Origin of the sequence: Sphingomonas bisphenolicum, from assembly GCF_024349785.1 — a bacterium.
GTDB classification, from domain to species: Bacteria; Pseudomonadota; Alphaproteobacteria; order Sphingomonadales; family Sphingomonadaceae; genus Sphingobium; species Sphingobium bisphenolicum.
In genome coordinates this window covers 798,111-855,000 of record NZ_AP018818.1, presented here as the reverse complement: position 1 = coordinate 855,000, position 56,890 = coordinate 798,111, and the positions used below count along the sequence as shown (strand labels likewise).

At 65.3% G+C, this 56,890-nt stretch carries 52 protein-coding genes (2 of these 52 only partly in view); 25 read left to right on the top strand and 27 right to left on the bottom strand.

Translation table 11 applies throughout. The features are described 5' to 3' along the window. The 3 genes from SBA_RS22280 to SBA_RS22270 form a co-directional block, all read right to left on the bottom strand. Positions 1-690, bottom strand: partial view of an aldo/keto reductase gene (locus SBA_RS22280; protein WP_261937065.1) — the 5' portion only. 321 nt of this gene lie to the left of the window's left edge; only the first 690 of its 1,011 coding nucleotides appear in the window; the start codon lies at positions 688-690; the stop codon falls past the left edge of the window. A gap of 1 nt (position 691) precedes the next feature. Beyond that, complete coding sequence (gene pobA / locus SBA_RS22275) at positions 692-1,861, bottom strand: 4-hydroxybenzoate 3-monooxygenase (RefSeq protein ID WP_261937064.1); 1,170 nt, start codon at positions 1,859-1,861, stop codon at positions 692-694. Positions 1,862-2,050: 189 nt separating this feature from the next. Beyond that, the gene (locus SBA_RS22270) at positions 2,051-4,474 is read right to left on the bottom strand and encodes a hypothetical protein (RefSeq protein ID WP_261937063.1); all 2,424 of its coding nucleotides are present in this window, start codon (positions 4,472-4,474) and stop codon (positions 2,051-2,053) included. A 187-nt stretch (positions 4,475-4,661) separates the two neighbouring features. Here SBA_RS22270 and SBA_RS22265 point away from each other — a divergent pair, with 187 nt between their 5' ends. From SBA_RS22265 to SBA_RS22245, 5 genes are all read left to right on the top strand, one after another. Beyond that, a complete protein-coding gene (locus tag SBA_RS22265; RefSeq protein ID WP_261937062.1) occupies positions 4,662-6,125 on the top strand; it encodes an aldehyde dehydrogenase in 1,464 nt (487 codons plus the stop codon). A gap of 90 nt (positions 6,126-6,215) precedes the next feature. Continuing rightward, positions 6,216-6,776, top strand: a complete 561-nt coding sequence (locus SBA_RS22260; protein ID WP_261937061.1) for a DUF3237 domain-containing protein — start codon at positions 6,216-6,218, stop codon at positions 6,774-6,776. A gap of 33 nt (positions 6,777-6,809) precedes the next feature. After that, positions 6,810-8,105, top strand: a complete 1,296-nt coding sequence (locus SBA_RS22255) for an MFS transporter (protein ID WP_224551237.1) — start codon at positions 6,810-6,812, stop codon at positions 8,103-8,105. A 46-nt stretch (positions 8,106-8,151) separates the two neighbouring features. Then, entirely contained in the window at positions 8,152-9,024 is an 873-nt protein-coding gene (locus SBA_RS22250) for a helix-turn-helix domain-containing protein (protein WP_261937060.1), read from the top strand. Between the two features lie 31 nt (positions 9,025-9,055). Next, positions 9,056-9,283: a hypothetical protein gene (locus SBA_RS22245; protein ID WP_224551235.1), complete on the top strand. Its 228-nt coding sequence runs from the start codon at positions 9,056-9,058 to the stop codon at positions 9,281-9,283. A gap of 64 nt (positions 9,284-9,347) precedes the next feature. Here the strand turns inward: SBA_RS22245 and SBA_RS22240 are convergent, their stop codons facing one another. From SBA_RS22240 to SBA_RS22220, 5 genes are all read right to left on the bottom strand, one after another. Then, complete coding sequence (locus SBA_RS22240; protein ID WP_261937059.1) at positions 9,348-10,289, bottom strand: Gfo/Idh/MocA family oxidoreductase; 942 nt, start codon at positions 10,287-10,289, stop codon at positions 9,348-9,350. Between the two features lie 179 nt (positions 10,290-10,468). Then, entirely contained in the window at positions 10,469-11,362 is an 894-nt protein-coding gene (locus SBA_RS22235) for a class III extradiol dioxygenase subunit beta (protein WP_224551233.1), read from the bottom strand. Between the two features lies 1 nt (position 11,363). Beyond that, positions 11,364-11,816 carry a protocatechuate 4,5-dioxygenase subunit alpha gene (gene ligA, locus SBA_RS22230; protein WP_224551232.1) on the bottom strand — a complete coding sequence of 151 codons (453 nt, stop codon included), beginning with the start codon at positions 11,814-11,816 and terminating at the stop codon, positions 11,364-11,366. Beyond that, positions 11,813-12,838 carry an amidohydrolase family protein gene (locus SBA_RS22225; protein WP_224551231.1) on the bottom strand — a complete coding sequence of 342 codons (1,026 nt, stop codon included), beginning with the start codon at positions 12,836-12,838 and terminating at the stop codon, positions 11,813-11,815. The genes ligA and SBA_RS22225 overlap by 4 nt, the downstream gene beginning before the upstream one ends. 118 nt (positions 12,839-12,956) lie before the next feature. Then, positions 12,957-13,829, bottom strand: a complete 873-nt coding sequence (locus SBA_RS22220) for an NAD(P)-dependent oxidoreductase (protein WP_261937058.1) — start codon at positions 13,827-13,829, stop codon at positions 12,957-12,959. Between SBA_RS22220 and SBA_RS22215 the strand changes: the two genes are divergently transcribed. Continuing rightward, entirely contained in the window at positions 13,828-14,094 is a 267-nt protein-coding gene (locus tag SBA_RS22215) for a hypothetical protein (RefSeq protein ID WP_261937057.1), read from the top strand. The genes SBA_RS22220 and SBA_RS22215 overlap by 2 nt on opposite strands. Here SBA_RS22215 and SBA_RS22210 read toward each other — a convergent pair. Further along, positions 14,060-15,205, bottom strand: a complete 1,146-nt coding sequence (locus SBA_RS22210) for a LysR family transcriptional regulator (protein WP_390902478.1) — start codon at positions 15,203-15,205, stop codon at positions 14,060-14,062. The genes SBA_RS22215 and SBA_RS22210 overlap by 35 nt on opposite strands. A gap of 142 nt (positions 15,206-15,347) precedes the next feature. On the opposite strand from SBA_RS22210, the gene ligK reads away from it, so the two are divergent. The 3 genes from ligK to SBA_RS22195 all read left to right on the top strand — a co-directional run bounded on the left by ligK (position 15,348) and on the right by SBA_RS22195 (position 18,177). Beyond that, positions 15,348-16,022 (top strand): 4-carboxy-4-hydroxy-2-oxoadipate aldolase/oxaloacetate decarboxylase, encoded by a 675-nt coding sequence (ligK, locus tag SBA_RS22205; protein ID WP_224551227.1) that lies wholly within the window; start codon positions 15,348-15,350, stop codon positions 16,020-16,022. Between the two features lie 123 nt (positions 16,023-16,145). Beyond that, entirely contained in the window at positions 16,146-17,207 is a 1,062-nt protein-coding gene (locus SBA_RS22200; RefSeq protein WP_224551226.1) for a 4-oxalomesaconate tautomerase, read from the top strand. Positions 17,208-17,304: 97 nt separating this feature from the next. Continuing rightward, complete coding sequence (locus SBA_RS22195; protein ID WP_261937055.1) at positions 17,305-18,177, top strand: amidohydrolase family protein; 873 nt, start codon at positions 17,305-17,307, stop codon at positions 18,175-18,177. A gap of 74 nt (positions 18,178-18,251) precedes the next feature. On the opposite strand, the gene SBA_RS22190 is transcribed toward SBA_RS22195, so the two are convergent. Together SBA_RS22190 and SBA_RS22185 are read right to left on the bottom strand one after the other, a co-directional pair. Then, on the bottom strand, positions 18,252-19,922 hold the full coding sequence (locus SBA_RS22190) for an MFS transporter (protein ID WP_261937054.1): 1,671 nt from the start codon (positions 19,920-19,922) through the stop codon (positions 18,252-18,254). A gap of 56 nt (positions 19,923-19,978) precedes the next feature. Continuing rightward, entirely contained in the window at positions 19,979-21,385 is a 1,407-nt protein-coding gene (locus SBA_RS22185) for a DcaP family trimeric outer membrane transporter (RefSeq protein ID WP_261937053.1), read from the bottom strand. A gap of 194 nt (positions 21,386-21,579) precedes the next feature. On the opposite strand from SBA_RS22185, the gene acs reads away from it, so the two are divergent. Both acs and SBA_RS22175 read left to right on the top strand, forming a co-directional pair. Then, positions 21,580-23,523: an acetate--CoA ligase gene (acs, locus tag SBA_RS22180; protein ID WP_261937052.1), complete on the top strand. Its 1,944-nt coding sequence runs from the start codon at positions 21,580-21,582 to the stop codon at positions 23,521-23,523. A gap of 149 nt (positions 23,524-23,672) precedes the next feature. Further along, complete coding sequence (locus tag SBA_RS22175) at positions 23,673-24,239, top strand: LuxR C-terminal-related transcriptional regulator (RefSeq protein ID WP_261937493.1); 567 nt, start codon at positions 23,673-23,675, stop codon at positions 24,237-24,239. A 103-nt stretch (positions 24,240-24,342) separates the two neighbouring features. On the opposite strand, the gene SBA_RS22170 is transcribed toward SBA_RS22175, so the two are convergent. Beyond that, positions 24,343-27,636 (bottom strand): PAS domain-containing hybrid sensor histidine kinase/response regulator, encoded by a 3,294-nt coding sequence (locus SBA_RS22170; RefSeq protein WP_261937051.1) that lies wholly within the window; start codon positions 27,634-27,636, stop codon positions 24,343-24,345. Between the two features lie 205 nt (positions 27,637-27,841). Here SBA_RS22170 and SBA_RS22165 point away from each other — a divergent pair, with 205 nt between their 5' ends. Continuing rightward, on the top strand, positions 27,842-28,837 hold the full coding sequence (locus SBA_RS22165) for a helix-turn-helix domain-containing protein (protein ID WP_261937050.1): 996 nt from the start codon (positions 27,842-27,844) through the stop codon (positions 28,835-28,837). Between the two features lie 644 nt (positions 28,838-29,481). Here SBA_RS22165 and SBA_RS22160 read toward each other — a convergent pair. From SBA_RS22160 to SBA_RS22135, 6 genes are all read right to left on the bottom strand, one after another. After that, entirely contained in the window at positions 29,482-30,669 is a 1,188-nt protein-coding gene (locus SBA_RS22160; RefSeq protein WP_390902492.1) for a replication initiator protein A, read from the bottom strand. 165 nt (positions 30,670-30,834) lie between these two features. Continuing rightward, positions 30,835-31,857: a ParB/RepB/Spo0J family partition protein gene (locus tag SBA_RS22155; RefSeq protein WP_261937048.1), complete on the bottom strand. Its 1,023-nt coding sequence runs from the start codon at positions 31,855-31,857 to the stop codon at positions 30,835-30,837. After that, positions 31,854-33,047 carry an AAA family ATPase gene (locus SBA_RS22150; RefSeq protein ID WP_261937047.1) on the bottom strand — a complete coding sequence of 398 codons (1,194 nt, stop codon included), beginning with the start codon at positions 33,045-33,047 and terminating at the stop codon, positions 31,854-31,856. Before SBA_RS22150 ends, SBA_RS22155 begins: the two co-directional genes overlap by 4 nt. A 412-nt stretch (positions 33,048-33,459) precedes the next feature. Then, a complete protein-coding gene (locus tag SBA_RS22145; RefSeq protein WP_390902477.1) occupies positions 33,460-34,851 on the bottom strand; it encodes a carboxylesterase/lipase family protein in 1,392 nt (463 codons plus the stop codon). 17 nt (positions 34,852-34,868) lie between these two features. Then, entirely contained in the window at positions 34,869-35,918 is a 1,050-nt protein-coding gene (locus SBA_RS22140; protein WP_261937046.1) for an oxidoreductase, read from the bottom strand. After that, the gene (locus tag SBA_RS22135; protein WP_261937045.1) at positions 35,915-36,637 is read right to left on the bottom strand and encodes an arylesterase; all 723 of its coding nucleotides are present in this window, start codon (positions 36,635-36,637) and stop codon (positions 35,915-35,917) included. The genes SBA_RS22140 and SBA_RS22135 overlap by 4 nt, the downstream gene beginning before the upstream one ends. Here SBA_RS22135 and SBA_RS22130 point away from each other — a divergent pair. From SBA_RS22130 to SBA_RS22120, 3 genes are all read left to right on the top strand, one after another. Then, positions 36,636-37,337: an ABC transporter ATP-binding protein gene (locus SBA_RS22130; RefSeq protein WP_261937044.1), complete on the top strand. Its 702-nt coding sequence runs from the start codon at positions 36,636-36,638 to the stop codon at positions 37,335-37,337. The genes SBA_RS22135 and SBA_RS22130 overlap by 2 nt on opposite strands. Continuing rightward, positions 37,334-39,856: an ABC transporter permease gene (locus SBA_RS22125; protein ID WP_261937043.1), complete on the top strand. Its 2,523-nt coding sequence runs from the start codon at positions 37,334-37,336 to the stop codon at positions 39,854-39,856. The genes SBA_RS22130 and SBA_RS22125 overlap by 4 nt, the downstream gene beginning before the upstream one ends. Positions 39,857-39,970: 114 nt before the next feature. After that, positions 39,971-40,696, top strand: coding sequence for a cupin domain-containing protein (locus tag SBA_RS22120; protein WP_261937042.1), 726 nt, complete (start codon positions 39,971-39,973; stop codon positions 40,694-40,696). 56 nt (positions 40,697-40,752) lie between these two features. On the opposite strand, the gene copD is transcribed toward SBA_RS22120, so the two are convergent. Further along, a complete protein-coding gene (gene copD / locus SBA_RS22115) occupies positions 40,753-41,616 on the bottom strand; it encodes a copper homeostasis membrane protein CopD (protein WP_261937041.1) in 864 nt (287 codons plus the stop codon). 6 nt (positions 41,617-41,622) lie between these two features. After that, entirely contained in the window at positions 41,623-41,997 is a 375-nt protein-coding gene (gene copC / locus SBA_RS22110; RefSeq protein WP_224550898.1) for a copper homeostasis periplasmic binding protein CopC, read from the bottom strand. A 153-nt stretch (positions 41,998-42,150) separates the two neighbouring features. Between copC and SBA_RS22105 the strand changes: the two genes are divergently transcribed. The 6 genes from SBA_RS22105 to SBA_RS22080 all read left to right on the top strand — a co-directional run bounded on the left by SBA_RS22105 (position 42,151) and on the right by SBA_RS22080 (position 46,940). Further along, on the top strand, positions 42,151-42,414 hold the full coding sequence (locus tag SBA_RS22105) for a hypothetical protein (RefSeq protein WP_224550897.1): 264 nt from the start codon (positions 42,151-42,153) through the stop codon (positions 42,412-42,414). Then, positions 42,411-42,848, top strand: a complete 438-nt coding sequence (locus SBA_RS22100; RefSeq protein ID WP_066609119.1) for a periplasmic heavy metal sensor — start codon at positions 42,411-42,413, stop codon at positions 42,846-42,848. The genes SBA_RS22105 and SBA_RS22100 overlap by 4 nt, the downstream gene beginning before the upstream one ends. Then, the gene (locus tag SBA_RS22095) at positions 42,845-43,408 is read left to right on the top strand and encodes an RNA polymerase sigma factor (protein WP_261937040.1); all 564 of its coding nucleotides are present in this window, start codon (positions 42,845-42,847) and stop codon (positions 43,406-43,408) included. Before SBA_RS22100 ends, SBA_RS22095 begins: the two co-directional genes overlap by 4 nt. Before the next feature lie 24 nt (positions 43,409-43,432). Next, the gene (locus tag SBA_RS22090) at positions 43,433-45,175 is read left to right on the top strand and encodes a copper resistance system multicopper oxidase (RefSeq protein WP_261937039.1); all 1,743 of its coding nucleotides are present in this window, start codon (positions 43,433-43,435) and stop codon (positions 45,173-45,175) included. Further along, on the top strand, positions 45,172-46,089 hold the full coding sequence (locus tag SBA_RS22085; RefSeq protein ID WP_261937038.1) for a copper resistance protein B: 918 nt from the start codon (positions 45,172-45,174) through the stop codon (positions 46,087-46,089). The genes SBA_RS22090 and SBA_RS22085 overlap by 4 nt, the downstream gene beginning before the upstream one ends. Before the next feature lie 137 nt (positions 46,090-46,226). After that, the gene (locus tag SBA_RS22080; RefSeq protein WP_261937037.1) at positions 46,227-46,940 is read left to right on the top strand and encodes a copper resistance protein B; all 714 of its coding nucleotides are present in this window, start codon (positions 46,227-46,229) and stop codon (positions 46,938-46,940) included. 41 nt (positions 46,941-46,981) lie between these two features. Here SBA_RS22080 and SBA_RS22075 read toward each other — a convergent pair whose 3' ends face one another. From SBA_RS22075 to SBA_RS22050, 6 genes are all read right to left on the bottom strand, one after another. Beyond that, a complete protein-coding gene (locus SBA_RS22075) occupies positions 46,982-48,136 on the bottom strand; it encodes a M20 aminoacylase family protein (protein WP_261937036.1) in 1,155 nt (384 codons plus the stop codon). A 16-nt stretch (positions 48,137-48,152) separates the two neighbouring features. Further along, complete coding sequence (locus tag SBA_RS22070; protein ID WP_066855158.1) at positions 48,153-48,647, bottom strand: Lrp/AsnC family transcriptional regulator; 495 nt, start codon at positions 48,645-48,647, stop codon at positions 48,153-48,155. Positions 48,648-48,668: 21 nt separating this feature from the next. Further along, positions 48,669-50,057, bottom strand: a complete 1,389-nt coding sequence (locus SBA_RS22065) for an aminotransferase class III-fold pyridoxal phosphate-dependent enzyme (protein WP_261937035.1) — start codon at positions 50,055-50,057, stop codon at positions 48,669-48,671. Positions 50,058-50,199: 142 nt separating this feature from the next. Then, complete coding sequence (locus SBA_RS22060; RefSeq protein ID WP_261937034.1) at positions 50,200-51,279, bottom strand: tartrate dehydrogenase; 1,080 nt, start codon at positions 51,277-51,279, stop codon at positions 50,200-50,202. An 84-nt stretch (positions 51,280-51,363) separates the two neighbouring features. Further along, complete coding sequence (locus tag SBA_RS22055) at positions 51,364-52,827, bottom strand: NAD-dependent succinate-semialdehyde dehydrogenase (RefSeq protein WP_261937033.1); 1,464 nt, start codon at positions 52,825-52,827, stop codon at positions 51,364-51,366. Continuing rightward, on the bottom strand, positions 52,824-53,696 hold the full coding sequence (locus SBA_RS22050; RefSeq protein ID WP_224550888.1) for a GNAT family N-acetyltransferase: 873 nt from the start codon (positions 53,694-53,696) through the stop codon (positions 52,824-52,826). Before SBA_RS22050 ends, SBA_RS22055 begins: the two co-directional genes overlap by 4 nt. Before the next feature lie 204 nt (positions 53,697-53,900). Between SBA_RS22050 and SBA_RS22045 the strand changes: the two genes are divergently transcribed. The 4 genes from SBA_RS22045 (at position 53,901) to SBA_RS22030 (ending at position 56,709) form a co-directional block, all read left to right on the top strand. Continuing rightward, positions 53,901-55,373: an aldehyde dehydrogenase family protein gene (locus SBA_RS22045; protein WP_261937032.1), complete on the top strand. Its 1,473-nt coding sequence runs from the start codon at positions 53,901-53,903 to the stop codon at positions 55,371-55,373. Positions 55,374-55,438: 65 nt separating this feature from the next. After that, positions 55,439-55,726 carry a CopG family ribbon-helix-helix protein gene (locus SBA_RS22040; RefSeq protein ID WP_261937031.1) on the top strand — a complete coding sequence of 96 codons (288 nt, stop codon included), beginning with the start codon at positions 55,439-55,441 and terminating at the stop codon, positions 55,724-55,726. Beyond that, a complete protein-coding gene (locus SBA_RS22035) occupies positions 55,723-55,920 on the top strand; it encodes a type II toxin-antitoxin system RelE/ParE family toxin (protein WP_261937030.1) in 198 nt (65 codons plus the stop codon). The genes SBA_RS22040 and SBA_RS22035 overlap by 4 nt, the downstream gene beginning before the upstream one ends. A gap of 37 nt (positions 55,921-55,957) precedes the next feature. Continuing rightward, positions 55,958-56,709 (top strand): IS5 family transposase gene (locus tag SBA_RS22030; protein WP_261935108.1). Its coding sequence is split into 2 segments (ribosomal slippage): positions 55,958-56,288 and positions 56,288-56,709, totalling 753 coding nucleotides; the frame shifts between segments, so codons are not numbered across the junction. Positions 56,710-56,842: 133 nt separating this feature from the next. Here SBA_RS22030 and SBA_RS22025 read toward each other — a convergent pair. Continuing rightward, positions 56,843-56,890, bottom strand: partial view of an NAD(P)/FAD-dependent oxidoreductase gene (locus tag SBA_RS22025; RefSeq protein WP_261937029.1) — the end only. Its footprint extends 1,086 nt past the window's final position; 48 of the gene's 1,134 nt are visible here — the last part of the coding sequence; the start codon falls outside the window, past its right edge — the gene reads right to left on this strand; it ends in the stop codon at positions 56,843-56,845.

Genomic DNA, 56,890 nt, shown 5'->3' with positions numbered 1-56,890 from the left:
GCGCGGCATGGACGCCCGAATATCGCCCTGCGGCAGGTTCGCCGCATTGGGATTGCCCGCCAGCAACCCGCGCCCGACCGGCGAGAAGGCGACGAAACCGGTGCCCAGCTGCGCACAGGCCTCCAGCACCGCCACTTCGGCATTGCGGGTCCAGGGCGAATATTCGGTCTGCATCGCCGCGATCGGATGCACCGCGTGGGCGCGACGCAGCGTCGCGGCCGACATTTCGGACAGGCCGATCGCGCCGATCTTGCCCGCCTCCTTGGCGCGGACCAGTGCGCCGACCGACTCCTCGATCGGGACCTTCGGGTCGAGCCGATGGAGATAATAGAGATCGATATGATCGACCCGCAGCCGCCGTAGCGAATCCTCCAGCACCTGCGCGATCGCCCCGGGCGATCCGTCCAGCCCGCGCTTGCCGTCAATTTCCCCCAGCACGCATTTGCTGGCCAGGGTGAATTCCCCTCGCCGGTCCATCAGCGTCCGGCCCAGCAATTCCTCGTTCGCGCCGAAACCATAAAGAGCCGCAGTGTCGAAGAAGGTCACGCCGACATCCAGCGCATGGCGCAGCAACCGCTCAGCCTCCGCCGCATCGGGACGCGGCAGATAGGCGTGGGACAGGTTCATGCAACCCAGGCCGATGGCCGAAACCTTGAAAGGACCGATGGAGCGGGTGGGAAGAGCAGTCATACTATAGAGGCAATCCTACATAATTTTCCGCGATCGTCGTCTGCGCCGCGACCGAGGAGGCGATATAGTCGAGGTCGGCGACCTGCATCCGGCGATCGAACGCATCGCTATCGGGGAAGCGGTGCATCAGCTTCGTCAATTGCCATGAGAAGCGTTCGGATTTCCAGACGCGGGCCAGCGCCTTGTCCGAATAGCCGGCCACCGCGTCGCTGTCATGACGTTTCAGATAGGCGATCAGCGACTGCGACAGGTAATGCACGTCGGACATGGCCAGGTTGAGTCCCTTCGCTCCCGTAGGCGGCACGATATGCGCGCTGTCGCCCGCCAGCATCAGTCGGCCATGGCGCATCGGTTCGAACACGAAGGAGCGGAGCGGCGCGATCGACTTTTCCAGCGCCGGGCCACGGGTGATATGCGCCGCCGCTTCCGGCCCCAGCCGGATCGCCAGCTCGTCCCATAGCCGGTCATCGGACCAGTCCTCGACTTTCTCCTCCAGCGCCACCTGCACATAATAGCGGCTGCGCGTTTCGGACCGCATCGATGCGAGCGCGAAGCCGCGTTCATGATTGGCGTAGATCAGTTCATGGTTGCACGGCGGCACGTCCGCCAGGATGCCGAGCCAGCCGAAGGGATAGACTTTCTCATAGACGGCTGCGACCGACGCCGGGATCGCCTTGCGCGAGGGGCCATGAAAGCCATCGCAGCCGCACAGAAATTGCGCATCGATCCGATGGGTCGCGCCGTCCTTGCTATAAGTGAGATAGGGCGCGTCGCCATCGACATCGTGGAGCGCCACGTCGGCGGCGTCATAGATGACCTCCAGCCCGCGTTCGGGCGCGGCCTCCATCAGGTCGCGCGTTATTTCGGTCTGGCCATAGACCATCACCTGCTTGCCGGTCAGCGCCCCGATGTCGATGCGGATCAGCCGCTCGCCATCGGCCAGGTGAAAGCCGTCATGCGGCAGGCCTTCGGCATGCATCCGCGCGCCAAGGCCCAGTTGATCCATCAGGTCGGTGGTGGTGCGCTCCAGCACGCCGGCGCGGATGCGGCCCAGCACATAGTCGGGCGACGCGCGCTCGACGATCACGGCGTCGATTCCCTCGGCGCGCAGCAGATGCCCCAGCATCAGCCCGGCCGGCCCGGCGCCCACGATAGCGACCTGCGTCTTCATGATGATCCTCTCCATGTCCTTCGGAATTGGGAGGCATGATGCCCCGCCGCGGCGCGCACGCCCATGGCCGGGGCAGCAGCTTATTTGGACGATTCAACCGACCCTGTGCAGATGAAGAGGAGATTTTCGCCCGCACCATGTCATGCCATGGTCGGTCCCCCCCAGGATGAATGGACTATCCGCCGCCGATCAGGCTGCGGGCAGCGTCACTACGCTGTCGGGCGCATCGCGCAGCCGCAGATAGAGTTTGCCGTCCCGCGGCGTGGGCGCCTTGAGCGCCGAGCCGGTATAGCCATGCGCCACCTGCGCCGCCTGGTCGAGCATCGGCGTCGCGCCCACCGCATCGATCAGGAACAGGTCGCGCCCTGTGATCGTACAGCCGTCCGCCTTCGCCTCGCACGCCACCGCCTCGATCTGCGGCAGTCGCGCCAGCGTCACCAGCGGTTGCCAGTCGCTCGCCTCGCCACCGCGCAACAGGCGAAAGCGCAGAGGCCCGAACAGGGACGGCGCCATCGCCCTGGGATTCAGCGTGGCGACCATCACCTTGGCGCTTTCCAGCCGCAAGCCATTGGCGGCGGTCAGCCGGATCGGCGCGCCATCCGCGACCGGCGCGACCTCGATCGCGTCGCTGGCGCTCAGCTTCGTGCCCTCGCCCGCCCGCACCGAAAAGACGAGCTGGCCATTGTCCGGCAGCAGATTGTCGCCGCCCAGCGCCAGCGCCTTGCCGTTCGCGGGCGGCGCGCCAAGGCTGATGTCCTTGCTGAGCAGCCCTATTTGCGGCCGCGCCGCCGCCACCGTCAGGGCAAGGTTCACGCTCCGCCCGTCGCGCAGCTTGACCCGCGCCATTGCCTCGCTGCCGGCATCGGCCGCTACCCCATCGCCCTGCGCCACCAGCCGCAGCCGGTCCACTTCACCGTCGCGCACAAGCCCGTCCGGCCGCAGCAGCAGCCCGTTCACGTCTACGCTGTCCACCTGGTCCAGCCGTTGCCCGGACAGCAAGGCCGCCTTGTCCCCGGCATGAAGCAGCAACCCGTCCAGCCGGCTCGCCTGCGCATAGCTGCGCAACGCAATCGCGGCAGGCTGGGCGACGCCCTGATATTTGACCTCGATGCGCATCGCGCCCGGCTTGCGATCGGCGAGCGGCACCGTCAGCGCCAGCGCGTCGCGCCCCTGCACCTTCCATTCCACCGGCCGGAGCGCGCCGTCTCCCTGCCGCATCATGACGCTCTCGACGCAGGCGGGCGCGCCGCCTTTCAGCACCAGCCCATTGTCGCGCCCGACGACCAGAGCGGCGGTATCGCCCTCGACCGCCCATCCGCCCGCATCGGGCATCTGCAACGTAAAGTCCGGCCCTTCGAACCGGTCGAAGCCCCAGCGACCGTAAAGATGGCCTTCCACCGTTCCCTTGAAGGCCGGGGGCAAGTCGCCGCCGGTCAGCACATAGCCGCCCCGGTCGGCGCGCGCCTCCAGCGGCAATTCGATCGTCTCGCCAGATGCCGTCTTCAGCGCTAGCTTCACCTCGCGCGCATAGGAAGTAGAGAAGATCAGCGGCGCGCCCTCGACCGGCAGCACCGTACCCGCGCGCGCTGCACAGACCGGCGCATCGCCGCTGCGGCGCAGGCGCGGCGGGCTGTCCGCCTCGATCGCGGGCATGGCCACGACCATGACCGACTTGGGCTTCTGGAAGGATGGCGCGGCGTTCAGCAGCAGCGCCATGCCCTCCGGCTCACGCACGCTCAGGGTCGGCAGATAGTCGAATTGCGGGCTGCTGAACGCGCCGAATATCTTCGCGATGTCGCGGACCACGCCGATATAGGGGCTGTAGAAACCATAGCCCGCCTCGCGCGTCGCGGCCAGTTGCAGCGCGAGGTCGGTGGGCGCCCCGGTCAGCGTTTCGGCGATCGAACTGCTATGGACGTCGGCGAGCACCAGCGCCTCGCGATTGTCGAGCAGGCAGGCGGCCTGCATCTCCACCACCTTGGACAGGCAATCCTCGTTGAGCTTCATCGCCAGGCTGCGCGCCAGCGTGGGGGCGACGCTGCGCAGATATTCGGGATGGCTGTTTTCCTGCGCCTTGATCGCCGCCATGAAGGCGTCCAGCCGCGACCGGTCGAGCGACGCCTGGTTCAGATCCTGCGTCGCGCGCACGAATTCGCCCGGCTTGCCGCGGACCACGTCGGACAGCACACCCTCGGCCCCGCCGGTGTCGGGTACCAGAAACAGCACCATCTGCCGCGCGCCCTTGGGCACGGTCAGCACCAGCGCCTTGTCCTTGTCCTTCTTCTTCCATGTCTCGGCGAACCGGACCCAATCCCTGGGCGGCGGATTGGTCGCGCCCCGCAGGAAGGCGGACACCAGGATGAAGCGCGCGCCCTGGTCGGCGGGCAGGTCCGCCTCGATCGACAGCCGGTCGCCTTCGGACAGGCTGGGCACCTGCGCGATCGGCAGGCTCTGGTCGCCGCGCATCACCAATATATCGAGCGCCGGACCGGGCAATTCGAACGGCGCGGGTTCCGCGGCGCCCAGTGAGGCAGGCGCCAGCATGGCGTACGCCAAAGCCCCCAGCGCGCTACGGGCGGTCCGCATCATCCTGTCGATCGACCAAGGCGTCATCTTTCTGTCTTGCTTCCTGTTGTGCGACCCTGCCGCCGCTTGTCCCACATGGACCGCTGCAAGCCAAGGGCGAGAGGGTAACGCAGCCCGCCTGCCCAAGTTCATACCAATCGGGTGAATGCCATGAATGCTATTGCTGATAGCTATCTGCATCGCTATCTATCATAACGATAATAAGGAGTCGGATATGCCTGTATCGGAAATCGCCCTGGTCATCGGCGGGGAGCAGCGCGCGGCTGCCGCGACCTTCGAGCGCGTCAATCCCGTAACGGGTGAAGTCGCCACCATCGCTGCCGCCGCCAGCCTCGACGATGCGATCGCGGCGGTCGATGCCGCGCAATCCGCCTTTCCCGCCTGGTCCGCCCTTGGCCCCAACGCCCGCCGCGCAGCGTTGATGAAGGCCGCCGATGCACTGGACGCCAAAGCCGCCGACTTCGTCGATGCGATGATGGCAGAAATCGGCGCGACCGAAGGCTGGGCGCGCTTCAACCTGATGCTGTCCAGTTCGATGGTGCGCGAAGCGGCCGCCCTCACCACCCAGATCGGCGGCGAGGTCATCCCGTCCGACAAGCCCGGCTGTCTCGCCATGGCGATCCGCGAGCCTGCTGGCGTCGTGCTGTCGATGGCGCCATGGAACGCCCCGATCATCCTCGCCACCCGCGCCATCGCCGTACCGCTGGCCTGCGGCAATACGGTCGTCCTCAAGGCGTCCGAACATTGTCCGCGCACCCACGGTCTCATCGTCGCGGCCTTGGTGGAGGCCGGCCTTGGCGGCGGCATCGTCAACCTTATCACCAACGCGCCGCAGGATGCCGGCGACGTGGTGGGCGCGATGATCGATCATCCGGCCGTACGCCGCGTCAATTTCACCGGCTCGACCGCCGTGGGCAAGGTCATCGCCCGGCGCTGTGCGGAACATCTCAAGCCCGTCCTGCTCGAACTGGGCGGTAAAGCGCCGCTGATCGTGCTGGAAGACGCCGACCTCGACGAGGCGGTCAAGGCCGCGGCCTTCGGCGCCTTCATGAATCAGGGCCAGATTTGCATGTCGACCGAGCGGATCATCGTGGTCGATGCCATCGCCGACGCCTTCGCGGAAAAATTCCGGGCCAAGGTCGCCACCATGGCGGTCGGCGACCCGCGCGAGGGGAAGACCCCGCTCGGCGCGGTGGTCGACAGGAAGACCGTCGCCCATGTCCGCGCGCTCATCGACGATGCGCTCGCGGCCGGCGCGACGCAGCTCAACGGTGGCGACGTTCTGAACGGGGGCGGTGGTGTCCTGATGCCCGCCCATGTCATCGACGGCGTCACCCCGGACATGAAATTGTTCCGTGACGAAAGCTTCGGCCCCGTCGTCGGCATCATCCATGCCCGTGACGAGCCCCATGCCATCGCGCTGGCCAATGACACCGACTATGGCCTGTCCGCTTCGGTCTTCACCCGCGACACTGCACGCGGACTCAGGGTCGCACGCCAGATTCAGTCCGGCATCTGCCACATCAACGGCCCCACCGTGCATGACGAGGCGCAGATGCCCTTCGGCGGCACCAAGGCGTCGGGCTATGGCAAGTTCGGCGGCCGCGCCGGTATCGACAGCTTCACCGACCTGCGCTGGATCACGATGGAAACCCAGCCCGGCCACTTTCCGATCTGACACTCATCTTCCCACATCCCCGTCCGGACCAGCCACAATCCGAACAGGCAAGCCCCTTGGCAGGCACGCACGACGAAACAGGAGAAGAGGATGACAAGGGACATGGACCGCCGCGGCTTGCTCAAGGCCATGCCCGGCCTGGGCCTCGCCGGCGCCGCCACCCCGCTTGCCGCGGCTGAACCCGGCCCGCTCGCGACCCCGCCGCTCAGCCTCGCCATGCGCCTGCGCGTCCTCATCGGCGCGCCGCAGGAACTGGGCATGGTCGATGGCGTGCGCAAGCGGGTCATCCCCATCACCGGCGGCAGCGTGGACGGGCCGCGCCTTACCGGAAAGGTGCTGCCCGGCGGCGCGGACTGGCAATCGATCCGGGCGGACGGCACCGCCGACATCCTGGCGCGCTATTCATTGCAGGCCGACGACGGCGCGATCATCTCGGTCATCAATCCCGGCTATCGCCACGGCCCCGCGCCGGTGCTGGCCCGCATCGCGGCGGGCGAGGTGGTGGACCCTGCCCTCTATTATTTTCGCACCACCCCGCGCTTCGAAGTCGCGAGCAATGGCCCCCATGCCTGGCTCGGCCGCACCGCCTTCCTCTGCACCGCCGCCCGCTACAAGGATCATGTCGCGCTGGACATTTTCGCGGTCGGCTGACACCAACGCAAAAACGACAGGACAGGATCGCCCATGACCGACATCAGGCACAGGCTGGACGAAGCCCCCATGGGCCGGCTCCAGATCGCGGCGATCATCCTGTGCATCCTGCTGAACGCACTTGACGGGTTCGATGTGCTGGCGATCAGCTTCGCCTCGCCCGGCATCGCCAGGGAATGGGGGATCGATCGCGCCGCGCTGGGCCTCGTCCTGTCGATGGAACTGATCGGCATGGCGGTCGGATCGGTTCTGCTCGGCAATGTCGCCGACCGCATCGGTCGCCGCCCCACCATATTGGGCTGCCTCGTCGTCATGGCCGCAGGCATGGCAGGCGCAACCCAGGCGTGGGATGTGGTGTCGCTCTCGTTCATCCGCCTTCTGACCGGTCTCGGCATCGGCGGGATGCTCGCCTGCACCAACGCCATGGTCGCCGAACTGTCCAACGCCCGCTCCCGCAGCCTGGCCGTCGCGATCATGGCGGCGGGCTATCCGGTCGGCGCGATCCTGGGCGGATCGGTCGCCTCGCACCTGCTGATCGCGGGCGACTGGCGCGACATCTTCCTGTTCGGCGGCATCGTTACGGCGGTCTTCCTGCCCGTCTCGCTCTGGCTGCTGCCCGAATCGATCGGCTTCCTGTTGCAGAAGCGGCCCCAAGACGCGCTGGCGCGGATCAACCGCCTGCTCGGCCGCATGGGCCACGCCCCGGCCGCCGCCCTCCCCGCGCCCGATCCGACCGCGACCAGGCCGGCCTTCGCGTCTCTGTTCGCCCCCGGCCTGGCGCGCACCACCATTCTCCTGACGCTCGCCTATTTCTGTCACATCATGACCTTCTACTTCATCCTGAAATGGGTGCCCAAGATCGTCGTGGACATGGGCTTTGCGCCATCGGCGGCGGGGGGCGTGCTGGTCTGGGCCAATGTCGGTGGTCTTGCCGGCTCGCTGCTGCTCGGCGCGCTTAGCTGGCGGCTGCCGGTCCGCGGGCTGGTCATGGTGGCGATGGTCGCCTCCACATGTCTGGTGACGGTCTTTGGCCAGGGACAGACGACGCTCGCCGGTCTCAGCCTGGTCGCCGCCTGCGCCGGCTTCTTCACCAATGGCGCGGTGGTCGGCCTCTATGCGCTGGTCGCCCAGTCCTTCCCCACCGCCGTGCGCGCCGGGGGGACCGGCATCGTCATCGGCGTCGGCCGGGGCGGCGCGGCGCTCGGACCGATCCTGGCGGGCTTCCTGTTCACGCTCGACTTCGGCTTGCCCGCCGTCGCCCTCGTCATGGCGCTCGGCTCGCTGGTCGGGGCGGCGCTGCTGGCGATGCTGCGCCCGCGCCCGGCCTGACGGCTTGCGGACAGGTGGGGCCGGGCGCATAGATGGACGATCCATCATGACGACCGCCCCCGTCCCCAGCTTCTATCTTTACGGCGAACCACAGCGCAGCGTGGCGGAGGGCTTCGTCCATGTCGAAAGCCTGGACGATCGATCCCGCCCCAGCGAATGGACGATCCGCCCGCATGTCCATCGCGACCTCAACCATATCATCCTGATCGCGCAGGGCGGTGGCGCGATGCAGGCCGAAGCGGCGCAGGTCAGCTTCGACGCACCCTGCCTGCTGCTGATCCCGGCCGGCATCGTCCATGGCTTCACCTGGCACAGCGAATCGCGCGGCCATGTCACCACCATCGCCGATTCCTATCTGCGCCACCTGATCGCCCGCGATGCCGATCTCGCCCCGCTCTTCGCCCGTCCCCATGCCGTCCCCCTATCGACCGGCGACGGCGGCGTCGCGCAGGATAGCATCACCCGCATGGCGCAGGAACTGGGCTGGTCCGGTCCCGGCCAGCGCGCCGCCGTCGAATCCGCGCTGCTGTCGCTGATGGTATTCGCGCTACGCCACGCGACACTGGCGCAAACGACCCAAGCCGGCACCGCGCGCCAGGCCGCGCTGGTCGCGCGCCTGCGCGAACGGATCGAGCAGCGCTTCCGCCAGCGCGAACCCGTATCGGATCATGCCAAAGCACTCGGCGCCAGCCTCACCGCGCTGCGGCAGGCCTGCGCGCGGGTTGCGGGCAGTTCTCCTGCGCAGATGCTCGACGATCGCGCCCTGCTGGAGGCGCGCCGCCTGCTTCTCTACTCCCAGTTGTCGGTGGCCGAAATCGCCTACGCCATCGGTTTTGAAGACCCGGCCTATTTCTCGCGCTTCTTCGCCCGCCATATCGGCCAGCCGCCCCGCGCCTATCGCGCTGCGCGGACAGGTTGACGCGGCCGGCCGCGGCCCTACATGCGCAGCCATGACAGCGGACAAGCTCATCGACCTGCTGGTGGCCCGGCTGCTGCGCGACCATGGCAAGAGCAAGCATCACTGGCGCAAGGCGATCGGTCCGCTGCGGCTCTACAGTCCCGCTACCCATCCCCATTGCAACTGGAACGCGACGCCGACCGGCAGCTTCCAGGACATCGCGCTGATCGAAAGCCTGCTCGACGACCTGCGCATGGCGCATCCGCTGCTGACGGCGTGACACAAAAAAGGCGCAGCGGGTTGCCCCGCCGCGCCCTTTCTTGCGACCCCGAAGGGATTCCGCATTAACCCGCGAGCTGCGTTTCCAGCTCGCCCAACACGCGATAGCAGTCGAACACCTTGGCGACGCTCGAATTGGGATCGCGGCCTTCGCGGATGGCGCTGATGAATTCGCGGTCCTGCAATTCGATGCCGTTCATCGACACCGCAACCTGGCTGACGTCGATCGCCTCTTCCTTGCCGTTCACCAGATCGTCGTAGCGCGCAATATAGGTGTCGGTGTCGCCGATATAGCGGAAGAAGGTGCCGAGCGGCCCGTCATTGTTGAACGACAGCGACAGGGTACAGATCGCGCCCGTCTCGCTCTTCAACTGGATCGACATATCCATGGCGATGCCCAGGTCCGGGTGGATCGGCCCCTGCAAGGCGTGCGCCGACACGATCTTGCCCGCCTGATAGGCGAACAGGTCGACCGTATGCGCGGCATGATGCCACAGCAGATGGTCGGTCCAGGACCGCGGCTCACCCTTCGCATTGATATTCTTGCGACGGAAGAAATAGGTCTGCACATCCATCTGCTGGACATTGAATTCGCCCGCCTTGATCCGGTTGTGGACGAACTGGTGCGACGGATTGAAGCGTCGCGTGTGGCCGACCATGCAGACGAGGCCGGTTTCCTCCTGCTTCTTGAGTACCGCCTGCGCATCGGCCCAGCTATCGGCCAGCGGAATCTCCACCTCCACATGCTTGCCCGCGTCCATGCAGGCGATCGCCTGCGCGGCGTGCATCTGGGTCGGCGTACACAGGATCACCGCGTCGACATCGTCGCGCGCCAGCGTCTCATTGAGGTCGGTCGTCACATGGCCGATGCCATATTTTTCCGCGACCTTCTTCGTCGCTTCCAGCTCGCGACCGATGATCGAGGTGACAGTCACGCCGTCGATATTCTTGAGGCCGTCGAGATGCTTTTCGCCAAAGGCGCCGGCACCGGCCAGGGCAATACGCATGGGAACTACTCCATAATAAGCCCCTCCCTATTAAGGGACGGGTTGAACAGAGGCACGTGACTCTGTTCGAGGGTGGGTGCGAGCGAAGCGAGCCGCGCCCGATTTTCGAAGGCAGAAGCGATCGTTGACGCAATCGCCCTACCCTGCCCTCTCCCCGCAACGGGAAGGGCTTAACTTAGCTATTCCGCCGCGATCGCCGTCACGTCGCTGCCGGTCATGTCCAGCCCTTCGCCATTGTCGGGGCGCAGCACCATATGGCCGATCGCAGTGTTGGAGCAGGGCACATGATAATGGCGATGCAGCGCGCGGGTATTCTTCCCCAGCGCCCCGCGCATCACCAGCCACATCACCATTTCGATGCCTTCGCTGCCGGTTTCGCGCAGATATTCGATATGCGGGATGCGGCGCAGATGGTCACTGTCGCCGACCAGCCCGTCCAGGAAGCGATTGTCCCATTCCTTGTTAATCAGCCCCGCGCGCGGCCCCTGCAACTGGTGGCTCATGCCGCCCGTGCCCCAGATCTGGACGTTGAGGTCTTCGGGGAAACTCTCGACCGCCTTGCGCACCGCCTCGCCCAGCGCCCAGCAGCGATTGCCCGATGGCGGCGGATAGGTGACGACATTGACCGCCAGCGGCACGACCTTGCACGGCCAGGCGTCGGGCTTGCCGAACATCATGGAAAGCGGCACGGTCAGGCCATGATCGACGTCCATCTCGTTGATGATGGTCATGTCGAACTCGTCCAGGATCAGGCTCTGCGCCATGTGCCAGGCGAGGTCTGGATGCCCCTCCACGTCCGGCACCGCGCGCGGCCCCCAGCCCTCGTCCGCCGACTTGTAGCGTTCGCCACAGCCGATCGCGAAGGTCGGGATGATCTTCATGTCGAAGGCGGAGGCATGATCGTTATACACCAGGATGACGACATCGGGCTTTTCGGCCTTCTCCCATTCGCGGGTCCAGTCGTAGCCGGCGAAGATCGGCCCGAAATAATCGTCGCGATCCTTGTTGAAGTCGGACGCCACGCCCAGCAACGGCACATGGCTCGACGCCACGCCAGCAGTAATCCGCGCCATCTCAGCGATCCTCTTTCTTGGCGGCAGCCGCCGCTTCATTGGCCTTGATCGACCGTACGCCCTCGGGCGATCGGCCGCCCCGCATCATCATTTCGCGATATTCCGGGAATTTCATGTCGGTCATGGTGCTGACCGCTTCGGCGAACGGAATCCCGTCAGTCGAAAACAGCTTGGACAGGAAATAGACGTTGCCGCCCAGGTCCAGGCACTTGTTATAATCGCGCGCCAGCACGCCCAGCTTCTGCGCCTCGGTCAGCGGCCATTCGTCCAGATAAGCGCGCTCGTCCGCCTTGAACTTCGCGCGATTCTCGTCCTTCATCAGGCTCATCGCGAACTGGTTCAGATGATAGCCCTGCCGCGCGCGCTTCGCCGTGAACACGCGGGTGCCGGGAATATCTTCCATCTCGGCCAGATATTCGTGGATATCCTGATGCTTGGGATCTTCTGTTATCATAGTCCCCTCTCCTTCAATTGGGCGTCGAGGCGCGGGAAGACGCGACGGGCATTGCCCGCGAAGATCGCGGCGCGTTCCTCGTCACTAATCTCCAACGCGTCGACATAGCGTTTGGTGTCGTCGAAATAGAAGCCGGTGGTCGGGTCGATACCACGCACCGCGCCGACCATTTCCGACCCAAACAATATGTTCTTGTTCTCGATCACGTCGGCCAGCAGGTCCACGCCCGGCTGGTGATAAACGCAGGTGTCGAAGAAGATATTGTTCATCAGATGCGTCGACAGGTCGGGCTTCTTGAGCATGTCGGCCAGACCGCGATAGCGCCCCCAATGATAGGGCACCGCGCCGCCGCCATGCGGGATGATGAAGCGCAGCGTCGGGAAATCCTTGAACAGATCGCCTTCGAGGAGCTGCATGAAGGCGATGGTGTCGGCGGCGATATAATAGCCGCCGGTCGCATGCATCGCCGGGTTGCAGCTGCCCGACACATGGATCATCGCCGGCACGTCCAGCTCGACCATCTTCTCGTAGAAGGGATACCAATATCTGTCGGTCAGCGGCGGATGGGTGAAATGCCCGCCGCCCGGATCGGGATTGAGGTTGCAGCCGATGAAGCCCAGTTCGGTGACGCAGCGCTCCAACTCCGCGATCGAATTGCTCATGTCCGCCTTGGGCGACTGGGGCAGCATGCACACGCCGACGAAGGTTTCGGGGAACAGGCCGACGACGCGCGCGATCAGGTCGTTGCAGCGGATCGCCCATTCCTTCGCGACCGCTTCATCCCCGACATGCGGCGCCATCGCCGATGCGCGGGGCGAAAAGATCGTCAGGTCCGCGCCACGCTCCTTGATCAGGCGCAACTGGTTCGCCTCGATCGTCTCGCGAATCTCCGCGTCGCTGATCTCGGGATAGGGCGGGCACGGCGTCCCGGCCTTGAACGCGGCCTTCTGCTCTTCGCGCCAGGCGTCATGCCCCTTGGGCAGGACGGTATAATGACCGTGGCAATCGATAATCAGGCTCATCCGCTCTTGTCTCCAGCTATCCTATCCAACCCGCCACCTTATGTCCGTGCTCCCGCGCAAGCGGGAACCTAGTTCGGACGGCGGGACTAGGCTCCCGCCTGCGCGGGAGCACGACATCCTATTCCGCGGCCTCGCGCCCTGCTGGCACGACCGAGGAAGAAATCACCCCGATCTTCGCGTCTAATCCTTCCGGCGGCGCCTTCACGCCCAGTGCGCCGATCGCCGCCTGCCGCGCCACCGTGCCGCGCGTCATCGCAGCGCCCGTGCCAAGGCCATCCAGCGTCTTGACCACTTCCTCCATCTCCGCCGCGCGCCGCGTGCCATGCACCAGCATCCGGTCGAGATTATAATCCGCCCGCACGTCCCAAGGCTTCGCCTTCTCGCTCGCATCCAGCGACGCCAGCACCTCGTCCAGCACATCGGCCGCTTCCGCCGCCAGCACGCATTCGGCGGTCAGCGCTTCGATCCCCTTGACCATCACCGAGCGGATCATCTTGATCGAGGAGGCCCGCCCCACGTCCGCGCCCACGACGCGCGTCTTCGCGAAGCCCAGCGCGTGCAACCGCGCCTCGGCATCCCCGGCTCGCGCACCGCTCAACAGCAGCGGTACGTTGAGCCGCGCGGGATCGACCGGCGCCATCACCGCCACATCGACATAATGGCCCCCCGCCGCCTCGACCAATGCGGCAGCGGCCTGCTTGGTCTGCGGCGCAACGCTGTTCATATCGCAAAAGAGCGTCCCCGGCGCGATCAGCGCCGCGGCGTCGCGCGCCACGGCCAGCGCCTGATCCGCCGTCACCAGCGACAGGATCATCGGCGCGCCCCGCACCGCGTCGTCCAGCCGATCGCGACAGGCGACGTCCATCTGCGCCATCACGCTGGCCCGTGCCGGATCGCGGTCATGCGCCAACGCGCGCGCTCCCCACGCGCCAGCCGCAGCGAATGTGCTGCCCGCCTCGCCAAATCCGATCAGGAGAATATCGGTCGTCATGGCGGGGAATCTGCCCGTCGATGCGCGGGACGACAAATCGGAACAGTCGCGCAGCCATAAGCTGACGCTGAATATGACAGTATGGAGCGGACCGCTCCTCTCGCCGATCACGCAGCGCCAGCAATTTGACGCAGATCGAAAATCAGCCGATCGCGGTGGTTTTGCGTCGCAACCGGCGTCGATAATGCCGGCGCTGGCGGTGTACCGGACCGCGCATATTCTCTACTCCGTCAGCCCTGCGACACAGCGTCCAGATCGGCCATGAATTCGTTCTGCACCGTGGTCGGGCGCCAGGAGGCCCGCGTTGTCACGCCGATAGATCGACTGGCAGGCGATACCGGCGTATCGATCCGGCACAGCCATCCCGCCTCCAGTTCCACCGTCACCTGATCGGGTGACAACAGGGTCAGGAAATCATTGTCGATCAGCAATTGCCGGATGGTCATGACCGATCCCGATTCGATCGGCACGACCGGCAAAGCGATGCCATGTTCGCTGAATAACGCCTCCCAGCTTTCGCGCAGCGGCGCGCCCGGCGCGGCGATGATCCAGGGATAGCGCGCCAGATCGCTCATGGCGGGCTGTGTCCCGGCCAGCGGATGCCCCGCCCGCGCGATCACCACCGGCCGGTCTTCGAACAGCGCCGCCTGCTCGAAATCCGCCTCCAGCAGCGGCAGGCGCAACGCCCCCACCATCATGTCGATCGCGCCGTTGCGCAACGGCTCGATCAGTTCGGCGCGCGATCCTTCCAATATGGTGATGCGCACCCCCGGCCGCCGCCGCAGAAAGCGCGACACGGCGGCGGGCAGCACCCGCGCGCGCGACAGCGGCATCGCGCCGATGGCGATGCTGCGCGTCTCATGCCCCTTGAGCGCCGCCAGTTCGGCCAGCGCCGCCATCAACTCCACCCGCGCCAGGCGAAAGGCGCGTGCCATCCGCACACCGGCATCGGTCAGCATCACCACCTTGCCCCGCCGCCGCACCAAAGGCCGCCGCAGCGACAGCCCCAGATCGTTGACCGCCCGATGCAGCGACGGAATCGACAGGCCGGTCGCGGCACTCGCCGCAGGGTAACTGCCCGCATCCGCCAGCGCGATCAGCGCGCGGAACCGCGCCATCGTCACATGCGGGCTGGCGATATGGTCCAGCGCCGCGTGGAAACGCGGCACCAGCAGCGCGCCCGCATCGGTCACCGTCATCCCGTCATGGCGCCGGTCGAACAAGGGCACGTCCAGCATGGCTTCGAATCGGGCCAGCGCCTGGGTTATCGCCGGCTGGGTCAGGTTTACCGCCGCGGCGGCCGCATTCATGGTTCCGCGCTCCGCGATTTCCACGGTTGCGCGCAGGTGACGAAGGTTGATGTCGGTCCAGTCCACATTGCCATATTTAGTGAAAACTAATGGCTTGGCCAGATTTCCTTTTTGCCCTTTTCCCCGAACGGGTCCAGCCACCATCCTGTCCCGCGCCGCCCAACCATCAGCTTGGTCCGTGCGCCGCCATGATAAGGAGAAGGTCAGCATGTCCGGCATCGTCGTCCAGAATATCGAACGGGCGGACCTTAGCGTCGTCGACGGCCTCGCCAAATGCGGCGTCGCCACCGTCCATGAAGCGCAGGGCCGCACCGGCCTGCTCGCCTCGTACATGCGCCCGATCTACACCGGCGCGCGCATCGCCGGCAACGCCGTCACCATCTCCGCCGCGCCCGGCGACAATTGGATGGTCCATGTCGCGATCGAGCAGTTGAAGGAAGGCGACGTCCTCCTCCTTGCTCCCACCAGCCCCTGCACCGACGGTTATTTCGGCGACCTGCTCGCCACTTCGGCGCAGGCGCGCGGCTGCCGTGGCCTTATCATCGACGCGGGCGTGCGCGATGTGCGCGACCTCACCCAGATGAACTTCCCGGTCTGGTCGAAGGCGGTCCATGCCCAAGGCACGGTCAAGAACACGATCGGATCGGTCAACGTACCCGTCATCTGCGCCAATGCGCTGGTCAATCCGGGCGACGTGGTGATCGCCGACGATGACGGCGTGTGCATCGTACCACGCGCCGACGCCGCTGCGGTCCTCGAAAAGGCGCAGGCCCGCGAAGCCGCCGAAGAAGCCAAGCGCGTCCGCCTGGCCGCCGGCGAACTCGGTCTGGACATCTACAATATGCGCCCGCGTCTGGAAGAAATGGGCCTGAAATATGTGTGACGAGAGAGTGCATGCAAACCCGTTCGCCCTGAGCCTGTCGAAGGGCTCGGCTGAACGCAGTGAAGCTCTTCGCTCCGCTCAGGTGACGGCTTCGACTTCGCTCAGCCCGAACGGGGGTGGTAAATGAGCGCCCTCCCCTCTGCCCCCGTCCTATGGATGCGCGGCGGCACCTCCAAGGGCGGCTATTTCCTCGCCCAGGACCTGCCCGCCGACACCGCCGCCCGCGACGCCTTCCTGTTGCGCGTCATGGGCTCGCCCGACCCGCGCCAGATCGACGGCATGGGCGGCGCCGATCCGCTGACCAGCAAGGTCGCGGTCGTGAAAAAGTCACAGCGCGACGGCGTCGATGTCGATTATCTCTTCCTCCAGGTCTTCGTCGACAAGGCGGTGGTCAGCGACGCGCAGAATTGCGGCAACATTCTCGCCGGCATCGGCCCCTTCGCGATCGAACGGGGCCTCGTCGCTGCGCAACAGGGCGAAACCCGCGTCGCCATCTTCATGGAAAATACCGGCCAGATCGCCATCGGCACGGTGCAAACCCCCGGCGGCAAAGTCCGCTATGACGGCGATGCGAAGATAGACGGCGTCCCCGGCAGCGCCGCCCCCGTCCCGCTGGAGTTTCGCGACACCGCCGGCTCCTCCTGCGGCGCCCTTCTTCCCACCGGCAACGCCTTCGACGAAGTGGAGGGCGTGCGCGTCACCCTGATCGACAACGGGATGCCCTGCGTCGTCATGAAAGCGGAAGATGTCGGCATCACCGGCTACGAAGACCGTGACACGCTGGACAATGATACGGCGCTGAAAGCCCGGATCGAAAAAATCCGCCTTGCCGTCGGCGAGCGCATGAACCTGGGCGACGTAACCGACAAGTCGGTGCCCAAGATGATGCTGGTCGCCCCGCCCCGCAACGGCGGCGCAGTCACGGTGCGCAGCTTCATCCCGCATCGCGCCCATGCCTCCATCGGCGTGCTTGGCGCGGTCAGCGTCGCTACCGCCTGCCTGGTCGAAGGATCGCCCGCAGCCGAGGTCGCTTCCATTCCCGACGGCAATCGCAAGACGCTCTCGGTCGAACATCCGACCGGCGAAACGACCTGCGTCATGGAACTGGACGATAGCGGCACCGTCACCAGCGCCGCCATGCTGCGCACCGCCCGCAAACTCATGGACGGCATCGTCTTTTCCTGAACGCACTAGTGCCGTTCGCCCTGAGCCTGTCGAAGGGCGGCACTTTTTTTATAAGACAAGCCCTTCGGTATGTTCTGGGCGAACGGAGTTGGAACCAATGACCCGCATCACCTCATGGCATGGCGCGCCCTCCAAGCCGCTCTATACGCCCCCCGCCGGCGCGATCGACGCCCATTGCCATGTCTTCGGCCCGATGGCGGACTTCCCCTTCAGCGCGAAGGCGAAATATCTGCCCGAAGATGCCGGCCCGGACATGTTGTTCGCATTGCGCGACCATCTGGGCTTCGCCCGCAATGTCATCGTCCAGGCGAGCTGCCACGGCACCGACAATAGCGCGACCCTGGACGCCATCGCAAAGGCGAACGGAAAGGCGCGCGGCGTCGCCGTGGTCGATCCGGCCATTTCCGATGCCGATCTCGCCGTCCTCCATGATGGCGGCATCCGCGGCATCCGCTTCAATTTCCTCAAGCGCCTGGTCGACGACGCACCCAAGGACAAGTTCCTCGACGTCGCCAAGCGCCTGCCTGCGGGCTGGCACGTGGTCATCTATTTCGAAGCCGACATCCTCGAAGAACTACGCCCCTTCATGGACGCCATCCCCGTCCCCCTCGTCATCGACCATATGGGCCGCCCCGATGTGACCCAGGGGCCGGACGGCGCCGACATGCAGGCCTTCCGCGCCTTCCTGCAAAGCCGCGACGACATCTGGTTCAAGGCCACCTGCCCCGACCGGCTCGATCCTGCTGGCGATCCCTGGAACGCCTTCGCCGACGCGGTCGCACCGCTGGTCGCCGACTATCAGGACCGCGTCCTGTGGGGCACCGACTGGCCGCACCCCAATATGCAGGACGCTATCCCGGACGACGGCCATCTGGTCGACATGATCCCGCGCATCGCGCCGACCGTCGAACTTCAGCGCAAATTGCTGGTCGACAATCCGATGCGCCTCTATTGGCCGGAAGAATTATAGGTAATTGATATATAATGAAAAGAGCGGCACTTGTGGGCGCCGCTATTTTCATTTCAATTGTCCAACTCGCCGTCTCAGTCGTCAATATTCCGGCGGAAGGTTTCCGGCAGGAACAACAGCCCGATGACCACCGTCGCCGCCGCGATGACGACGGGATACCAGAGTCCGTAATAGATATCCCCGGTCGCGGCGACCATGGCGAAGGCGGTGGTGGGCAGGAAGCCGCCGAACCAGCCATTGCCGATATGATAGGGCAACGACATCGACGTGTAGCGGATGCGGCTGGGGAACAGCTCCACCAGCATCGCCGCGATCGGGCCATAGACCATCGTCACCAGCATCGCGAGCGCCCACAGGATCGCCACGACCGCGACCTTGTTGATCTGCGCGCTGTCCGCCTTGGTAGGATAACCCGCCTGCGCCAGCCCCGCCTTCAACTGGCCCTGAAAAGCGGCGATCGCCGCCGCCTTCTCTGCGCCCGCCAGCGCCTTGGGATCGGGCACGGCCAAGCTGGCGCTGCCGACCTTGACGACCGCCGGGGTGCCCATGGGCGCTTCGACATTGTCGTAGCTGATGCCGGTCTTGGCCATATAGGCCTTGGCGATGTCGCAGCTCGATCCGTCGAACTTGTTCTTGCCCACCGGATCGAACTGGAACGAACATTGCGCCTGGTCGACCAGGATCGTCACCGGCGCGGACGCCTGCGCCGTCGCCAGGGCGGGGTTGGCCGCGCTCGTCAGCGCCCCGAACAGCGGGAAATAGGTGATCGCCGCCAGCGCGCACCCGCCCAGGATGATCGGCTTGCGCCCGATCTTGTCCGACAGCCAGCCAAAGAACACGAAGAAGGGCGTCGCGAGCGCCAGCGCGATGGCGATCAGGATATTGGCCGTTGCCCCATCCACCCGCAGCGTCTTTTCCAGGAAGAACAGCGCATAGAATTGCCCGGCATACCAGACCACCGCCTGCCCCATGACCGCGCCCAGCAGCGCGATGATGACCCAGCGCAGATTGCCCCATTGCCCGAACGCTTCGGTCAGCGGTGCCTTGGACGTCGTGCCCTCCTCCTTCATCTTCTGGAAGACCGGGCTTTCGTTGAGCTGCAAGCGTATCCACATAGACACGCCCAGCAGCAGGATCGAAATCAGGAACGGCAGGCGCCAGCCCCACGCGGCGAATGCTTCCTCGCCTAGCGCAAAGCGGAAACCGATCACCACCAGCAACGCCGCGAACAGGCCGAAGGTCGCGGTCGTCTGGATCCAGCTTGTATAAAGCCCGCGCTTCCCCTCCGGCGCATGTTCCGCGACATAGGTCGCCGCCCCGCCATATTCCCCGCCCAGCGCCAGCCCCTGCGCCAGCCGCATGATGAGCAGGATGATGGGGGCCGCCACGCCGATGCTGGCATAGCTAGGGAGCAGGCCGACCGCGAAGGTCGACAGGCCCATGATCCCCATGGTGACGAGAAAGGTGTTCTTGCGCCCGACCATATCGCCGACCCGCCCGAACACCAAAGCGCCGAACGGCCGCACCGCAAAGCCCGCCGCGAACGCCGCCAGCGCAAAAATGAAGCCGGTCGTCTCGTTCACGCCGGAGAAGAACTGGGCGCTGATATACGTGGCCAGCAGCCCGTAGAGATAGAAATCATACCATTCGAACACCGTCCCCAATGAGGACGCCGCGATGACGAGTTTCTCGTTCTGGCTCGCCGCATGATGTTTCGGCTGACCGTCGTCACAGGTCGTCGCCATAAGCCCCTCTCCTTTCAAAAGCGATTTCCCGTCAGGTGAAATCGCGTAAACCTAAGTCAGAATGTATATTTGGCCGCCACCTCAAGCCGGTCCATCTGGCCCTTGAGGCCGCTGACGACGTTCCGCTGAGCATGGCGATATTCGATGCCGAGGTCGAGATGCTTGACCGGCGACCAGAACAGGTTGCCGGCAAGGCTGTAAGCCGTCCGGTCCGCCAACCCTGGCACCGCAAAATCGGACGGATAGATAGCGCGATGGTAGCCCGCCATGAAGGTGGAGCGCAGACCGTCGCTCCAGCCCAGTTTCACCGCGGCATAGCCCGACAGATTCTTGACCAGCGCCAGCCTGCCGGCCTGTCCCGGATCATGGACCGCGTCGGCCACCGCACCCAGTCCCAGATAGCGGCCGATTCCCCGGCCATAGGTCGCCAGAACGCGCAGATCATGCCGCCCCTGCGGTCCGAAATCGATCCGCGCCCCGCCGCTGACGCCCCAGCCCATCGCCCTGTCATCCTGCGCGCCGCCCTGCCCCTCGCCGGTCACCGACAGCATACGAATCAGCCCGGCGACATGCCATTCCAGCGCCTTGCTCTTATAGGCCAGCTTCGCCACCAGATCGGGCATCCGGTCATTGTCATGGTCGACCAGCGCCGCAGCCACCGACGTCACCGTTTCGGTCTGCGGATTTTCCGCCGCCAGATAGAGCGACAGATTATCGCCCAGAGGCTGGCGATATTGCGCGATCAACTGGCGCACGAAGACCGTACCCTCCATCGGCCCGACATAGTCGGTGGTTTCGGGCAGCAGCACCGGATTCTGGAACGTCGTCCATTCCTGCCCCAGCAACCAGTTGCCATAGGTGAAGAAGGCGCGGCGCAGCGTCGGCGTATAGGGATTGGTCGCCCTTTGCGCCCCGACCGGCGCCGTGGCCAGTCCGAAGTCGAACTCGATATGACTCTTGAGCGCCTTTGCGCCCACCACCGTATCCGTCTCGAAGAACAAGCGGCTCTGCCGCGCATGACCGATCATGTCGCGGCTGCTCCGGCCGCCCACCGGAATCTGCTGCGGCAGGTAGAATTCCTTGCCCAGCGCGCCGCCCGGCACCGCGCCGTCGTCATAACGGGTGGCGCTGCCCACCATCTTGACGAATCCACCGATCCTGAAAGTCGTGCCACCGATCTGGAAGCCCTCCGCTGACTTGCTTTCCAATGCGGCGACACGATCATCGGCCTTTTGGGCAATCTGCGCCGACGCCTGCTGGTCGGTCCGCGCGGCCTGCAACTCGCTTTTCAACGCCGTCACCGCCGCTTCCAGTTGGTTGAGCCGCGCCGCCAGTGCCGCCTCGCTCTGGGTCTGCGCCATAACGCCCGGCCCGGCGACGACGGCGCTCGTCAAAGCGCCGATCGCTGCGCCGCGCTGCCAATATCGAGTGGTCGGCGCCAGCGCCGAACGAGTTCGCGTCATATATCCTCTCCTGCCGGATCGACCCGTCTGTGCGGGGTTGGTGGCGGTCCGGCCCATGTCCCCATCATGCGGAAGGCACCGGGTCGGAGAGAAGGCGGACCATGGTGCCAAAGGCCCTCGACTTTAGTCGAGGATGCCGCCCCCGCCCTCATGCGTTAGGCTAGGTCGAAAGAGCTTGGAGAGGTTCTCACCATATGAGCGAAACGCTATACCCCGTCCCTGCCGCCCTGGCTGCCGACGCCCGCATCACCGCATCGACTGCCGCCGCCATGCATGCGCTGGCCGCGTCCGATCCCGACACATTCTGGCGGCAACAGGCACAGCGGCTCGACTGGATAACGCCCTTCACCAAAGTCGACGAGAGCAGCTTCAATGAATCCGATTTCGGCATTAGCTGGTTCGCCGACGGCCAGCTCAACGTCAGCGCCAACTGCATCGACCGCCATCTGGAGACACGCGGCGATCAGCCCGCGATCATCTGGGAAGGGGATGATCCCGCCGACAGCCGCGTCATCACCTACGCCCAGATGCATGAGGAAGTCTGCCGCTTCGCCCATGTGCTCAAAAGCCATGGCGTCCGGCGCGGCGACCGGGTCACCCTCTATCTGCCGATGATCCCCGAAGCCGCCTTCGCCATGCTGGCCTGCACCCGCATCGGCGCGGTTCATTCGATCGTCTTCGCCGGCTTCTCCCCCGACAGCCTCGCCAGCCGCATTCGCGACTGCGACTCCCGCCTGGTCGTCACCGCCGACGAAGGGCTGCGCGGCGGCAAGCGGGTGGCGCTCAAGGCCAATGTCGATGCTGCGCTCGCCCATTGCAGTTCGGTCGAAAAGGTCATCGTCGTCCAGCGCACCGGCGCCGACGTCAATATGGTGGAAGGCCGCGATCTCTTCTACGGCCCCGCCCGCGACGCCGCCGCCACCGACCATGCGCCCGAAGCCATGGGCGCCGAAGACCCGCTCTTCATCCTCTACACCTCCGGCTCCACCGGCACGCCCAAGGGGGTGTTGCACACGACCGGCGGCTATCTGCTCTGGGCGTCGATGACGCATGAACATGTGTTCGACTATCGCCCCGGCGAGGTCTATTGGTGCACCGCCGACATCGGCTGGGTCACCGGCCACAGCTATGTCGTCTACGGTCCGCTCGCCAATGGCGCGACCACCCTGATGTTCGAAGGCGTCCCCAACTATCCGGACCATAGCCGCTTCTGGCAGGTATGCGACAAGTGGAACGTGTCGATATTCTACACCGCCCCCACTGCGCTCCGCGCGCTGATGCGCGAAGGCGACGCCTATGTGCAGGCGGCCGGCCGCGCGTCCCTCCGCATCCTGGGCAGCGTCGGCGAACCGATCAATCCCGAAGCCTGGGAATGGTATCATCGCGTCGTCGGCGAAGGCCGCTGCCCGATCGTCGACACCTGGTGGCAGACGGAAACCGGCGGCATATTGATCGCCCCCCTGCCCGGCGCGACCGACCTGAAGCCCGGCTCCGCCACGACGCCGCTGTTCGGCGTCCACCCCCTGCTGGTCGATGCCGAAGGCAAGGAGCTGGCGGGCGCGACGGAAGGCAATCTCTGCATCGCCAAAAGCTGGCCGGGCCAGATGCGCACCGTCTATGGCGACCATGCGCGTTTCTTCCAGACCTATTTCACCACCTATCCGGGCCGCTATTTCACCGGCGACGGCGCCCGTCGCGACGCGGACGGCTATTATTGGATCACCGGGCGGGTGGATGACGTCATCAACGTGTCGGGGCACCGTATGGGCACGGCGGAGGTCGAAAGCGCGCTGGTCGCCCATGCCAAGGTCGCCGAAGCCGCCGTCGTGGGGATGCCGCACCTGATCAAGGGCCAGGGCATCTATGCCTATGTGACGCTCAACGCGAACGAGGAGCCGTCGGACGAATTGCGCAAGCTGCTGGTCGCCTGGGTCCGCAACGAAATCGGACCGATCGCCACGCCCGACATCATCCAGTTCGCCCCAGGGCTGCCCAAGACCCGATCGGGCAAGATCATGCGCCGCATCCTGCGCAAGATCGCGGAAGGGGAAACCGGCGCATTGGGCGATATATCGACTCTGGCCGATCCGTCAGTGGTCGACAAGCTGATCGCCGACAGCCAACTCGCCAACGCCTGATCGAAAGAACTTGCCCCGCTCGGGGCAAGTCCCTATTCCGGGCGGTGGCAGATCGGCCAGATGGCCGCTCGGAGAGGAACCCGACGCTGACGACAAACGGCGCGATATTGGTGGCGGACGATCATCCGCTCTTTCGTCAGGCCCTGGTCATGGCGGTGGAAGCGGTCGCGCCCCAGGCCCGCATCATCGAAGCCGCGACGCTGGACCGCGCCGTCGAGGTGTCAAGCGCGACCAGCGACCTGCTGCTCGTCCTGCTCGACCTCAAAATGCCTGGATCGGCCGGATTTTCGGGCGTCGCCCTGCTCCATGCCGAACGCCCCTCCGTCCCCATTCTCGTCATCTCCAGCGCGGAGGCGCAGATCGCCTCGCCCGAAGCCCGCCGCTATGGCGCGGTCGGCTTCATCGGCAAGGACCAGCCGCTATCGGTCATGGAGGAAGCGATCGCCGCGGCGCTCGGCGGCCAAAGCCCGCCGTCCCTGCCCGCCGGCGAAACGGACGCCATGGCCGACAAGGTCGCCGCGCTTACCCCCACCCAGTTGCGCGTCCTGCTGGGCGTGCTCGATGGTCGTCTCAACAAGCAGATCGCCTTTGATCTGGGCGTCGCGGAATCCACGATCAAGTCGCACATGACCACGATCCTCGCCAAACTGGGCGTGCAAAACCGCACCCAGGCAGCGCTGGCCGCGCGCGCGCTGGGTCTGGGTGCGGGCCGGTAGCGCCTCCATTCCCGTTCACCCCTTCTTCTTTATGGCGTCAAAGACAGGCGTTGCCGTCTATGTCGCGCACCAAGTCGCTCGGCGCGGTCTTTGACAGGACCGTTCATACTGAACCTGGTCCGTCCTGTCCCAGACCGGCGATCCACTGGTCCAGCACCGCCCCGCCCAGCGGCTTGGCCAATATCGCAATGCCCCGCTCCCGCGCCCGCTCCAGCATATGTACGCCCTGCTCCGCCGTCACCAGCGCTACCTGCAGATGCCGGCGCTGTCCGCGCAGCGCCTCGATCAGCGCGATCCCGTCACGCTCGTCGCCCAACGCAAAATCCACCAGCGCGCCGTCAAGCGTCCCGGTCACGGCCAGCGCCTCGCCATATCCCGATGCCGTCATGCATGTGTGGCCCATGGCCTCCAGGGCAGCGCGCATAGCCGCGCGATTGGCGCTGTCGTCATCCACTACCAGCAGCCGCAGGCACTTCGTTTCCCGCGTCACCGCTCCCTCGGGCGGCAATGGCCTCGCGTCTACTGCCTCGATCCGCGGCAGGCCGATCGCAAAACAGCTCCCCCTGCCCTCCTGCGACCACACGCCCACCTTCGCGCCGATCAGCGCGGCGGAGCGCTCCACGATCGCCAGCCCCAGGCCGATGCCATTCTCGCTCCCACGCCCCAGCCGCTCGAATTCGCGGAAGATGATGTCCAGCTTGTCGGGCGCGATGCCGATGCCGCTGTCGCGCACCTCGATCCGCATATGCCCGCCGCGCCGCCGCGCCGCGACGACGATGCCGCCTCGTTCGGTATAGCGGATCGCGTTGCTTACGAAATTCTGGACGATCGACCGCAGCAGCGACCGGTCCGTCTCCACCCAGCCATCCCCTGCCCCCACACGCAGCGACAGCCCCTTCTCTGCCGCCAATGGCCGCAGGCTTTCGACCACATCGACCAGTATCGTCCGCGCGGCGAAACGAGTCGGTTGCGGCGTGATCCCGCCCGCGTCCAGCTTCGATATGTCGAGCAGCGCGCGCAACAGGTCGTTGGCGGCCTCGATCGATCGGTCGAGCCGCGCCAGCATCGCCTGTTCCGGCTCGTCCAGCCGTCGGCGCAACGCGGCGGAAAAGAGCATCGCGGCATGGAGCGGCTGCAACAGGTCATGGCTCGCCGCCGCCAGGAATCGCGTCTTGTCCGCCATCGCCGCCGCCAGCTGCGCATTGACGTCGGACAGTTGCGCCGTCCGCCGCGCTACCGCCCGTTCCAGATCGCGCCGCGCCGTCTCGGTCGCGGCCCGGGCCTGCGCCTCGATCGTGATGTCGGTGAAGCTCATGACATAGCCACCATCGGGCATCGCCCCGCCGACCGTCTTGATGACGCGACCATCGGTGCGGTGCCGCTCGAAACTATGCGGCTTGCGGCTGCGCATGTGACCGAGGCGCCGGGTGACATGATCTTCCACCTCGCCGGGACCGCAATCGCCCCGTTCTGCATTGAAGCGGATCAGCTCTGCGACCGGCACCCCCACTCTTATCATTCCATGTTCGTAACGAAATAGGTCGAGATAGCGGCTGTTCCACGCCACCAGCCGGAGATCGCGGTCTATCACGCTGACGCCGACATCGATATTTTCCAACGTCGCGGCAAGCAGACCCTGCGAGAAATGCAGCGACTGGCCTGACGCATCCAGCATCTGCGCCACGTCGGCAAAGCCCATGCCCTGTCCTGAAATGGCCGATGCCATGATCGCGCGGGCGGAGGACGCCCCCACTACGCTGCCGATCAACCGTTCGGCCGCGCGCGCGCTGCTGCGATCGATCGGCCGTTCTTCCAGATGCTGGCCGCCAAAGGCGTCGGCGACCGCTTCGCTCCCGACGAAGCGCGTCACGAGGTCGCCCAGCGCCGCCATCGTCCCGATCGGTGCGATACCCCGCTGCCGGACCAAGGCGGCGGCGCTCACCCCGCGCGCGGACACGAACATATAGGCCAGGAGATTGCCACCCAGGCTGATGACCGTGCCAAGCGTGACTGCGTTCACGCCGTTCCAGCGGTCGAGCCAGTTGGGCAGCAGATCTACGGCCGGCAGGAACAATGTTCCCATCCAGATCGCAAAGCCGGTCGCCAACCCGGCCCCGCCCGCCATCGCGTCATTGTGGGGCCGATAGACGGCGAAGATCAGCGCGGGCGCGCATTGCGCGATCGCGACGAAAGCGATCAGCCCGACCGAAGCGAGCCGGGTCGTCGACGGCGTCGCCATGGCGTAGAGGGTGGCGGCGACGACCAGCGCGACAATCGCGCTGCGCCTTATCCACAGCAGTCGTTCGCCCATATGCGCACGGCCCGTGGCGCGACGCAGCAGGATCGGCGCGAACAGGTCATTGGAGATCATGCTGGAGATCGCGACGACTTCCGTCACCACCATCGCCATCGCCGCCGAGAGGCCACCGAAGAAGACCAGCAGCGCAAGCCCCGGAAAATCGAAATGCTGCGGCAGGCTGAGGACGAACAGATCCGGCGCGCTTCCTTCGCCTAACAGGGCCAGGCCCGCGGCAGCGATCGGCAACACCGCCAGCACCGTCACCAGCAGATAGGCGATGAACCCCCAGCGCGCGCGCAATATGTCGTCGACTCCCCGCGCCTCCATGATGCTGACGAAGAAGTGCCGCGGCATGCAGATGATCGTGAGCATCGACAGCAGCGTCGTGACGATGAAATCGCCATCCAGCCGCCCCGGCGAAAAGCCGCTGCGAAAGACGGCGATCCCCGTTCCCACTTGCGCTGTCGGAATCCTCCACAGCAGCCATCCGGCCAGACCTGCCACCAGCAACAGCGCCACGAGTTTCAACACCGACTCCGTCGCCACCGCGAACAGGATCGCCTCATTCTGCCCCGCCACCTGATAGCGGCGCGCGCCGAACAGGATCGCGAACAGCGCCAGCCCGGCCGACGCGCCGATCAGTGGCGCCGTGCTCTCGGGCGTATGCGACACCAGCGCAAAGCTGAAGGCGACCGACCGCAATTGCAGCGCGACATAGGGAATGGTGCCGAACAGCAGGATGATCGTGACCAGCGCCGCGATCGCGCGGCTCTTGCCGAAGCGAGACCCGATGAAGTCGGAGATCGAAGTTGCGCCGTCACGATGCACCTCGACATGCAGCCGGCGCAGGAAACGCCCGCCCAGCGCCATCACCAGCGCCGGTCCGAGATAGATGGGCAGATAGTCCCACCCGCCCGTCGCCGCACTCCCGACCGCACCGAAATAGGTCCAGCTGGTGCAATAGACGGCCAGCGCCAGCCCATAGGCATGGATACGCCAGCGCGATCCGCTCAACCGGGCGCGATAGCGGTGGGCCAATGCAGCGCCGCCGAACAGCAGCGCGGCATAGAGAATGGCCAAAAGGATGGCGATGGACATGCCCCGGCATAGGCGGGTCGGGCGCCTGCGCCAATCTGTTCGAAAGATGGAGGATTGGCGATCGCCCCGATCGAATGTAGGACTGGACTAGCCTAAACGCCATTATCGTTTAATATATTGGGCTATATAACTGATTTACATCAATATATTATGGATATCGATATTTATGGATGAATCGTCGTCTGACAGATATCTCCAACATGGGATGGAGAGCGATACCCCTCTTCTATCCCTTTATGCCGACGCCCAGGCTGCGCTGGCGCGGATCGAGGAGAGACGGCGGCTCAGTCCGGTACGCCGCCCTTGGAAGATACGATGCTTCATTGCCGAACGCCAGGCCCTGGCGTGGATCGACTCCACATCGGTTGAGGCAAACGCATTCACCGTCGATGGCCGTGGCAGCATCGGCGGCGCACCCTTCGATCTTACCCATTGGCGGCAGGCCGTCGGCGCGCCGGTGGCGCTCGACACGCTACGCACCGACAGCATCGGCCTGCTCGATTGGCTGGGCGTGGATGATGCGCCCGCTAGCGCCGGCCGATGGGCGACGCCCGGCCTGTCGATCGCGGACATTCGGCCGCGCGTGGCGCAATGGCAGGCGGAAGCGGCCGCCTTGCCCCCCGCCCCTCCCCTGATCCATGGCGCCCATCTGGCGCTGGCATGGCGGCGACGCGCGCCGATCGGTCGAGGGGATGTTGTCGCCAGTTTCCTGATCGGTGATCGCAACGGTCCGGGCCGGTGGGATGCATCCTTCGGCGGCCTCGTTGCGCTGGGCTTTCAAGTCAGCGGCGCCGCCTGGAAAATCGCTGGGCAGTCCCAACTGGACCGCCTTTGGCTCCAGGCCATTGCGCTGGGCGCCCGGAACCATCTCGATCAGGAAGCGCGACTGCGTATCTATGCTGAGCGAGCTGCGACCTATATCGCATCACGCCGTCGGCCCGGTCGCCTGAAGGAGGTGCTGATGCTTGCGATGTCGCGGCCCGTCGTCAGCAGCACGCTCGTCACCCGCCAACTCGGCGTGACCTCGGCCGGGGCGATCAAATTGCTGAGCATCGCGACCGACGCCGGACTGCTCGTGGAGCGCACGGGGCAGAGCAGCTACCGCCATTATGCCATCCCGGTGACCCATATTCGCCACCCTGCAGCATCGCCGGATCCGCTGGCCGATCCGCAAGCCGTGGATCTTTGGTCGGACGTCTGAAAAAACGACCTCGCCAGAAGCCCGCTGAGCGCCATTTGCAGCCATAGGCATAGGATTATATGCCGGAAGCGGAATCGCGCCCAGAGCCGCTCCTACGGCCACCATTCGAAGTTTCCGTTTTTGTTCTCCATCCGAGCCGAATTCTAGATGGCGTGGGCGGTCGTCACCAAATATACAGGCTGCCTCCACCCCCGGGACGGTTTCGATTCGCAGTCCAATTTCGGGAACGTTCGATCCCGCTCGACGGATCGATGCGGCGGCAGGTTGCTGCTCGATCGACGGTACCCATATCCAGAAACACGTCGGAACGCCATGTCGGGGCATGATGAACATCTGTCACTTAGGACAGACCCATATTCATGCCTGGCAAGTTCGTAAAATGTCGATCCCATCGGAAACGCTCGGACAGGGAAGGGGCCTTCTCGCGTGCGTATCAATCGACCATCGTGTTTTCAGAATCACGGGCAGATCGATGATCGCATCAACGCGCCTTTGTCCGGCTGGTGTTTAGCCTTATGCCAGGACGCACGCTTTTCCTCGGATTATTGATCCAGGTCGACCCCGGCAGGCCAATGCGCCGCCACACCGTTGGAGGATCAAATGAGAAGAATATATGATTCTGAAAACACGTTGACGGGCGACAATCAGGAACGCAGCTTATATTTGTTGCGCCGATGATGTTCCTTTACGAAGCCGTAGAACCGCTTCGAATAATTGCGTGGCAGTTCATGCGGATTGGCGCCGAGAAAGGCATCGAAACGCCGCATCAACTCGTCATAGTCCCAGCCGGGGAAATCGCTGCGGATCGCCGCATGAACCTCGGCGTCCAATATCTCGCCGGCACGTCCGCTCGCAGTCGCTGCGCGACGCGCCTTGCTTTTGTCCGCACCGGGGCTGCGCAATTCGCCAGCCGCCTGTGCGATCAGCCTCATGGCTTGGCGGGGATCGATCATCTCATCGCCGTCGCCCGTATCGGGCGCAGGCGGGGAGGGGAGGGGACCGTTGCGTCCCGTACGGAGCCGTTCCGTCATATGTCGGCGCATCACCATCCGCATCTTGGGCTTCGTGCTATCGGGATTGACGACTTCCAGGCTTATGTCCGGCAATTCGTTCGCGCGAGCGAGGTCGAGCAGCTTGCGCTTGAACACCGGATAGCTGCTCTCACTGCCACTCTTCTGGTGCAAGGTTTCGAAGCCGATGACGAAGCCGTCGGCGCCGTTGCCGCCGGCATGTTTGCGCGACGCACGATAGAGCCACTTGCCCAGCCCACTGGTGATCTCGAAATAGAGCGGTGATATGGCCAGCACATTGCGCTTGTCCATCACCCCGTCGAAGAACCATTTGGACAGGGTGATTTCCATACCCAGCGATCGTTCCGTCCGCTCGTCAACCAGGTGGGTATAGCTGTCGATCCAGGAGAAGGTCGTTTCCCGGCTCTTGGCGCTGGCCCGGATATTGGTCTTGATCGTCGTCGCCTGCAATCGGTCGAGGGCACTCACCAACCGCTCATAGGCCCGGCCGCTGGTGCCCCAACAGATGCGCTTGAGCAGGTCGCCGGGCTGAAGGCGAATGACGGGCGACAGATCATTCAGTCCCCGCTCGCGCAGCTCGTTCAGATGCGACGCCAGATAGATCATGATATCCGCGTCCCAGATCGTCGCCATGCCGTAGGTCGGATTGGCCGAGACATGGACGGTCACCGACTTGTCGGGACTGACATATTCGATCGGCTTCACCCGCTTGCGCTTCGACAGGCTGAAGAAGGGACGCTGCATCGTCTCTTGATAATCACGCAGCGAAATATCGCTGAAATCAGGCAGGGTGAAGAACATTTCGAACTGGACCTTGCGCTCCTTCAGCGCCGTCTTGAGTTCGCCCTCATTCCCCACTATGCCATCCCGTTCCCGCTGTCCCCCCGGGGGGAAATTAATATAACATTCTGAAATATAAAGATTATTCCTCTATTTTCAGCTTTTCGTCCGCTTATGGTCAGCTCGTCAGCGTCGTTTCGCATTGCGGATGCGCGCCGCGTCGATCACCGGACGCAACGCTTCCAATATCGCATCGGTCGACAGATCGGATGGCGTCAGCGACAACGTCAATATCTTCTGCTGATCCTTCACCACCTCGCCGATCGCCTTGCCATTGCCGGCCGCGATGGACGCCTTTTGCACGCGGCCCTTCACGGTCACGGCCTTGAGCAACCGTCCCATCACTTCGACGCCGCTGATCGGCTGCTCATCCCCCGATCGACGGAAGCTCTGCTCGGACGCGATCTGATCAGCCGCGGCCTCCAGCTTCGTCCGGCTTGCCGGATCGCGCAGCAGCGGCAGAAGCTTCTCGCCATATTTGGCCTGCAAATCCATCGGCGAATGGAAGGCGCTCACCAGGAAGGGCGGGATGTCCGTCAGCGCAATATAGCGCGATAGCTGCGACTTGGAGATTTTCAGCCGCTCGGCCATCCGCAACTGGACGCCGCCATAGAAGCGATCGACCGCCGCCTTATAATTCAGGCCACGTTCCAGGTCGGAAATATCCTCCCGCTCGCGATTTTCTATATCCGCGAGGCGGAAGGCCGCTTCATCGTCCAGATCCTCGATGATCGCGATCAAATCGATATCGGGATAATGATTGCTGTTGAGCCAGCTGATCGCCCAGTGCCGCCGCGTTCCCGTGACCAGCTCATAGGGCAGGGGGCCGTTGGGCGTGCGCCGCACCACCGCGGGAATACGGTTGCCGCCTTCCGCCAGAATCGAATCGATCAGGCTGCGCAGACGATGTTCGTCCAGCAGCGTGTAGTCGCGCGCATTGCCCGGCCAGATCGAACATTCCGCCGGCTTCAACCTTATGGTCGGCCGCTTCACGATCCGCGCCGCCTCACCGAAGGCTTCCAGCCGCTTGTTGGTGAAATTGACGCGCCCTGCCGCTGCCGCTGTGGCGTCCGCTTCGGTAGGAGCGAGCGGAGTCGGTTCATTGGCGACGGCGGCCAGCGCTTCGCTGATCAGGGACCGCCGGCTCATGCCGCCACACTCACGCCAGCGTCGGTGCCGGTCAGGCTGGTAGACGACCATTGCTGGCGAATCTGCTGTTCGACTTCACCGAACACGGCATCCAGATTGTCGCGACATCGCGTATAGGTCTGGTGCGAGGCCGACGGCTTGGATTCATAGATGGAGCGGAACGCCTGCGTCGCATTCTTGATTTCTTCCGACGCGAGGATCGGTTGTCCCAGCAGCAGCCCGGCATAAGTGGCCTGCATGATCCGCCACATGTCGTTCTCGCCAGGCTTGCTGGGGGAAAAGGTCGAACAGACCACGCGGATGAAGCCGTAATTGACCGGTGTGCCATTTTGCTCCAGGATTTCGATATTGTCCGCGATCGTGTCCATGAAATGGATGGTCGACAGATAATCGAGCTGGCGCGCCGGCACCGGGATCAGCAATCCGGTCGCGGCGGCCATAACGTTGAGGCCGAGGAAGCCCATGGCTGGCGGCGGATCGAGCAGGATGACGTCGAAATCCTTGGTCACGCTGGCGATGCCGATGCGCAGCGCCTGGAGACTCTCACGCACGGCCTGCCCGCCTTCGCGCAGAGTCGAGGTCAAATCCCATTCTGCATCCTGCAATCCCAGGCTGGACGGCACGATCTTGATCGTCGGCCAGGGCGTGTCGCGGATGGTTTCGGCGAAGTTGCTGAAGGTGCTGCGCGGGGACAGAAACGCGCCTAGCGTCTGGTCGTCGTCGATCAGCGTTTCGGGCTGGATGTCGAACATGGTTGTAGTCGATGCCTGCGGATCGCAGTCGATCACCAGCACGCGATAGCCATGCAGCGCGAGATAATCGGCCAGATGCTTGGTGATCGTGCTCTTGCCGACGCCGCCCTTGAAATTCTGCACCGCCAGCACGACCGCATCCTCGTCCGGCTGCTTGCCGACATGGATGCCCAGCGCTTCGCGGATCTGGGTCAGGTCTTCCAGCGTATAGAAGCGGCGGCCATTGGGCAGTTGCTTGGGCTGCGGCAGGCGCCCCTTGGCTTCCGCCTTGGCCAGGGCCTCCGGCGTGCGCCCGATCAGCTCCGCGGCCACAGTGGGGCCGAAGGTGATATCGAGGGTCTTGTGCGCATCGGGACGGAACACGATCGTCTTAATATGATCCCGCATTTGCTGGCAAGCGGTCGTGACGTTGCGCAGCGTGTTCACGGTAAACGACATGGCGCCCCTCATACCCGAATCATGACGATAAATTGGTTCGCGTTTTATGCGCTCAATTTCTCGTCAAAGTCAAACCCGGGAGAGAGTATGGCGAAGGAAGCGTCCTCCCTCTGCTGCGGTGCATCAAAAGACAACCATGGGCCATGCCGCAAGGGAAACGGATTGGAGCCAGCTGGCAGCCATCAAACCTCTAACCATAGGGTTGGCCTTGGGGTAACGCGGCTTTAGGGATTTTATTGAGGGATTAGAGGGGTTAGCCGCTCGGTTCGGATCAAAAAAGCCGTTAAATGATACGAGTCGGGGACAAGCCGTGCAATCCGATCACACGTTGATGACAGTCCGATAACACGCTGCAAGGATTCTGAAAGCACGATCAATTGGCTGTGATAGCACGTTGGCGTACGCCTCGATCTCAAGGATTCTTGACTGCCTTGGCGCTATCCTGCGCGCCGATATCCATCATCGCCGGCGTGTCGGGATCGTAACGACGCCAGCGCGGCAGACCGGCGCCATTGGGATCGCCCGTGCGGACGAAATTCACCAGATAGTGGCTGGCGATTCGCCCTATCCCCCGATCGGCCTCCGTCGTCGCGGTCCCATATTTTACCGCGACCGTATCGAAGAAATAGGGGATTTCGCTGGCATGGCCCGCGCCTTTCGTCTCCGCGTTCCGCAGCGCCTGTGCGACATAGGAAAAGCGGTAAGGATAGGTCGGCACGCCTTGTTGCGCGAACATCCGCGCCATCGTGCGGGCGCCCGCCACCATCGGCCCGGTCGGCCCGCCAATATCGTCGCTGGTTGCGCCGATCATCACCGGCACTTTGGCGAAGCGGCCCGCTCGATAGGCAGCCAGGCTGTCGACCGCGACCCGGCCGTCGGCGATCGGACTGCTATGGGTGCGCGGGCCGGGCGCAAACAGCGCGGCCAGATTCAGCCCGTCGACCACGGCATCTGCGGGAAGCGCCCGTAACTGCGCCAGCGCCTGCGGGTCGTCGGGCGCGATGCCCTTCTCCTGCCCGAACGCAGCGCCGATCGCTTCGGCCCCCGCCAGCGTGGCGTCGCCCATCGGCATCGGACCACCCGACTGGATCACCGCCTTGTGGAACAGCCCCTGCGCCATCGGCGACGTCAACAGCGCATGGACCGACATGCCGCCCGCGCTTTCGCCGATGATAGTGACATTGGCCGGGTCGCCGCCGAACGCCGCGATATTGTCCCGCACCCAGCGCAGCGCCGCGATCTGGTCCATATAGCCATAATTGGCCTGTCGTCCGCCATCTGCATCCGCTCTGGTCAGCGCGGGATGAGCGAAGGTGCCGAAGCGGCCGAGCCGATAGTTGAAGCTCACCACCATGATGCCCTGCCGCGCCAGCGCCGCCCCCGCATAGGTCGGCGGCGACGACCCGCCATTGACGAAGCCTCCGCCATAGATCCACACCATCACCGGCAGCTTGGCGCTCCGCCCCTGCGGCTTCCACAAATTCATAAAAAGGCAATCCTCCGCCGGTGGCGTGCCGAGCGGCGCGGCGTCGCTGGGGAAGGGGAGCTGCATACAGTCATGGCCATAGCGGCTGGCGTCGCGCACGCCCTGCCAGCGCTTGACCGGCTGGGGCGCACGCCAGCGCAGGTCGCCCACCGGCGGCGCAGCGAAGGGAATGCCCTTGAAGGCGACAACGCCCTCTTCGTTCACCCCGCGCAACGCGCCATCCGCGATGGCGACGACTGGCGCCATGTCCGACCGCGCGCTGGCGACAGGCGCCGTCAGGGCAGCGGCCAACAGCACGACTCGCAAGGGCAAAGCCATTTCTATTCTCCCGTCCTTCAGGGCAGCGGCAGCGTCACCACCCGTTCCGCGCGCGCCGACAACAACGCCGCCTCGATGACTTCCTGCACCGCCACTGCCTCGTCCAGCGAAATCGGCGGCGCGCTCCCAGTCGCCCATGACTCGGCCATCTGCCGATAAAATTGTTCCTGGCATCCCCTCGCCGCCGGACGCAGCGCCATCCCGCCGGCACCGTCATGCACTTCGACCGGATCGGTGTCGATGCCCCATCCGGCATCATCCGGCCGCATCCCGGCGATCAACTGCCCCTCCTGCGGATCGAGCCGCCGTTTGATCAGCGATCCCTTGTCCCCATGCACGGCGAAACGCGGACTGCCGCCGCCCGCGGCATCGGGCGCATGCAGGCTGGCGTGCAGGACGACCCGCATTCCGTCATAGCGCAACACCACTTGCGCCCAATCGTCCGCGACCGATCCAGGGCGCAGCGCCACGATGTCGGCGCTCACCGCCAGCGGACGCCCGAACAGCGCCAGCGCCTGATCGACCAGATGCGGCCCCAGGTCGAACCATACGCCCGATCCGGCCGACCCATCCTCGCGCCAGCGATCCCGCACCTCCGGCCGAAAACGGTCGAAATGGGATTCGCAATGCGTCACCCGCCCGATCGCGCCCTCTTCTATGGCGGCCCGGACGCTCAGATAGTCGCTGTCGAACCGGCGATTGTGAAACACCGCCAATTGCCGCCCGCTCGTCCGGGCCAGCGCCGCCAGCGCGCGCGCCTCGGCCAGCGACAGGGCGAAGGGCTTGTCCACCACCACATGCTTGCCCGCCCGCAGCGCATCCGCTGCAATCGCGGCATGTGTTGCACTCGGTGTAGCAACCACCACCGCTTGTATCGACGGGTCGGCCAGCAACGCGCCCGTCGTCGCCACGCAACGGATCGCCGGGTCGAGCGCCGCGACCTCTTCCGCCCGGCTGGTGACGATCGCCGCCAGTTCCAGCGCGGGCGCGGCGCGGATCAGGGGCACATGAAAGACGCGCCCCGCCATGCCATAGCCGATCAGGCCGACCCTGATCCGCTCCGTCACGATGGCAATGCCCCGGCAACCACCGGCGCCAGCTTGCCGACGATGACGGTTACGCCCTTGTCATTGGGGTGGATGCCGTCGGGCAGTTGCAGCGCCCGGTCGCCGATCACCCCGTCCAGCATGAAGGGATAAAGCGTCGCATCATATTTGCGCGCCAGATCGGGGAAAATGGGGTTGAATGCTGCGGCATAGTCCGGCCCCATATTGGGCGACGCCATCATGCCCGTCAGCAGCACCGGGATGCCGCGCTTCTTCAGTTCCGCCAGGATCGCGTCCAGATTGGTCCGCGTCTCGGCGGGAGCAAGCCCGCGCAGCATATCGTTGCCGCCCAGGCCGACCAGCACCAGGTCGGGCTGGCGCGGCAGGCCGTCGAGCGTGAAGGCCAGCCGCGTGAGGCCCGCCGCGGTCGTGTCGCCCGACACGCCGGCATTGACCACCCGCGCCTTCACCCCGCGCGCTTTGAGCGCCGCTTCCAGCACCGGGGCCAATCCCTTGCCCTGATCCAGATTATAGCCGGCATAAAGGCTGTCGCCGAACGCGACGATCAGCCGCTCATCGGCAGCCGGTGTCGCCGCGGCGGCGGCATTGGCGACCGGCTGGTCGTTACCCGCCGGGGGCGGGACTGGTGTTTTGTCCGAACAGGCCACCGCCAGTTGGACAAACAACGCCAACGCCCCATATTGCATCCACCTGCCCGCCAAGGAGCGCTCCTTCTTCATGCATTTGCCCATCGATCCCGCCACTATCGCGATCCGCGCGCAGGATGTCACCCTTTCGCTTGGAACGCGCGATGCGCCGGTGGCGATCCTCAAGGGTGTCGATCTCACCATCTTGCGCGGCGAAAGCCTGGCGATCCTGGGCGCATCAGGATCGGGCAAAAGCTCGCTGATGGCGGTGCTGTCGGGCCTCGAACGCGCCAGCGGCGGCAGCGTCAGCGTGGGCGGCGTCGATTTCGGTGCGCTGGACGAAGATGCGCTGGCCCGCGCCCGGCGCGGCCGCATCGGCATCATCCTGCAAAGCTTCCATCTGCTCCCCACCATGACGGCGCATGAAAATGTCGCCGTGCCGCTGGAACTGGCGGGCCATGCCGATGCCTTCGATCGCGCAGCCGACGAATTGCGCGCCGTGGGCCTCGGCCACCGGCTGGACCATTATCCCGCGCAACTGTCGGGCGGTGAGCAGCAGCGCGTCGCCATCGCCCGCGCCGTCGCGCCGCGCCCGACCCTGCTCTTCGCCGACGAGCCGACCGGCAATCTCGACGCCACCACCGGCGCGACGATCATGGACCTGTTGTTCGAACGGCAGCAGGCGGCGGGTGCGACCCTGGTCATCATCACCCATGATCCGGTGTTGGCGCAGCGCTGTGGCCGGATCGTAGAGATGCGCGATGGCCTCATCGCGTCGGATCGCGCCGCATGAACGCCATCGGCTGGGGCGCAAGCTGGCGCATCGCCCGGCGCGACCTGCACATCGGCTTTCGCGGCCTGCGGCTGCTCTTCCTCTGCCTGTTCCTGGGCGTCGCGACACTCGCCGCGATCGGCAGCCTGACTGCGGCGATCACGCAGGAATTGAGCGACCGGGGCCGCACTCTGCTGGGCGGTGACATCGAAATCGCCATGACCCAGCGCGAAGCCCGCCTTGGCGACAAGGAAGCCTTCCGCCAGCTTGGCACGCTCAGCGAAACCATCCGCCTGCGCGCCATGGCGCAGCGGGACGGGCAGGGGAGGGGGAACGCCCCGCCCGCCGTCCTGACTGAACTCAAGGGCGTCGATACCCTCTATCCTCTCTATGGCGCGCTCACCCTGCGCAATGCCACGTACCGCCCGCTCGATCCCGACCAGATCCTGATCGGCGACGCCTTGGCGGATCGGCTGGACGTCCGCCCCGGCGACCGGTTGCGCTATGGCACGGCCAGCTTCACGATAGCCGGCATCATTGCCGACGAACCCGATCGCCTCGGCGAAGGATTCACCCTCGGCCCCGTCGCCATCGCCTCGCTCGACGGCCTGCGCCGCACCGGCCTGATCCAGCCCGGCAGCCTCTATTCCGCCAAATATCGCATCCGCCTCGCCCCCCGTTTCGACGCCGCGACCGTGCGCGCCGACATGGAAAAGGCGCACGATGCCGACGGCTGGACCTTCAAGGACCGGGATCGCGCCGCGCCCGGCGCGAACCGCTTCATCGATCGGATGGGGCAGTTCCTGTCGCTGATCGGCCTCGCCGCGCTGGTCATCGCCGGCATCGGCGTCAGCAACGGCGTCGCCTCCTATCTCGCCGCCAAGCGCGGCGGTATCGCCACCTTGAAGGTGCTGGGCGCGACTTCGACCGACATCGGCCGCATCTACCGGATGCAGGTCGGCGCGGTGGCTGCGCTGGGCATCGTGACGGGCCTGATCGTCGGCGCGCTCTTGCCGCCGCTGATCGTCGCGCTGGCGGGCGACGTGCTGCCGGTCAGCCCCGGCTTCCGCCTCCATCCTGTGCCGCTACTGACCAGCGCCGCCTATGGCCTGCTCATCGCCTTCCTCTTCACCGTCCCGCCGCTCGGCCGCGCCCGCACCCAGCCGGCCGCCGCCATCTTCCGCGGCGCCGTCGAAATGCGCGGCGGCACCGATCGGCGCAGTCTTCTCGCCATGGCCGGAGCTGGCGTGCTGCTCGTCGCCCTCGCGCTACTGACCGCGCGCGAACCGCTCTTCTCCGCTGCCGTGCTGGGCGCCACCGCAGCCGTCCTGCTCCTGCTGCTGGGTCTTGGCTGGGCGGTGCGACGCCTCGCCCTTCTGGCACCGCGCCCGCGCCGTCCGCTGCTGCGGCTTGCCGTCGCCAATCTCCACCGCCCCGGCGCGCAGACCGCTGCGCTCATCGTCGCGCTCGGCCTCGCCCTCACCCTGTTTGTGACGCTGGCGGGCATCCAGACCAGCCTGGACAGCGAAATCCGTAATGTCGTGCCGGAAAAAGCGCCCAACCAGTTCATCCTCGACATTCCGTCGGCGCAGGTCGACCGCTTCCGTGCCATCGCCCTCGAACAGGCGCCCGAAGCGCAGCTCAACATCGTGCCATCGCTGCGTGGCACGATCGTCGCCTATCGCGGCCAGCGGGTCGCCGACCTCAAGGCATTGCCCGAAGGCGCCTGGTTCCTGCGCGGCGAACGCGGCGTCACCTACAGCACCGCCCTGCCGCAGGGTAGCGATCTGGTCGCCGGCCAATGGTGGCCGCGCGCCTATGCCGGCCCGCCGCTCGTCTCGCTCGATGAGGAAGCGGCGAAGGTCATGAATATCGGCATCGGTGACACGCTGACCGTCAGCATATTGGGGCGTGAGATCACGGCGCGTATCGCGTCGCTGCGCAAGGTCAACTGGGACACGATGGGCTTCAACTATGTCCTCGTCTTCTCGCCCAATGCGCTGGCCGCCGCGCCGCACAGCCTGACCGCGACGATCACCATGGACGCGCGCCACGACGGCGGCATGACCCGCGCGCTCCTGTCGGCCTTCCCCGGCATATCGGTGATCGCGGTCGGCGACGTCATCGATCAGGTCGGCACGATCATGACCCAGATGTCGCGCGCGATCGTCGCCGCCGCCTCGGTCGCGATCCTCGCGGGCATCGCCGTGCTGGTCGGCGCGATCGCCGCCTCGCGCCAGGCCCGCAGCTATGACAGCGTCATCCTGAAGACGCTGGGCGCGACCCGCTGGCAGATATTGGCGGGACAGGCGCTCGAATATGGCCTGCTCGCGTCGATGCTGGCGCTGGTTGCGCTGGCGCTCGGTACCACCGCGGCCTGGTTCGTGATCGTGCGCATCTTCGACTTCAGCTGGTCGCCCGACTGGCCGATAGTGCTGGCGACGCTGGGCGGCGGTGCGCTGCTGACATTGGGCATCGGCCTCGCTGGCGCGATCCCGCTCATGTCGGTTCGCCCCGCGCGCGCGCTGCGGCAGTTGTAGCGGCCGAACCCGCGGCAAACGGCAGGGCGCACGGCCGCGCGCCGCGCTCTTGGCGCATAGTGCCGCGCACACCGGATATCCTGCCGCCTTCTGACCCATCCAAGGAAGGCCGGCATGACCAGCACCGCAACCCAAACCCGCACCCGTTCCTTCATCGACCTGCGCGCCTGGGCGGCCGATACCGTCGCCGCCGTGACCTCGGGCGATCCTTTCCTGACCGCGCGTACCGACCTGTCGCTGGCGGAGGGACCGATCAGCGTGGGCCTCATCGCGTTGCCGCACGGGGCAGGCGAAGTGGCAAAGATGCCGGCCGAAGAATTCATCATCGTCGCATCGGGCGCGGTGCGTATCGAACAGGGTGACAAGACCATCGTTCTGGCCGAAGGCGACAGCCTCCTCCTACGCGACGGCGCGGCTTGCACCTGGACGGCCGACGCCGAGACGCGCCTGCTCTTCATGCGCCGCACCGGCGGCCCTGCTGGCGACGGCGCGATCATCCCGGTCGATATCGACGCGCCGCTCGAACCGTCGGGCGCGCCGCTCGCCGAACTGCTTGTCGGCCCGACACCCCAATGCCGCAACCATGGCGATTATAAATCGGAAGACGGCGAATTCATGGTCGGCACCTGGGATTCCACGCCCTATCATCGCCGCGCGATGTTCTACCCTCATTATGAACTCATGTATCTGCTCGATGGCAGCGTGACCTTTGTCGACGAAGACGGCGCGGAAGGCACGTTCGACAAGGGCGATATCTTCCTGGTGGAACAGGGCGCCAGTTGTAGCTGGAACAGCCAGGTCCATGTGAAGAAGGTCTATTGCATCTACCGCCCGGCCTGAGCAGCCTTAAGCGCCCGCTGTTCCCGCGGAGGCGGGAGCACGCGGTGCTATGGCGATCACCCCATCGGATCGAGCGTCCCCAGCCAGGCCACAAGTCCGATAATGGCGATGGCCGCGCTTGTTTCGATCAGCAGCGACAGCCGCAGATGCGCGATCGCGCGCTGCGGCGTCCCGCTCTCCAGCGCTGGCGTCAGGCGCCAGCGATTGACCGCCGCCAGCCCCAGCATCAGCGCGAACAGCGCCAGCTTCGCGCCCAGCAGCCATCCATAAAGGCTCCCGACCAGATCGGGCAACTGCGCCAGGCCGACGATCATCACGCCATTGATCGTACCGCTCACGACCAAGGTCGCGACGATCAGCGTCCCCATCAGGGCAAAGCGGGACAGCATGGCGGCCACGCGCGCCGTCTCGGCCGTGGTCGGCCGCAGCGTGAAAATGGCGTGCAGCAGCACCGCCAACGCCCCGATCCATCCCGCCGCCGCCCAGATATGCGCCACGTCGGCGACCCGATGGATCGTCCCCGCCATCGCCTCCGTCGCTCCGGCATGCCCGGTCCACGCCAGCGTAGCGGCCGCTACGGCTGCCGGGATCGCGGTCAAACGCGGGCGACTGGCGGCTGCGAACAACAACGCCAGCAGCAACGCACCACCGCGCACCGCCAGCACCGGCCCGATCGGCGTCATGGTCAGCAATATGACCGCCGTCGGCCAATCGGGGGACAGGATCGACACGCCGGTCATCGCCGCGACGCTGGCGAACAGCCATAGCGCAGACAGCGCCATACCGCCCAGGGCCAACGCCACCAACAGGCCGCCCCGCCCCGCCATGCCCATGACCCGCCAGAAGAGTGGCAGGCCCATGAGCAGGGCAAGGTCGAGCATCAGCGCAAGCCGCGCCCCGATCAAAACCCCCTCGATCATGACGGCTTACTTGACCTTGAAGCTGTAGCCGCCTTCCATCTTATGCTGGTCGGCGCCGACGATATGCCATTTCAGGTCATAGCTGCCGGCGGGCAGCGCGCGGGGGAAGGTCAGGGTCATGGTCTTGCCGTCGACCGCGGTCTTGAAACCCTTGATCGGCATCGCGGGATGGTCGCTCATGCCCGGCATCCCGGTCATCACGAGTTCCGCGCCGCTCATCGGCGCCAGGAAGGTTTCGGAAAAGGTCAGACTCAGCTTGGTCGGCTTGGCCACGGTCGCATTGGCCGCGGGGGTGGACGACACAAGCTTGCTGTGCGCGATCGCAACGCCCGGCAGGGTCAGGGCGAAAGCAGCGGCGGCGGTCAGGAACAGGCGGGTCATATCGGCATCTCCAACAAATGGGTGGGACAGGGGGTATCAGGGGGATTTACGCATGGACTTGCCGGACCCCTCGCCCCATGCGCATAATTTTTACGCCTCATGCCATGAGGGATGCACGTCCCCCGCGCGTATGCGGGAATGAGGATGGAGACGATGATGACCGATCTGGATCAGTTGCTGGGCACGGTGCGCGCGATGCCGACCGATGCGCGGCTTGCGGACATGGACGCCGCGGTGATGGGCGGGCTCGCCGAACGGCGCGACCGAATGACGGCGCGGCGCAGCCTGGCGCTCGCCGGCCTGCTCGCGATCGGCATCGGCTGGGCCGGCAGCATCCTGCCCGCTGCGCCGGCGCAGGCTGCGCCCATGCCGATCGGCATGTCCGACTATGCGCCGTCGCGCCTGCTCGGCCAGTGACCCTGCGCCGCTACGCGCTGGTAGCGCTGGTCGCCTTCGCCGCCGCGCTGGCGGCGGTGCTGGTCGCGCGCACCTGGCTCGCGCCGACGCCGCGGGTGGAAAGCGAAGTCCACGCCCTGCTGCACCAGCGGATGACGCTCGACGCCGCGCAGGAACAGCGCATTCACGCACTGGAAGCCGCGTTCGCCACCCGGCGCGAAGCACTGGAGGCGGAAATGCGCGCCGACAATGAGCGGCTCGCCGCCGCGATCGAGGGCGAACATGGCTATGGCCCCAAAGTGGCCGAAGCGGTCGACCGCTCGCATCATGTCATGGGGCAACTGCAAAAGGAAACGCTCCAGCACATCTTCGCGATGCGCGGCGTGCTGCGGCCCGATCAGGCGGCGCAATTCGACGCCGCCATCGTCAAGGCGCTGACCCAGCCCGCCCGGTGAGTGCGGCCGACTCCGAACCCGACGACCGGACGCTTGCTACCCGCGCGCTGGCGGGGCATCAGTCCGCCTATGGCGCGTTGATGGCGCGCCACCGCGACGCCGTCTGGCGCCTCGCTCGCGGCCATGTCGGCGATGGCGATGAGGCGCTCGACATCACGCAGGAAACCTTCGTCGCCGCTTTCGCCGCGCTCGCCCGCTATGATGGCGCTCGCCCGTTCCGCGTCTGGATCGCGCGCATCGCGCTCAACAAATGCCGCGACTGGGCGCGTCGCCGAACGGTGCGGCGCTTCTTCGCCTTCGCCAAACCGCTCGACGACGCGCTCGATATCGCCGCGCCCGACGCCACGCCGGAGGAAGCCGCCCATTCCCATCGCGAAGTCGCGCGCATCAACGCTGCCATCGCCGGCCTGCCCGCCAATCTCAGGGACGTCCTCCTCCTCCGCACGATCGAGCAGATGAGCCAGGCGGACGCGGCGCAGGTGCTGGGCGTCACGGAAAAGGCGGTCGAAACCCGCCTCTATCGCGCCCGCGCGAAACTGACCGAAATTTTGAGGGTTTAGCGCCCCGTCCGCGTATGACAGGGCATGACGACATCCATCGCCCTCGATCGCCGCACCCTTTTCAAAAGCGCCGCGGCGCTCAGCCTGGCGGGGGCTTTCCCCGCCTGGGCGCGCAGTGGCACGCCGGGCCTGCATCCCGCGCCCGGCATTTTGTCGGGCGACCGCATCGCGCTCACCGTGGGGGAAAGCCATTTCGGCACCGGCGGCCGCTCCGCCCATGCGATCACCATCAATGGCACCGTCCCCGCGCCGCTGATCCGTCTGAAGGAAGGGCAGCGCGTCCAGCTCGCGGTGACCAACACGCTCAAGGAAGACACGTCGATCCACTGGCACGGCCTGATCGTCCCCTTCCAGATGGACGGCGTTCCCGGCATCAGCTTCCCGGGCATCCGGCCGGGCGAAACCTTCACCTACGATTTCCCCATCCGTCAGTCGGGCACCTATTGGTATCACAGCCATTCGGGGATGCAGGAGGCGATGGGCCATTATGGGCCGATCGTCATCGACCCCGCCGGCCCCGATCCGGTGCAGGCGACGCGTGAACATGTGATCGTGCTGGCCGACTGGTCGCCGGTCCATCCGCATGTCCTGCTCAAACGCCTCAAGCAGATGGGCGGCTATCATAATTTTCAGCGCCAGACCCTCGCCGGTCTGCTCGCGGGCAAGGATCAAAACCTCAAGGACCGGATGGACTGGGGCAAGATGCGTATGGACCCCACCGACATTTCGGATGTCACCGGCTCCACCTACGGCTTCCTCATCAACGGTCACGGCACGCCGGAAAACTGGACCGGCCTGTTCACGCCGGGCGAGCGCGTTCGCCTGCGCATCGTCAACGCGTCTGCCATGACCAATTTCAACGTCCGTCTGCCTGGCCTGCCGATGACCGTGGTCCAGTGCGACGGCCAGCATGTCCAGCCGGTCGAAACCGACGAGTTCCAGATCGGCATCGCCGAAACCTATGACGTCATCGTCCAGCCGACCGAAGCGAAACCCTATGGCCTGATCGCCGAGGCGATCGACCGCTCCGGCCTGGTCCGCGCCACCCTCGCGCCGCAAATGGGCATGGTCGCGCCGATCCCCGCCCTGCGCAAACGCCCGCTGCTGACCATGAAGGACATGGGCATGGACATGGCGGGCATGGACATGGGGCAGGGGGGCGTGATCGACCTCAGCCAGCCCGCCAATGACAGCATGTCCGGCCACGCCATGAAGATGCTCGATCCCTCCGTCGCGCCCGATGTGCCGATGGGGCCGGGCGTCGCGACCCTTTCCGCCATGCCCGCCGATCGCACCGCCGACCGGCCGACGGGTCTGGAGGATGTCGATCATCGCGTCCTCACCTATGCGGACCTGCGCGCGCTGGAACCCAATCAGGACATCCGCACTCCCACCCGCACGCTCGACATCCACCTGACGGCGAACATGGAACGCTATATGTGGTCCTTCGACGGCGTTAAGCTGTCGGACGGGGCGGAGCCGATCGCCTTCCGCCATAATGAGCGGGTCCGCGTCACCCTCATCAACGACACGATGATGCCGCACCCCATCCACATCCACGGCCATTTCTTCCAGTTGCTGACCGGCGACGATCCGCTCCACAACCCGCGCAAGCATACGGTGAACGTCCTGCCCGGCGGCAAGGTCAGCTTCGATCTCACCGCCGATGCGCTGGGCGACTGGGCCTTCCACTGCCACATGCTGATGCACATGCACGCCGGGATGATGCGCGTCGTCACCGTCCGTCCCGCGGAGGACGCGGCATGAAGCACCTGATCGCCACCGCCCTGCTCGCCGGCATCGCAACGCCCGCGGTCGCCCAGGACCATAGCCAGATGGACCATAGCGCGCACCAGATGCCGCAGCCGGAAGCGGCACCTGCCGCCGCAGAACCCGCCGATCCGCACGCCGGCCACGCCATGCCCGCGTCCGATGATGCGATGCCCAAAGGCGTCGCGCCTCCGGTCCCCACCGATCACGCCGCCGATGCCCTCTACGATCCCGCCACCATGGCCCGCGCCCGCGCCGCCATGACGAAGGAAAATGGCGGCATGACCTTTTCCCAACTCATGATCGACCGCCTCGAATATCGCGCACAAAAGGGGGCGGACGGCTATCATTGGGAAGGCGAAGGCTGGATCGGCGGCGACATCAATCGCCTTGCCATCAAGTCGGAAGGGGAGGGCGAAGTCGGCGGCCGCCTGCACCAGGCCGAACTCCAGGCGCTCTACAGCCGCGCCATCGATCCCTGGTGGAATATCGTCGCAGGCGTGCGCCAGGATTTCCGCCCCCAACCGCAACGCACCTACGCCACTATCGGCATCGAAGGCCTCGCCCCCTATTGGTTCGAGTTGGAGGCGCAGGCTTTCCTGTCCGACAAGGGCGACGCCCATCTGCGGGTAGAGGGCAGCTATGACCAGCGCATCACCCAGCGCCTCGTCCTACAACCCGCCGCCGAAGTGAATATCGCCGCGCAAGACGTGCCGGAACTCGGCATCGGATCGGGCTTCTCGACCATCGAACTGGGCCTGCGCCTGCGCTATGAATTCGCCCGCGAATTTGCGCCCTATATCGGCGTCAACTGGGAACGCAGCCTCGGCGACACCGCCCGCTACGCCCGCGCGGCGGGGGAGGGGGCGTCCGCCACCAGCCTGGTCATGGGCATCCGCTTCTGGTTCTAATGCAAGTCATGTCGGCATAAGCTGCCGCATCCCGGCAATAATTTGTCATCAACGCGGCGACCGGCATCCCGCTTCGCGCAATCGCGCCGTGCCGCCCGTCTAGTCTCTGCCCGATACCGCAAAACGGATAAGGGTAGATGCTGCGTTCCGCCTGTCTGGGCTTGTCCTTCCTGAGCGCGCTGGTGATGGCGTCGCCGGCCGCCGCGCAGGCGGACGATACCAGCGCATGGGCGCTCAGCGGCGGCTTCGATCTCATCGAATTGCGCGCCGGCAAGGGCGACGATGTTTTCCTGTGGGATGGCACTTTCTCCCTCGGCAACGCCACCGACCAGTTGATGCTGGTGACGCAGGGCGGCGGGGCGCTCGGCAACCAGATCGACGAAGTGCAGGCCCGGCTTTTCTACGGCCGCACCATCGGCAATGCGACGCTGCTCGTGGGCGTGCGCAAGGATTTCACCCCCCATCCGCGCGACCTCCACGCCATCATCGGCGTACAGGGCAATGTCGGCACGCGCCTCAGTTGGGAAAGCTACGCTTTCCTGTCGGACAATGGCCGGCTGACCGGCGAGGGGCAGATCGTCTATCAACTGCCGATCACCGACAGCCTCTATCTGGAACCGCGCGTCGGCGTCGGCTGGTCGGCGCAGGGGGTAGCGGTGGATGCCGTGGAATCGGGCTTTACGGAGGGGGAGGGGACGCTGCGCCTGCGCTACCGCCTGACACCCAAGCTCAACATCTATACGGCGGTCGTCCATGAACGACTGCTCGCCGGCACCCGCCGCCTCGCTCGCGCTCAGGGCGATACGCTGCAATCGACCATGGCGGTGATCGGCTTTGGCTTCAGCTTGTAATGTCTACGGATGTTCCCGCCTGCGCGGGGGCACGCAGCGCTCTAGTCACCCAACGCCAAATGCCGCTCCGCCAGCGCGACATGCAGCCTGATACCCAGTTCCAACACGTCGTCATTGAAATCATAATGCGGATTATGCAGCGGTGCGGACCCCTCCACCTTCGCCTGACCAAGCCAGATATAGGCGCCCTTGCACGCCTGGAGCATGAAGGCGAAATCCTCCGAGGTGAAGGCCGGGTCGGGCGCCAGTTGCGCGACGCCCACCGTCGCTGCGGCGTCCAGCGCCTCCTGCGCGGCCTCCGCGTCGTTGATCGTCGCGGGATAGTAGCGCTGGTAATCGACCGTCGCCGTCAGTTCGCCCGCCAGCGCCACCCCCGCCACGATCTGTCGGATCGAATCCTCGATCCGATCCTGGACGGCCGGATCGAATGTGCGGACGGTGCCTGAAACCGTCACCAGTTCGGGGATCACATTATGCGTATGCCCGCCATGGATCTGTGTGATGGACAGCACGGCCGACGCCGTCGGCGCGATCCGGCGGGACACGATGGCGTTCAATTGCTGCACCAATGCTGCTGCAGCAAATATCGCGTCCGGCGTATCCTGCGGGATCGCGGCATGGCCGCCGCGCCCTTTCAGGCGAATCTCGAACTTGTCGGCCGCGCCCATGATCGGGCCGGGCCGCGTTGCGATCGTGCCGGCCGGCAGGTCGGGCCAATTGTGCAGCCCGAACACCCGGTCGCAGGGGAAACGCTCGAACAGCCCTTCATTGACCATCTCCCGCGCGCCGCCCTGGCCTTCCTCGGCCGGCTGGAAGAAGAAATTGACAGTGCCGTCGAAATGGCGGCTCCGCGCCAGATGCTGCGCGGCCCCCAGCAGCATCGCGACATGCCCGTCATGACCGCAGCCATGGAAGGTGCCGGGCGTCGTGCTGGCATAGGGCAGGTTGGTCTGTTCATGGATCGGCAAAGCGTCCATGTCCGCGCGCAGCCCGATATTGCGCGAAGACGTCCCGTTGCGCAGCACCCCGACCACGCCGGTCCGGCCGATCCCTTCATGCACCTCCAGCCCCAGCGCGCGCAGTTGCTCGGCTATCCGACCCGCGGTGCGATGCTCGCAGAAACCCAGTTCGGGATGGGCGTGAATGTCGCGCCGGAACGCGACGAGCGGTTCGATCAGGTCGGCAATGTCGGTCATGCTTGGAAACTTAGCCCTATCGTTGCTCGCCGAACAGATGCTGGATCGGATAATGATGTTTGATGAAGGGCGACTTGATGACGACATAGCTGAAATATTTCTCGATGCCGTAGTCGCTCTCCAGCATGCCCTCGATGATCGACTGATAATGCGCCACGCCGCGCGTCACGAATTTCAGCAGATAGTCATAGCCGCCGCTGACCAGATGGCACTCGACGATCTCGTCCAGCTTGCGGATGCGCGTCTCGAACCGGGAAAAGTCACCCGCGCGATGCTCGGTCAGCGTCACCTCGGTAAAGACGGTCAGATATTCGCCCAGCTTGTGCAGGTTGATATGCGCGCCATAGCCGGTGATATAGCCGGCCTTCTCCAGCCGCTTGACGCGGGTCAGGCAGGGGCTGGGGGACAGGCCGACCGCATCGGCCAGTTCGACATTGGTGATACGGCCTGATTGCTGAAGCTGCGTGAGGATCTTGAGGTCGATCCTGTCCAGTCTGGGTCCGCCCAACATATGCCTTGCTCCCCGTCTATCTTATCCCAGCGCCGCGCGAATATCCGCCTCTTCGAGCAGATCGTCCAGCGTCTTGGCGATGCGGGCGAATATCTCGTCCATCTCGCCGTCCGACGCGCACAGCGCAGGGGCCAGGCCGATGATATTGTCGGCGAAGGCGCGGAAGATGACGCCATTGTCATAGGCTTTGGCGAACAGCCGGTCGGCCAGTTTCAGGCCGGGATCGAACCGCGCCTTCGTCCCCTTGTCCGCCACTAGTTCGATCGCGCCCAGCAGGCCCCGTCCGCGCGTATCGCCGACCATCGGATGATCGACCAACCCCGCCATGCCCGCGTCGAAGCGCGCGGCGACCTTCTGCCCATTCGCCAATATGCCGCCATCTGTATAGAGGCGCAGCACTTCCAGCCCCACTGCCGCGCTCACCGGATGGCCCGAATAGGTCGCGCCATGGCCGATCGCGACCTCGGGTGCCGCGCCATTGGCGATGCCCTCATAGACCTTGCCCGACATCAGCAGCGCGCCCATCGGCACATAACCGGCGGTCAGCCCCTTGGCCAAAGTCATGAGGTCCGGCGTCACCCCCTCCGCTTCGCACGCGAACATCGGCCCGGTGCGGCCGAAGCCGGTGATGACCTCGTCCGTGACGAAGAGAATGTCGAGCTGCGTACAGGTCTCGCGCATCGCCTTGAGCCAGCCGACCGGCGGCACGATCACGCCGCCCGATCCCTGGATCGGCTCGCAGAAGAAGGCGGCGACCTTGTCCGCGCCCAGCGCTGCGACCTTGTCCTTCAACTCCTGCACCGACCGCGCGATGATCGCGGCATCGTCGCCTTCCAAATCGCTGCGATAGGGGTAGGGCGACGCGATATGATGCTGCCAGCGCAGCGGCAGGTCGAAACCGCGGTGGAAATTGGCCAGCGCCGTCAGCCCCGCGCCGGTGCTGCTCGACCCGTGATAGCCGCGCTCCAGCGCGATGCACTGCTTCTTCTCCGGCTTGCCGATCGCGTTGTAATAATGGGTGATGTACCGGATCGCGCTATCCACCGCGTCCGACCCGCCCAAAGTGAAATAGACATGGTCCAGGCCCTCGGGACTGAGGTCCACCAGCTTCTGCGCCAGCCGCACCGCCGGCTCGCTGCCGAAATGGAAATAGCCCGTCGCATAGGGCAGCCGGCGCATCTGCTCGGCCGCCACCTCGGCGATGCTGTCCTGGCCATAGCCGACATTGACGCACCACAGGCCGGCAAAGGCGTCGAGTAGCTCCTTGCCTTCCAAATCCTTCAGCCACATCCCCTTGCCGCTTTCCAGCAGCAGCGCGCCATGCGCTTCATGCCCGCGGAAGGAAGTGACCGGATGGATCAGATGGTCGCGGTCGATGTCCAGAAGGGACCGATTGGAATGCAGCGTCATCTTAGGGGCTCGCCATTGTGGTTCTGAAGTTCAGCCTATCCTTATGCGGCAGGGCGAAAGCCCGATATGGGGCGAATAGGCACCCTCGCCCGCTTTAAACGGGAACCGACGCAGCATATTCTGCCGCGTCCGTTCGCAGCGGTCAGGCCAGCGCGTCGGCGACAGCCCTGCCGCACTGCTCGGTATTCGCCTTGCCCTTCAGGTCGCCGGTGCGCAGGCCCGGCTCGGCCAGCACCGTCTCGACTGCGCGCATGATCGCGGCGGCGGCGTCCGCCTCGCCCAGATGCTCCAGCATCATCGCCGCCGACCAGATTTGCCCGACCGGATTGGCGATCCCCTTGCCGGCGATGTCGGGCGCGGAGCCGTGGACCGGCTCGAACAGCGAGGGCGCGGTGCGGTCCGGATTGATATTGCCCGACGGCGCCACCCCGATCGTGCCGGTGCAGGCCGGGCCAAGGTCGGACAAGATGTCGCCGAACAGGTTGGAGGCCACCACCACGTCGAAGCGGTCCGGGTTCAGCACGAACTGCGCGGTCAAAATATCGATATGATATTTGTCATGGGTGACGGTCGGATAGTGTTTCGCCATCTCCTCCACCCGCTCGTCCCACCAGGGCATGGTGATGGCGATGCCGTTGGACTTGGTCGCCGACGTGACATGCTTGCGATCCCGCGTCGCCGCCAGTTCGAAGGCGTAGCGCAGCACCCGGTCGGTGCCGTGCCGGGTCATCACCGTCTCCTGGATCACGATCTCCCGGTCGGTGCCGGGAAACATCTTGCCGCCGACCGAGCTATATTCGCCCTCGGTATTTTCGCGCACGACCCAGAAATCGATGTCGCCCGGCTCGCGCCCGGCCAGCGGGCAGGGGACGCCAGGCATCAGTCGAACGGGGCGCAAATTGACATATTGATCATATTCGCGCCGGAACTGGAGCAGCGATCCCCAGAGCGAGATATGATCCGGCACCGTATCGGGCCAGCCGACCGCGCCGAAGAAGATCGCGTCAGGATTGCCGATCTGCGCCTTCCAGTCGTCGGGCATCATCTGGCCGTGCTTGGCATAATAGTCGCAGCAGGCGAAATCCTGCCATTTCTGTTCGATCGAAAAGCCATAGAGGCTTGCCGCACGTTCCAGCACGCGGATGCCCTCGGGCATGACTTCCTTGCCGATCCCGTCGCCGGGAATGACGGAGATGGCATAGTTGCGATTGATGGCGGACATAATCACTCCGTTCGCCCTGTTCAAACGAGCCACTTGTCCCGTTTGAATGTCGAAGGGCGCTTTGTATGATGAATTGGGCGGGGCTTAGAGTTTAAGCCCCGCAATATGGAACGCCTTGGTTTCCAGATATTCCTCGATCCCCGCATGCGCGCCTTCGCGGCCCAGGCCCGACATCTTGACCCCGCCGAACGGCGCGACCTCCATGGCGATTGCCCCGCTGTTGAGCGCGACCATCCCGGCCTCCAGCCGCTCCGCCACGCGGAAGGCGCGATGCAGATTTTCGGTGTAGAAATAGGCGGCCAGGCCATAGCTGGTGGCGTTGGCCAGCTCCATCCCTTCCTCCTCATGGGTGAAGCGGAACAGCGGTGCGACCGGCCCGAACGTCTCTTCCTGCGCCAGCCGCATGTCCCGCGTCGCCCCGGTCAGGATGACCGGCGTCGCAAACCGGGCACCCGTCGCATCATTGGCTGCCTGCGCGAACAAAGTCGCACCATGCGACAACGCATCCTCGACATGCGCCTGCACCTTCTCGACGGCGGCGACGTTGATCAGCGGGCCGATCGTGCTGCCTGCCATGTCGCCCGGCGCGACCTTTAGCGCGGACACCGCCCTGGCCAGCTTCTCGGCGAACTGGTCGTAGACCCCGTCCTGCACCAATATGCGGTTCGCGCATACGCAGGTCTGGCCTGCATTGCGGAATTTGCTGACCATCGCACTGGCGACGGCGATGTCCACATCGGCATCGTCGAACACGATCAACGGGGCATTGCCACCCAGCTCGAAGCTCACCCGCTTGATCGTGTCGGCGCATTGCCGCATCAGCAGCGACCCCACCCGCGTCGATCCGGTGAAGGACAATTTGCGCACCACCGGACTGGCGGTCAGCGCCCCGCCGATCGCCGTCGGCAGGCCGGTGACGATATTGAACACACCCGCCGGGATGCCGGCTTCCTCCGCCAGCTTCGCCAGCGCCAGCGCGGTGAAGGGGGTCAGCTCCGATGGCTTGACCACCACCGGGCAACCGGCCGCCAAAGCCGGCGCGCATTTGCGGGTAATCATCGCGGCGGGAAAATTCCACGGCGTGATCGCCGCCGATACCCCCACCGGCTCCTTCATGACCAATATGCGGCGATTGGCCTCCGGCGCGGGCACGATGCCGCCATCGACGCGGCGGCCTTCTTCCGCGAACCATTTGATGAAGCTCGCGGCATAGCGAATCTCGCCCTCGGCCTCCGCGATCGGCTTGCCCTGTTCGGCCGTCATGATCCGGCCGAGGTCGGTGACATTGGCCAGCACCAGCGCGTGCCAGCGCTCCAGCATAGCGGCGCGATCGCCTGCCGTCCGCGCCTTCCATGCCGGGAAAGCCGCCTCGGCCGCGGCGATGGCGGCCAGCGTATCGGCCTCGCTACAATCAGGCACGGCGCCGATGATCGCGCCGGTCGCGGGATTGTCGACCGGCAGGGTCGCGCCGGACGTCGCGTCGACCCATGCCCCGCCGATGAAGGCGCGTTCGATGAAAAGGGCGGGATTGTCGAGGGTAAGGGTCATCCGAGCGCCTGCGTGGTGAGAGAGAAGGTCGTGACCGAAGGATCGATCACCGGTTGCGGGCCGCGCACCATGCGCACCACCCGGCCGACGCAGGGCAGGCCCAGCTCGTCGAGCCAGCCGCCAAGCCCGCTTTCTTCCGGCACGTCCAGCCGGCAGAACATGCCCGCATTCGATCCCAGCCAGTGCGAGATCAGCGCCTTCGCCCCGCCGCTATCGGGCGCGACGGTCGGCCCGACGACATAGCCCCGGCCGAAGCGCCGGAACAGGGCGAAGCCCACCGGCTCGTTACAGCGGGTGAGCACCACGCCCTGCGCGCCGGGCACCAGCGCATCGAGCAACGCGTCGCGGTCCATGCCGGTCGCGCGGCGCGCCAGGTCGTGCAGCGTCGCCATATCCTTGGCGCCCAGCGGGCGCACCCGCTCGTCGGGGATCAGTTCGGCCATCGGCACGGCAAAGGCGGCGCCCTGATGCTGGAACACCGGGCCGATGGTTGCGAACCCCAGCTTGCGATAAAGCGGCGCGCCTTCATCGGTGGCGTTGAGCAGCACTGTGCGCGTGCCCAGATCGCCCAGCACCGCTTCCATCAACCGGCGGCCCAGCCCCATGCCCTGCGCCTGCGGGGACACGATCACCATGCCCAGCGTCGCGGCATCCTCGCCATAGAGCCAGGCCATGGCGGTGCCGATCACTTCCCGTTGACCCTCTGGGCCATCGCGCTCGACGACATAACCGAAACCCAGGCCGAACAGCATCTCCCAATCCTCGATGCGGTGGGGCCATTTCTGTTCGCTCGATAGGGTATGGGCGGCGGCCAGATCCTCGACGGTCATCCGCCGCAGGTCCACCATCGCCTCTATGCCTGTCGCCATGCGTCTTGCTCCTTGGCGGGAAAGGGACGCCCGCCTGCCTCTGTTCGGAATCAATGGCCGGACATTAAGCGCGCGCTTCAAGCATTGGCTGCCGCCTTCGCGCTGATTTTGGAAGATTATCGCGCACATTTTCCCGCGCAACTGCAACAAATGCCGTCACGCCCGCCTATTTTACAAGAATGTCCGTATGAAGGAGATTATGCCGTGGCCGGTTTCAACCCCGATCAGATCAGCCTGCCCCATGCGCATAATTTCATCGGCGGGCGCCGGGTTGCAGGTCACGGGCCGGCCCTCATCGTGCGGCGACCGTCCGACGGCCGGATACAGGCCGAATTGGACAGCGTCGATGCGGACCAACTGGTCGAAGCGGTCGACAGCGCGCAGCGCGCCTACAAGACCAGCGGCTGGGCGCAGACCGATCCGCGCGGCCGGATGAAGGTGATGCGTCGCTGGGCCGACCTGATCGAGGCCGACGCCGCGACGCTCGCCCCGCTCGAAGCCTTGGGGTCCACCCGGATGCTCAAGGAAATCACCGCCTGGGATTTGAGCTACACCGCCGAAACCATCCGCTTCTTCGCCGAATGGGCGGACAAGGTCGGCGGCGAAGTCGCGTCCACCACGCCTGACAAGCTGGGCCTCACCATCACCGAACCCTATGGCGTCGTCGCCGCGATCGCGCCGTGGAACCTTCCGCTGGTGATGGCGGCGTGGAAGATTGCGCCTGCCATCGCTGCGGGCAACAGCATCGTCCTCAAGCCGTCGGAAATGACGCCCTTCAGCATCGTGCGCCTCGCCGAACTGGCGATCGAGGCGGGGCTGCCCGCGGGCATCTTCAACATCGTGCAGGGCGACGGCCGCTCGGTTGGCGATCCATTGGTGCGCCGCCCCGAAGTGGCGAAGGTCACCTTCACCGGCTCCACCCGCACCGGCGCCGCCATCATGGCCGCCTGCGCGGAAACCGGGCCGAAGCCGGTCACGCTGGAACTGGGCGGCAAAAGCCCGCAGATCATCTTCGCCGATGCAGAATTGGACAAGGCGTCAGCCATCGTCGCCCGCGCCATCACCCTCAATGCGGGTCAGGTCTGCGTCGCCGGATCGCGCCTGCTGGTGCAGGACAAGGTCGCGGACCAGGTGATCGATCGCCTCGTCGCCGCCTTCGCCGCGCACCGGGCCGGCCCGACCTGGGCCGCCGACAGCACGCTGGGGCCGATCATATCCGAAGGCCAGCTCGACCGCATGGCCGCTATCGTCGGCCGCGCTGTCGCGGCAGGGGCGGAAGCGCTCACCGGCGGCGGCCGTGCAGCCGCGTCGGAGGAGGGCAGCTATTTCGCGCCGACCCTGCTCGCCAATGTCGACCAGAAGAGCGAGGTCGTGCAGGGCGAAATCTTCGGCCCGGTCCTCACCGTCCAGACCTTCGCGGACGAAGAGGAAGCCTATGCGCTGGCAAACGACAGCGACTATGGCCTGGCCGCCGGCGTCCATACCGGCGACATTGGCCGCGCCCTGCGCGCCACCCGTTCGCTGGAAGCCGGCACCATCTGGGTCAACCGCTACGGTCGCAGCAACGACTTCATCCTGCCCACCGGCGGCTACAAGCAATCGGGCATCGGCAAGGATCTCGGCCGCGAAGCCTATATGGCGAACCTCAAGACCAAGGTCGCGCTGATCGAATTCTGATATTGGGCGGGCCGGCTCCATGTATTACAATGCACTGCATATGCAACACATGGAGCCGGCCCGCCATGAATGAGGCGACCTTCACCTTTCGCGTGGATCAGGAACTCAAGGGCCGCTTCGCCCGCGCGGCCAAGGCGCAGGATCGCACCGGCGCGCAATTGTTGCGCGATTTCATGCGCGATGTCGTACTGCGCGAGGAACAGGCCGAAAGCCATGACGCCTGGTTCCGTCGTCAGGTCGACGCCGGACGCGCATCCGCGCAGGCAGGCTACCTGATCGCCGGCGATGAAGTCGAGACGCATTTCGCCGCACGACGTGCCGCCACGCTGCGGACATCAGACGGCGAGCGATGAGGCTGCGCTGGACGGCCGATGCCGTCAGGGATCGTGACGCCATTTACGACTATGTCGAAGCGCGCAGCCCGCGCGCGGCGATCAGGCTCGACACGATCTTTTCGCAAAAAGCAGCCGACCTGTCCCGGCTCCCTGCCATGGGCCGGCCTGGCCGGGTGCCGGGAACGCGCGAACTAAGGGCTGTGGGGATTTAGGATTCCCCTTTTGCTGGAGTTGTGATTCACACTCTGGATGGATCGCTTTGTACTGACGGACGCCCAATGGGCGCAGATGGAACCGCACTGTCTGGGCAAGATCACCGACCCCGGACGCAGCGGCAGAAACAACCGGCTGTTCGTGGAGGCAGTGCTGTGGATTGTCCGCACTGGAAGTCCATGGCGCGACCTACCGGCGATGTTCGGCAATTGGAGCACGGCATTCCGCCGATTTCGCGATTGGCGGGAAGCCGATGTTTTCAAGCGGATTTTCGATGCTCTGTCGGATGAACCCGACATGGAATACGCCATGATCGATGCCACCATCGTCAAGGTTCACCGGCACGGCCAGGGCGCAAAAGGGGGACTCAGAGCCAGGCCATTGGTCGTTCCAAAGGAGGCATGACGACCAAGATCCTGGCTTTGACCGATGCGCTGGGCAACCTTGTCCGCTTCCGCTTGATGCCCGGCCACCGCTTCGACACGGTTGGCGTTGCTCCACTCATCGACGGCATCAAGTTCGGCGCACTGCTCGCTGACAAGGCTTTCGACAGCAACGATATCGTCGCCGATCTCAACGAGCGGGGTGCAAAAATCGTCATCTCGCAGCACCCGCGACGCGCCAGACCCATCCCGCTCGACGCCGAAATGTACAAGTGGCGCCACCTCATCGAAAACTTCTTCTGCAAACTCAAGGAATTCAAGCGTATCGCCATGCGCGCCTGCAAAACCGATCGCAGCTTCGAGGCCATGATCCACCTCGCTGCAGCCGTCATCAATTCCCGGTGAATCCCCACAAGCCTTAATCGCGCATCGCAACTATATTCTGGTCTATGACCTGACCGATACGGACGTGCGCATCCTGCGCCTGCTTCACGCCGCGCGCCTGTGGCCGCCACAAGAGCGGCGCTGACTCGAGGAATCAGCCCGCCGCAAACCGCCCGATCCGATAGGATTCCATCGGAATGTC

Bases quoted from the DNA above. Each gene is read 5' to 3' on its own strand.
- pobA (WP_261937064.1), bottom strand. From the start codon at position 1,861: ATGAAGACGCAGGTCGCTATCGTGGGCGCCGGGCCGGCCGGGCTGATG.
- SBA_RS22270 (WP_261937063.1), bottom strand. From the start codon at position 4,474: ATGACGCCTTGGTCGATCGACAGGATGATGCGGACCGCCCGTAGCGCG.
- SBA_RS22265 (WP_261937062.1), top strand. From the start codon at position 4,662: ATGCCTGTATCGGAAATCGCCCTGGTCATCGGCGGGGAGCAGCGCGCG.
- SBA_RS22260 (WP_261937061.1), top strand. From the start codon at position 6,216: ATGACAAGGGACATGGACCGCCGCGGCTTGCTCAAGGCCATGCCCGGC.
- SBA_RS22255 (WP_224551237.1), top strand. From the start codon at position 6,810: ATGACCGACATCAGGCACAGGCTGGACGAAGCCCCCATGGGCCGGCTC.
- SBA_RS22250 (WP_261937060.1), top strand. From the start codon at position 8,152: ATGACGACCGCCCCCGTCCCCAGCTTCTATCTTTACGGCGAACCACAG.
- SBA_RS22245 (WP_224551235.1), top strand. From the start codon at position 9,056: ATGACAGCGGACAAGCTCATCGACCTGCTGGTGGCCCGGCTGCTGCGC.
- SBA_RS22240 (WP_261937059.1), bottom strand. From the start codon at position 10,289: ATGCGTATTGCCCTGGCCGGTGCCGGCGCCTTTGGCGAAAAGCATCTC.
- SBA_RS22235 (WP_224551233.1), bottom strand. From the start codon at position 11,362: ATGGCGCGGATTACTGCTGGCGTGGCGTCGAGCCATGTGCCGTTGCTG.
- ligA (WP_224551232.1), bottom strand. From the start codon at position 11,816: ATGATAACAGAAGATCCCAAGCATCAGGATATCCACGAATATCTGGCC.
- SBA_RS22225 (WP_224551231.1), bottom strand. From the start codon at position 12,838: ATGAGCCTGATTATCGATTGCCACGGTCATTATACCGTCCTGCCCAAG.
- SBA_RS22215 (WP_261937057.1), top strand. From the start codon at position 13,828: ATGGCGGGGAATCTGCCCGTCGATGCGCGGGACGACAAATCGGAACAG.
- SBA_RS22220 (WP_261937058.1), bottom strand. From the start codon at position 13,829: ATGACGACCGATATTCTCCTGATCGGATTTGGCGAGGCGGGCAGCACA.
- ligK (WP_224551227.1), top strand. From the start codon at position 15,348: ATGTCCGGCATCGTCGTCCAGAATATCGAACGGGCGGACCTTAGCGTC.
- SBA_RS22200 (WP_224551226.1), top strand. From the start codon at position 16,146: ATGAGCGCCCTCCCCTCTGCCCCCGTCCTATGGATGCGCGGCGGCACC.
- SBA_RS22195 (WP_261937055.1), top strand. From the start codon at position 17,305: ATGACCCGCATCACCTCATGGCATGGCGCGCCCTCCAAGCCGCTCTAT.
- SBA_RS22190 (WP_261937054.1), bottom strand. From the start codon at position 19,922: ATGGCGACGACCTGTGACGACGGTCAGCCGAAACATCATGCGGCGAGC.
- SBA_RS22185 (WP_261937053.1), bottom strand. From the start codon at position 21,385: ATGACGCGAACTCGTTCGGCGCTGGCGCCGACCACTCGATATTGGCAG.
- acs (WP_261937052.1), top strand. From the start codon at position 21,580: ATGAGCGAAACGCTATACCCCGTCCCTGCCGCCCTGGCTGCCGACGCC.
- SBA_RS22175 (WP_261937493.1), top strand. From the start codon at position 23,673: ATGGCGGTGGAAGCGGTCGCGCCCCAGGCCCGCATCATCGAAGCCGCG.
- SBA_RS22170 (WP_261937051.1), bottom strand. From the start codon at position 27,636: ATGTCCATCGCCATCCTTTTGGCCATTCTCTATGCCGCGCTGCTGTTC.
- SBA_RS22165 (WP_261937050.1), top strand. From the start codon at position 27,842: ATGGAGAGCGATACCCCTCTTCTATCCCTTTATGCCGACGCCCAGGCT.
- SBA_RS22160 (WP_390902492.1), bottom strand. From the start codon at position 30,669: ATGTTCTTCACCCTGCCTGATTTCAGCGATATTTCGCTGCGTGATTAT.
- SBA_RS22155 (WP_261937048.1), bottom strand. From the start codon at position 31,857: ATGAGCCGGCGGTCCCTGATCAGCGAAGCGCTGGCCGCCGTCGCCAAT.
- SBA_RS22150 (WP_261937047.1), bottom strand. From the start codon at position 33,047: ATGTCGTTTACCGTGAACACGCTGCGCAACGTCACGACCGCTTGCCAG.
- SBA_RS22145 (WP_390902477.1), bottom strand. From the start codon at position 34,851: ATGGCTTTGCCCTTGCGAGTCGTGCTGTTGGCCGCTGCCCTGACGGCG.
- SBA_RS22130 (WP_261937044.1), top strand. From the start codon at position 36,636: ATGCATTTGCCCATCGATCCCGCCACTATCGCGATCCGCGCGCAGGAT.
- SBA_RS22135 (WP_261937045.1), bottom strand. From the start codon at position 36,637: ATGAAGAAGGAGCGCTCCTTGGCGGGCAGGTGGATGCAATATGGGGCG.
- SBA_RS22125 (WP_261937043.1), top strand. From the start codon at position 37,334: ATGAACGCCATCGGCTGGGGCGCAAGCTGGCGCATCGCCCGGCGCGAC.
- SBA_RS22120 (WP_261937042.1), top strand. From the start codon at position 39,971: ATGACCAGCACCGCAACCCAAACCCGCACCCGTTCCTTCATCGACCTG.
- copD (WP_261937041.1), bottom strand. From the start codon at position 41,616: ATGATCGAGGGGGTTTTGATCGGGGCGCGGCTTGCGCTGATGCTCGAC.
- copC (WP_224550898.1), bottom strand. From the start codon at position 41,997: ATGACCCGCCTGTTCCTGACCGCCGCCGCTGCTTTCGCCCTGACCCTG.
- SBA_RS22105 (WP_224550897.1), top strand. From the start codon at position 42,151: ATGATGACCGATCTGGATCAGTTGCTGGGCACGGTGCGCGCGATGCCG.
- SBA_RS22090 (WP_261937039.1), top strand. From the start codon at position 43,433: ATGACGACATCCATCGCCCTCGATCGCCGCACCCTTTTCAAAAGCGCC.
- SBA_RS22085 (WP_261937038.1), top strand. From the start codon at position 45,172: ATGAAGCACCTGATCGCCACCGCCCTGCTCGCCGGCATCGCAACGCCC.
- SBA_RS22080 (WP_261937037.1), top strand. From the start codon at position 46,227: ATGCTGCGTTCCGCCTGTCTGGGCTTGTCCTTCCTGAGCGCGCTGGTG.
- SBA_RS22075 (WP_261937036.1), bottom strand. From the start codon at position 48,136: ATGACCGACATTGCCGACCTGATCGAACCGCTCGTCGCGTTCCGGCGC.
- SBA_RS22070 (WP_066855158.1), bottom strand. From the start codon at position 48,647: ATGTTGGGCGGACCCAGACTGGACAGGATCGACCTCAAGATCCTCACG.
- SBA_RS22065 (WP_261937035.1), bottom strand. From the start codon at position 50,057: ATGACGCTGCATTCCAATCGGTCCCTTCTGGACATCGACCGCGACCAT.
- SBA_RS22060 (WP_261937034.1), bottom strand. From the start codon at position 51,279: ATGTCCGCCATCAATCGCAACTATGCCATCTCCGTCATTCCCGGCGAC.
- SBA_RS22055 (WP_261937033.1), bottom strand. From the start codon at position 52,827: ATGACCCTTACCCTCGACAATCCCGCCCTTTTCATCGAACGCGCCTTC.
- SBA_RS22050 (WP_224550888.1), bottom strand. From the start codon at position 53,696: ATGGCGACAGGCATAGAGGCGATGGTGGACCTGCGGCGGATGACCGTC.
- SBA_RS22040 (WP_261937031.1), top strand. From the start codon at position 55,439: ATGAATGAGGCGACCTTCACCTTTCGCGTGGATCAGGAACTCAAGGGC.
- SBA_RS22035 (WP_261937030.1), top strand. From the start codon at position 55,723: ATGAGGCTGCGCTGGACGGCCGATGCCGTCAGGGATCGTGACGCCATT.